The sequence below is a fragment of the Nonomuraea salmonea genome (genome assembly GCF_042428605.1).
Lineage (GTDB): Bacteria > Actinomycetota > Actinomycetes > Streptosporangiales > Streptosporangiaceae > Nonomuraea > Nonomuraea salmonea.
On sequence record NZ_JBHMCF010000042.1, the window covers coordinates 341177 to 396480 of the forward strand.

The following is a 55304-nucleotide window of genomic DNA, read 5'->3' on the forward strand; positions in this document are numbered from 1 at the left end:
ACCGAGCTCGGCGACACGGTCACGATGACGCCCGGCGTGTACGACTTCGTCGTCGCGGGCCCCGGCTTCGGTCACCGGCGGCTGACGTACGCGGTCGTGCCCGGCGTCGAGCTGCCGCTCCCGCTGGCCCTGCCGCGCAACCACGCGTCGGCGGCGAGCGGCGCGACGGCCACCGGCGACGGCGTCAACCAGGACAAGCTCATCGACGAGACCGAGGCCACGAACTGGGCCTCGCTCACCGGCGCGCCGGCCGGCCGGTCGGTGGTGGTGGACCTGGCGGGCGACAAGCCGGTCAAGATCAGCCGGGTGCAGGTCAGCGCCATGCTGCGGCCGAACGTCGGCGACCCGGCCGACCCCGGCGCGCAGAACCGCTTCTCCAGCCTGCGCTCCTTCGAGGTGCTGGCGTGCGGCAGGGACTGCGCCGACCCGGCGAGCTTCAAGAAGATCTACACCAGCTCGAAGAGCGCCTTCGACGCCTCGCTGCCGCGCCCGCGCGGCGCCGACATGCTGATCAAGTCGTTCGACGTGCGCGACACCAGCGCGACGCACCTCATGTTGCGCGCCCTCACCACCCAGTGCACCGGCAACCCGCTGTACGCCGGTGAGCAGGACAACGATCCGAACTCCGCGACGGACTGCGCCACGGCCAGCCCGCAGCGGGACCAGGTCAGGGCGGCCGAGCTGCAGGCGTTCTCGCACTGACAGGAAAAGGCCCGCGGTCCCGGCTTCGGGACCGCGGGCCTCGATCTCCTAGTAGATGCGGTACTTCTTGCCGCAGTTGTCGAACTTCCCGGCCCAGCAGGTGAAGGTGTAGACCTTCTTGATGCCCCGGCCGCTCCACGTGCCGACGACCTTGCCGTCCCACGCCTTGTTGAACTTGGTCCAGTGGCCGTTCTGGTAGACCTCGAACCAGACCCAGCCCTTCTTGCCGCCGCGCTTGTCCACGCCGTACCACTTCGTGTAGACCTTGCCGTGCGACTTCCAGGTCTTGCCGAACGTGTACGCCTTGTGGTCGCTGGAGAAGAACTTGCCCCAGGACGTCCCGGTCGAGTGCGCGGTCTGAGTGGCGGCCTGGGCCGGAGCGCTCATCGCGAGGCCGGTGACGGCCATCGAACCGGCGAGAGCGGCGATCGCAAAGGTCTTACGCATTTCGGGTTCCTCCCCCTGGTCGGTGCTGCCGGGGTGCTTCCGGCAAGAGGGACATTACGGAGGACGCACCGCAACAACTGCGCAGGAATCCACACAACGAATGTGATCGGCGTCACACCCCTCAGCGCTTCACCCGCACCCCATCCGCGGCGAACGGGACGTACCCCTGCTTGGCCGTCCTGGCCCGCACGTCCCCGCACGCGCCGAGCACCACGAACCGCGCGCTGGCGTAGTCGATGTCGTGCGGGACGACGTGGCCGTTCTCGTCGATGGTCTGGTACTTCGTCCTGTTGACGCCCATCGAGATCTGGCGCTCGCCGTCCTCGCTGGTCGCCGACTCCGTCGCCATGCCGAACACGCTGCCGCTGTGCCCCCAGAACCGGCCGCACGGCAGGTCGTAGGCGTAGATGCCGAGCCCGTAGTCGAGCAGCCCGCCGGCCACGACCGGCACCGTCTTCTTCATCTCCGCCAGCTCGGCCGGGCCGATCAGCTCGCCGCGCAGCAGCGCGCGGTAGAAGCGGTTGAGGTCGTCCATCGTGGACGTCAGCGCGCCCGCCGTGGTGACCCACGACATGTCGTACACGCTGTAGTCGCGCGGCGGATCGATGAGGCCGAGCATCGACTCGTACGCCTTCGAGTGCGGGCCGGGGATGTGCGGGGTGCGCGGGAACGCCGTGTGCCGCAGGCCCGCCTCGCGGATCACGTGACGGGTGATGTAGTCCTCGGCCTTGGTGCCCGTCACCTTCTCCAGCAGCAGACCGGCCAGCACGTAGTTGGTGTTGGAGTAGACGCCGGGGGTGGCGCCCGGCTCGCCCGTCGGCGGGGCGTCGAGGCCGAACTTCGCCGTCTGCAGCCGGGTCAGCTTCCGGAAGCGGTGGTCGTCGAGGCTCTGCGTCGAGTTCTCGTACAGGGAGGGGAACGCCGGGCCGACCAGGTCGGCGATGTGGCTGGTGTGGTTGAGCAGCATCCGTACGGTGATCTTCTGGCCGCGCTCGCCCGGCACGACGTCCGGCAGGTAGCGGCCGATCGGGGCGTCCAGCTCGATCGTGCCGCGGGCGACCTGCTGCAGCACGGCCACCGCCGTGAACGTCTTGGTGATGCTGCCCACCCGGTGCACCATGTCCGGCTTGACCGGGCGGTTCGTCCGCACGTCGGCCACCCCCGAGGCGCCCCTCCAGCTCTTCGCCCCGTCGCGTACCTCGCCGTACAGGCCGTACATGCCCGCCTCGTGCACGGCGTCGAGCGCCTCGCGCAGCGCCCGCCGGTCGAGCCCCTCGCCCGTGGCGGCCTGCGCCGGGCTCGCGGCGAACAGCACACCGAGCGTCGCCGCCACGGCGGCGGCGCGGCGTCCGGTCTTCTTGGCAAACTGTCGCTTCGTCATGCCGCCAGCATGATCGATTACGCCCCGTCCCGGGCAGATGCCGCTGTCACGACCTCCATATGACAGCCGTCATAGGGGTACGCTGCAATCCCCCACGAGAGGACGAGAGCGGATGCCCCACGCGGCGCGGCCCACGGTCACGCTGCGCGACGTGGCCGCCGCCGCCGGGGTGTCGGTCGCCACCGCCTCCCGCGTGCTCGCAGGCAGCGCCAGGAAGGTCGCCCCCGAGTACGCGGCCCGCGTCCTCGCCGCCGCCGCCGACCTGCGCTACACCGCCGACGCCGCCGCCAGGGCCATGCGCACGGCGAGCAACTCCATCGCGCTCGTGGCCGACGACCTGACCACGCCGTCGATGGGCATGGTGGTGGCCGCGATGGAGCGGGAGGCCAGCACGGCGGGGGCGTTCGTCACGGTGTCCGCCACGATGGGGGACGCCGCGCGGCAGGCGGAGACCGTGCGCGTGCTGCGGTCGCTGCGGCCCCGTGCGCTCGTCGTCACCTCCAACCGGTTCCTCGCGGGGACGTCCGGCGACCGGCTGGCCGAGGAGCTGCGGTCGTACGAGCGGGACGGCGGCCGGGCCGTCATCTTCGGCGACACCGACTTGCCCTTCGACACGATCGGCTTCGACAACCACGGCTGCGGGCGGCTCGTGGGGGCGTACGCGGCCGGGCTCGGGCACCGGCGGGTGGCGATCCTCGCCGGGTCGCCCGGCCTGCGCAACCTCGCCGACCGTACGGCGGGATGCGTCGCCGGGCTGACCGCCGGCGGCGTCCGCGACATCCTCGTCCTGCCGTGCCAGGTCAGCCGGGACGGCGGCTACGCGGCGGCCCGCGACCTGGTCGCCCGTGGCCTGGACGGGCGGCAGGCCGTGCTGGCGGTCAACGACACCATCGCCATCGGCGCCCTGTCCGGATTCCGGGCCGCCGGCGTGGACGTCCCCGGGGAGGTGTGCGTGACGGGCGTGGACGACATCCCCCTGGCCCGCGACGTCACCCCGCCCTTGACGACCGTCGCCCTCCCGCTCGCCGAGGCGGGCGCCCAGGCCATCCGCTACGCCCTGACCCCTTCGGACACGGCCCGGCACCTCCGCATGACGGGTCACCTGATCCCTCGCCACTCCACCCGTTCGTGAGGTCCTGTTCAGGTATGGGTGCTCTTGACGCTTATGTGACAGGCGGGGCAGACTGCGGAATACGTTTTCCCACGCGGCGCCGCGCGACCTGACCACCGGACGAAGGAACCCATGTCTCGACAGCAGTACCGGGCCGCGATCATCGGCACCGGAGGGATCGCCCATGCCCACGCCAGGGCCGTGCAGAGCTCCGGAGGACGGGCGGAGCTGGTCGCCGTGGCCGACGTGGACGCAGGCCGGGCCCGCGAGTTCGCCGACAAGTACGGAATCCCCCACGCCTACGCCGGCGCCGACGAGCTGCTGCGCGAGCAGGAGCTGGACGTCGCCCACCTGTGCACCCCGCCCCAGCTGCACGCCCCCATCGCGCTGGCCTGCCTGGAAGCAGGAGTCACGGCCCTGGTGGAGAAGCCGCCGACCCTCTCGCTGGCCGAGTTCGACGCGCTGATCGAGGCGGAGCAGCGCACCGGCGCCCGCGTCGCGACCGTCCTGCAGCACCGCTTCGGCGCCGGAGCGGCCCGGCTGCGCCGCCTGGCCGGGGCGGGCGAGCTGGGCCGCCCGCTGGTGGCCACCTGCCTGACCCAGTGGTACCGGGGCGAGGACTACTACGCGGTCCCGTGGCGCGGCACCTGGGAGTCCGAGGGCGGCGGCCCCACCATGGGGCACGGCATCCACCAGTTCGACCTGCTGCTGTCGGTGCTCGGCCCGTGGACCGAGGTCACCGCCATGGCCGCCCGCCAGGCACGTCCCGTCGAGACCGAGGACGTGTCGATGGCGCTGGTGAGGTTCGAGAGCGGCGCCATGGCCACCGTCGTCAACTCGGTGCTGTCGCCGCGCGAGACGTCCGTGCTGCGCTTCGACTACGAGCGCGCCACGATCGAGGTCGAGCACCTCTACGGCTACACCGACGACGACTGGACGGTCACCCCGGCCCCCGCCCACGAGGACGTCAAGTCGCTGTGGGGCGCCGACCGCACCGAGGGATCGAGCGGGCACACCGGCTGGTTCGCGGCCGTGCTCGACGCGCTCGACCAGGGCGAGCAGCCGCCGGTGACCACCAAGGAAGCCCGCCGCACGATGGAGTTCATCGCCGCGCTCTACGCCTCCGCCTTCACCGGCGAGCGCGTCCGGGCCGGGCAGATCACCGCGGACAGCCCGTTCGCCCGCCGCATGGACGGCACCGGCGCCCCCTGGAGGAACCAGTGACTCTGCAGGCCACTCACACCGTCGGAAAGTCGGTCACGGTCGCCGCGGGCGACGCCGAGCTGTTCACCTACGTCTACCGCCCCGACACGCCGGTGCTGGAGTCGCCCAAGCCGTACCTCCACCCGATCCGCACCCTCGGCGGCGCGCTCGTGTCGCTCTACCGGCCGCACGACCACGTGTGGCACAAGGGCATCGCCTGGTCGCTGCCGCACGTCGGCGAGCACAACTTCTGGGGCGGGCCGACGTTCACCGACGGCCGTTACCGCCAGCTCGACAACAACGGCAGCGCCGTCCACCGCGAGATGACGAACCTCACCGCCGACGGCGGCCGGGTCGCGATCGGGCACGCGCTCGACTGGACGTCCCAGGCCGGCGCGCCCGTCATCGAGGAGCGGCGCGCGCTCAGCGCGTCCGTCGTGGACGACGGCGCGTGGGCGCTGGTCTTCGAGACCGTCATGACGAACGTGTCGGGCGCCACCCTCGACTTCGGCTCCCCGACCACCAAGGGCCGCGAGAACGCCGGCTACGGCGGTCTGTTCTGGCGCGGGCCCCGCTCGTTCACCGGCGGCCTCATCCAGTCGCCCGCCGGGGCGGGCGGCGACGAACTGCGCGGCATGCGCGCCGAGTGGTTCGGCTTCCGCGGCCGGCACGACGAGACCGGCGAGCACTCCACGATCGTCATGGTCGACGACACCGCCAACCCGCAGCACCCGCCGCAGTGGTTCGCCCGCACCGAGATGTTCGCGTGCCTGTGCCCCGCGCCGTTCTTCAGCGAGGAGGTGCCGCTGGCCGACGGGCAGAGCCTGAGCTTCCGGTACGCGGTCGTCATCGCCGACGGCGACCGGGGCGAGGACGGCACGGCCAAGCTCGCCGAGCTGGGGAGGGAGGCGCTGCGATGACCGCCGTTCCCGGGGCGTTCCCCGGCGGCACGTCCGTCAGCCGGCTGTCGGTCTACTCGGGCAACGCCTGCGCCGACGGCCTGGAGGGCGGCACGCCGCACCTGCACACGGCCTCGACGGAGGCGTACGTGGTGATCGGCGGGCAGGGCGCCCTCCAGACGCTCGACGCCGGCGGGCTGCGCGAGACCGAGCTGCTGCCCGGCACCACCGTGTGGTTCACGCCCGGCACCATCCACCGCGCCGTCAACAGGGGCGGGCTCGAGGTGGTGGTCGTCATGTCCAACGCGGGGCTGCCCGAGGCGGGGGACGCGGTCATGACGTTCCCGCCGGACGTCGTCGCCGACCCCGCCCGCTACCGCGCCGCCGCCACCCTCCCCTCCGTCGATGTGGAGGAAGCGGTGCGGCGGCGCAGGGAGCTGGCCGTCGAAGGCTTCTCGCGGCTCGTGGACGGCGGGCCGGGCGCGCTGCGCGCCTTCTACGACAGCGCGGTCGCGCTCGTACGTGACCGGGTGGGGGAGTGGCGGGGCATCTGGGAGCGTACGGTCGCCGAGGAGACCCGCCGCACCTCCGCCGTGCTCGACGCCCTCGAACGCGGCGACGGCGGCCACCTGCTGGACGCGGCGCTCATGGAGTCGCCCACCGAGGAGCGCTGGGGCATGTGCGGCCACCTCCGCGCCCACGACGTCACCCACCCCATCCTCCACACCCCGACCTGACCAGGGACGATGACCGGCACGGGCGGACCGCCTGACGGGGCGCGGGGAGCAGGCGGGCCGGCGACCCTGCACGATGTCGCGCGGGAGGCGGGCGTGTCCGTGGCCACCGCCTCCCGGGCGCTCAACGGCAGCGCCCGCCACGTCAGGGCGGAGAACGTCGCCCGCGTGCGCGCCGCCGCCGACCGGCTCGGCTACCGGCCGCACCTGTCGGCCCAGGCCATCGCGAAGGGCTCGACCGGGACCGTCGCGCTGGTGGTGCGCGACGTGGCCGACCCGTACTTCTCCGCCATCGCCGCGGGCGTGGCCGCCGAGGCCGAGGCCGCGGGGCTGATCCTCACGATGGCGGTGGCCGGCGGCTCACCGGAACGCGAGCTGCAGATCGTCAGGACGCTCAGGGGCCGCCGCCCGCGCGTCGTCATCGTGACCGGCAGCCGCATCGACGGGGCGGGCACCAGGGACGCGCTGGTGGAGGAGCTGGAGGCGTACCGGACGGCGGGCGGCGGGGTCGTCATGATCAGCCAGCGCGACCTGCCGTACCCGACGGTGACCATCGACAACGGGGGCGGCGCGGCGGACCTCGCCCGCGCCCTGCTCGGCGCCGGCTACCGCCGCTTCGCCGTCCTGCACGCCCCCGCCGCGCTGCGCACCTCCCGCGAGCGGCACGAGGGCTTCCTGGCCGGGCTGGCGGGCTCAGGCGTGCCCGAGCCGCTCGCCGTCGAGACCGGCTTCACCAGGGACGGCGGCTACGCGGCGGCACGACGGCTGGCCGAGCGGGCGGGGGACGTGGACGCGGTGTTCGCGGTCAACGACGTGATGGCGATCGGCGCGATGACCGGGCTGCGCGACGCCGGGCTGCGGCCGGGGACGGACATCGGGGTGGCCGGCTTCGACGACATCGCACCCGCCGTGGACGTCGTCCCCGCCCTGACCTCGGTCGCGGTCCCGCTCCGCGAGGCAGGCGCCGCCGCCGTCCGCCTCGCCCTGTCGAACGACGCCACCCCTCCCAGCCTCACCACGACCGTCATCCTCCGCGCCAGCACCCCACCCCGACGGCGTCCGGCAGAATCGCGCCCATGGGCTACGACGAGCTGATCGACGAGGCACTGACCACCGACTTCGAAGGCTGGGACTTCAGCGCGCTGAAAGGCCGGATCACGTACGAGGGCACCTTGCCCTGGGACTACGAGCAACTCGTCCGCGACCGCCTCCCCACCACGAAGGCCCTGCTCGACCTGGGCACCGGCGGCGGCGAACTGCTCGCCTCCCTGGCCCCGCTCCCGCACGGAACCGCCGCGACCGAGCGCCACGCCCCCAACCTCCCGGTCGCGAGGAGAAGGCTGGCACCCCTGGGCGTAGAGGTCACGGACACCACGGCGACCTTCCCTGACGCCTCGTTCGACCTGATCACCAGCCGCCACGAGGCGTACGACCCGCACGAGATCCGCCGCCTCCTGACCCCGGGCGGCACCTTCCTCACCCAGCAGGTGGCCGGCCGCGACCTGGAGGAGCTCAACACAGCACTGAAAGCCCCACCTCACGACAACGCCACCTGGAGCCTGCCCGAAGCGACGAACGGCCTGCGGGACGCGGGCCTGGACGTCATCTGGAGCGCCGAAGCCACCTCCACCACCACGTTCCACGACATAGGCGCCCTCGTCCTGTTCCTCCGCATGGTCCCGTGGCAGATCCCCGCCTTCGACGTCCAGACGTACGCCCCGCACCTCCGCACCCTCCACGAGTCCCGAGCCCCCCTGAAAGCCACCGCCCACCGCTTCGCCCTCCTCGCTAGCACCGGCCCATAAGATCGGCACCATCCACTGATGCGGGCCGGGGAGGGAGGGCGCGGTGGCTGCGGTGACCCGGCCGAAGGTCTGCCGACTCTCGCTGAGCGAACTGGTGGACCTCGCGCGGCGCGGCCGGATCCGGATCCCCGCCTCCCCGGCTTCCCGCCAGGGCGGAGCAGGTCGTCGAGACCGGGCGTGACCACCGGATCCCCCTGTACGTCGTGACGGGCCAGGACGACCGCCCCGTCCGGGAGATCTACGCCCGGATCAACACCCCGGGGACGAGGCCATCACGTCCGGCGACTTCCGCAGCCTCGCGCGGCGGGCGGGGTTCGACGGCGACTGGGTGGCGGGCGTCGTACGGGACACCGTGATCGCGCCGGCCGAGTCGTGGTCGCAGACCAAGGCAGAGGCGGACGTTCCCGCGTTCGTGGCCTCCCCCATCGAGGGGTGGCTGCGGACGCTGACCCTCGTGGCTGAGACGCGGCAGGGTTCCTGAGCCGGACGTTTCCACATTCTTTGAAGGGAGGTCGGCGGCCCCGGGGCGCGGCCTAGTGTGTCCGCGGATACGTATGCGGACGAAGCTCGCGGGATGTGAATCGGTGGCCGTTCGGTGGGGGAGCGCGGCGGGGCGGCGGGCGGCGGGGATCGTCGCGGCCGTGCTGGCAGCCGCGCTGGTGGGAGTGGGCCTGTTCCTGGGCACGGGCGTCTCGAGCGCCCGCCCGAAGCTGGCCGACGTGGGCGCCTGGCTGGCCAGCGCGCTCAACGGTGAGGTGGTGCACGCCAACGGCCTGTCCGGGCAGCTGGACGGCCGGGTGGACCTGGCCTCCGCCGAGGGGCAGGCGCTGAAGGTCGTGCAGGACGGCGACAACGTGCTGGTCATGGACGAGTCCACCGGCCAGGTCAGCCGCATCGACCCCACCCAGCTCGAAGTGGCGCAGACGGGCAAGCTGGGCGCGGGCGGCATGCAGATCGTGATGGGCGCCGGCAAGGCGTACGGGATCGACCCGCGCGGCGGCACCGTGCAGCAGCTCGACCCGCTGACCGTGGACACCGTCGGCGCCCCGATCACGCTGCAGCCGCCGCTCGGGCAGGCCGGGCTGGACAAGAACGGCACACTGTGGGTGCCCGTGCCAGAAGAGGGCACGCTCGTGCAGATCAACGGCGCCCAGCAGGGCAAGGCGGTGACGGTCGGAGAGCCGGGCGACCCGCTCACGCTGACGATCGCGAACGGCGTCCCGCTGGTCACCAACTCCGCCGCCGCCACCGCCATGGTGATCGGCGGCACCGGCACCCGGCTGCAGGTCAGCCTGCCCAGCACGGTCACCGGCGCGGGCAGCGCCGGCCTGCTGGTGCCCGCCGTCGCCGAGAGCCAGGTGGTGCCGATCCTCGCGCCGAAGCAGGGCGCGCTCGTCCTCGTGGACACCGCCACCGGCGCCCTCACCACCGTCGCCGTCAAGGGCGGCAAGCTGGGCGCGCCGCAGGCGCTCGGGCGGCGCGTCTACATCGCCGACGAGAGCGCGGGCAAGCTCATCGTGTACGACACGGTGGCCAAGCGGTTCGAGGCCGACAAGGTCGTGACGGGCAAGGCGGGGCCGCTTGAGGTGTTCGTCAAGGACGGGCTGCTCTGGGTGAACGACCAGTTCAGCGAGGCCGCCCTGGTCATCGAGGAGGACGGCAGGGGACACCGGGTCGGCAAGTACGACGAGGCGCTCGGCCAGAAGGACAGCCCGACGCCGCTGCCGATCCCGACGTACACGCCGACCGTGGTGCAGCCGACGACCGTGACCAGGCCGACCGCCACCACGACGGTGCCGGCGAAGACGAGGACGGCCGTGCCGACGGTGACGGTCACCGCGACCCCCACGCCCACCCCCACTCCCACTCCCACGAAGACTCCCACCCGGACCCCGACCCCGACCCCGACCCCGACGCCGACCGTCACCCCCGACCCGCCCGGCGCGGTCACCGCGAACTCCGGCCCCGGCTGGATGGAGGTCGTCTTCACGCCGTCGGCCAAGGGCGACGTGACGGGGTACACGCTCAAGGGCGCCCCCGGCGGCGCCGACGTCACGCCGTCGAAGGTGCGGCCGGACGGGCCGTTCCAGTTCCGGGTGACGGGCGGGCGGTGCGACCAGGAGTACTCGTTCCGCGTCGTCGCCGAGTACGCCGGCGGCGAGGTGGAGTCGGCCCCGTCCATCCCGGTACGTCCCTGCGTCGCCCCCGGCAAGCCCGCGTCGTTCACCGCCAAGGGCAAGAACCACGGGGCCGACCTCACCTGGGCGGCTCCCGACAACGCGGCGGACGGCGTCACGTACACACTGGAAGGCCCCGGTCAGCACCCCGCCCAGCCCGAGGGCACGAGCGCCGAGGTGACCGGGCTCAAGAACGGCCAGTCCTACACCTGGACGCTGCGCGCCAGGAACGAGGCGGGCGAGAGCCAGGAACGCGCCGAGGCCACCGCCGAGCTGCGCCCGCCGTCCGCGCAGTTCAAGAACGCCAACAACAACGACACCAACACGCTCATCCGCTCGGCGCCCGGCGGCGGCGAGGCGGGCAAGATCCCCAAGGGGGAGTACATCACGCTCACCGTGCTCTGCCAGCAGAAGGGCCCGGCCTACACCGACCAGTACACGGGCCAGAGCAGCGACGTCTGGAACAAGATCGAATCGCCCCGGGGCAACGGCTGGCTCAACGACGTGCTCGTCGACACCCCGAAGGGGGGCTTCCCGGCCGCCCCGCTCTGGGAGTGCGAATGATCACTCGCGCGGGGTGGGGGCTGGCCGTGGCGTCCGTGCTGGTCTATGCGGCCGGGGCGCCGCTCGGCTACTCCCAGGCGGCGGTGCTGGCCGTGGCCGGGCTGGCCGCCGTCGGCGCCGGCGCGCTGTGGACGCTCAGAGGCGCCCGGCTGGAGGTGCGGCGCGAGGTGACGCCGGTCAAGGTGGCGCGCGGTGAGCCGGCCGTGGCCGTCCTGCACGTGCGCAACGCCGGGCGGTGGCGGCACTCCGGGCTGGTGGCGCGCGACACATGCCGCGAGACCACGGTGACGGTCGAGGTGCCGTCGGTGGGCAGGCGGGCGGCGCGGACGGTGTCGTACCGGCTGCCCACCCGCCGGCGCGGGCGCACACCGGTGGGGCCGCTGCTGCTCGACCGGGCCGACCCGTTCGGGCTGGCGCGGCGCTCCATCGCGTACGGGCGGGCCGACCTGCTGCTCGTCCGGCCCCGCACCGTGCCGCTCGGGCCGCTGCGCTCCGGGCGGCAACGGCACCTCGACGGGCTCGCCTCCCGCTCCGCGCCGTCCGGCGCGAGCAGCTTCAACGGCCTGCGCGAGTACGTCGTCGGCGACGACCTGCGGCACGTCCACTGGCGCTCGACCGCCAGGACCGGCGTGCTCATGGTCAAGGAGCTGACCGACGTCAACCTGCCGGACACCGTGGTCGTCCTCGACACCCGGAGCTCGTCGTACGAGGGGGACGACGAGTTCGAGCTGGCCGTGGACGTCGCGGCGTCGGCGGCCTGCGCCGTCACCCGGGACCGGTTCCCCGTGCGGGTGCTCACCGGGGAGGGCGAGCTGGTGCACGCCAAGGGCGGTCCTGGCGAGGACGAGGAGGTCCTGGACCGGCTCGCGCTCGTCGAACGCTCGGACCGGGCCGAACCGCCGCTGCACGCGCTCCGCCACGCGGGGGCGGGCGGAGCGCTGGTGCTGATCAGCGGCGGCTATGGGGCCCTGGCCGACGCGGCAGCCGTGCGCCGCCGCTTCGGCCAGGCCCTGTTCGTCCACGTCGGCCCACCAGAGGCCGGCGCGCCACGGGCCGCGGGGGTCACCGTCATCGAAGCGACGGACTTGGACGAACTGGCGGCAGCATGGCCACGCTGACCCCCCACGGCACACCCCCAAGCGACCCACCCCACAACGCCTCAACCCCCGGCCACCCCGCCGGCTCGGGTCCCGAGCCCGCTTCCGGCCTCACCCCCACCCCTGCTCAAGGGACCCCCACCCCCGCTCAAGGGACGCGGCGCGTCGGGGGGCGTGCGCACGGTCGGGGTGGTGCGGCATCCCAGGCCGTTGACAGTTCTCGGGTGGTGGCGCGGGATCAGCAGCAGGAGCCGTTGGGGCGGCGGGTGGCCGCCGTGGTCGTGGCCGGGTTGCTGGTGGCGTGTGCGGGGTTGGCGTTCGACGGGGTGTTCGCCTTGGAGGCGTTGCTGCCCGTCGTCGGGTTGGCCGTCGCAGGGCCTTGTGTGCTGGCGCTCGCGTTGTCGGGCCGGCTGCCGTTGTGGGGGACGGTGCCGGTCGGCGTGCTGGGGTGGCTGACGGTGGTGTCGGCCACGGTGTTCAGGGAGCAGGCGTGGCTCGGGTTCCTCCCTGGCCCCGGGGCCGTAAGGGCGGCGCTGCTGGGCGTGCGCGACGCGGGCGGGTGGCTGTTGACCACCATCCTGCCCGCCGCCCCGGGCAGCCCCGCGATCGTGCTGGTCAGCTTCCTGGTCTGGACGGCGACCACCGTGGCGGCCGAGCTGGCGCTGCGCCGCCGTACCCCGATGCTGCCCGCCGTGGCGGCGCTGCCGGTGTTCGGGGCGGCCGTCGTGCTCGGGGTGGCGGGGGGCGGGACGGTGGTGCCTTACGCGGCCGCGTTCGCCGGGCTCGTGCTGCTGCTCGGGCTGGTCAGGACCGGCAGGTCGCCGCTCGCGGTGGCGGCCGGGGTGCCGCTGCTGGCCGGGCTGGTGGCAGCCGCGGCGGTCGTCGCGCCGGTGCTGCCCGTCGCCGGGAGGCCCTTCGACGTACGGACCCTCGTCGAGCAGCCCCCACCCCAGCCGATCAAAGGCGTGAGCGCCCTCGACCAGGTGTCGGCCTGGCTGCAGAATCCGCGGCGCGAGCTGTTCACGGTCCGCACCACGTCCGAGGCGAACCTGCGCCTGGCTGTCCTCGACCGGTTCGACGGCGTGAACTGGACGTCCAGCGCCGGTTTCCTCCCCACCGGCGGACGCGTCCCCGGCGCGGACGACGCCGCGCGCGACACCGTGGAGCAGCGGTTCACCGTGCAGAAGCTGCCGGGGCCCTGGCTGCCCGCCGCCGACCGGCCACTCGCGGCGACCGGTACGGGCCTCGTGGTCGACCCCGGCACCGGCATGCTGGCCAGCACGCGGGCGCGGGAGGGGCTGACGTACCAGGTGACATCAGGAGTCCGGACATATCCGGCGGCGGAGCTGCGACAGGCGTCACCCGCCGACGACCCCGAACAGCGGCGGCTGCCCGACGGCCCCGACGGCCGCACCCCGCCCCAGCGCGCCCGCCTCGGCGAGATCGCCCGCCGCGCCACCGCCGGCGCCCGCAGCCCGAGCCAGCAGGCCGCCAAACTGGCCGCCTACCTGCGCAAACTCGCCGTGAATGACGTCAACGCGCCACCCGGGCACGGCTACCGCAGCATCGAGTTCTTCCTGACCGAGTCGAAGCGGGGGACGACCGAGCAGTTCGCGGCGTCGTTCGCGCTGCTGGGGCGGGCGATCGGGCTGCCGACCAGGATCGTCGTCGGGTTCCGTCCGGGGAAGGAGCGGGGCGGCGTCCGGCAGGTGCGCGGCGGGGACGTGCTGGCGTGGGCCGAGGTCGAGTTCGACGGCATCGGGTGGGTGCCGTTCTATCCGACGCCGTCCCGTACGCGCTCCGGCGAGGGCGGGGACGTCGCCGAGGGCGCGCCCAAGCAGGCGAAGGAGATCGAGCAGGCCATCAACGAGGACGCCACCCCGCCCAAGCCCACCAAGACCCCCACCAAGCGCCCCACCCCACCTTCGACCTCCGACAAGGACGCCTCGATCGGACCGTGGGTGTGGGCTACGGTGGCCGGCGGCTTGGCGGCGGCCTATGTGCTCGCCGCCGCCCTCGTCCCTCTGGTACGCCGGACGCGCCGCCGCCGCGCCGTCGCACCGGCCGCCCGCGTCATCGGAGCCTGGCAGCAGACCCTGACCCGCCTCCGCACCGCCGGCCTCCCCGTCACGTCGGGGACGCTGACGGCGGGCGAGGTGGCCTCCCTGGCCGAACGCTCCCTGGACCCCGCCGCCCGCGCGCCCCTGACGTCCCTCGTCGCCCTCGCCAATGCGGCCACCTTCGGCGACACCCCCGTGAACGCGGACGACGCCGACCTCGCTTGGCAGCACCACACGACGGTGGACACCCTGGTCAGGCAGAGGGTGAGCCTCCTGCGCCGGGCCGCCGGCCGGCTGTCACCCCTGTCACTGATCGGCTGAGGCCGGCCCCGGCGGCCGGGCCGGTCGGTTGGAGGCGGCGACCAGGCTCCGCCAGCGGGGTCGGCGGCCTGGCCGGGGCTCGTCGGCGTGACGGGTGGGGTCAGCCGGTCGGTGGGGTGATCAGGGGAAGCACGATCGGGGGCTGGACGTCGTCTTCCGCGCCGGTCTCCGCGGCGCCTCTGACGCACAGCGCCGACGACCAGGCCACCGAGGACGGCCGGCCGAGCGCGACCACCGCGCCGACCTTGAAGCAGTAGCCGGTGCCCGGGTCGAGCTTCCCCACCGTGTACGTGGTACTGCCGGCCGGGGCCGACATCAGGCGATCGTCGGGGGCCTGCTGGACGATCACCGGGTACTCGGTCTTGCGTGCCGTCTTCCAGGACAGCGTCACCGTGGTGCCGTTGTCGGCGACCAGCTTGAGGCTCTTGGGGCGGTAGGCGGTGAGCGTGGCAGGGTCGGGGGTGCTGAGCGTGGCCGGTGGTGAGGTGGCGGGGCCGGCCGTGCTCTGCTCGGGGGCCGGCGACGGCTCGGGCTGCGAACGGTCACCGGTGGCCTGCGCGTCAGGCTGAAGGGGCTGAGGCCGCCCGTCCTGGACCTGCCCGTCCTGAACCCGCCCGTCCTGGACCTGCCCGTCCTGAACCCGCCCGTTCTCAGGGTTGTTCTGCGTGTCACCCTCGCCAGGCTGTCCGTCCTGCACGCCCGTGTCCGGGGGCTGGGTGGCGGCCGCCTGGTGGTCGGCGGTCAGCGTGACGCCCTGGTCACCGCTCATCGCCAGCGCCACACTGCCCGCGCCGGCCAGCACGGCCAGCACTGACACGCCCGCCACGACCAGCGGCATCCGCCCCCGCCGCCCGCCTTCCGCGGTGGCCGGCGCCTGGGCAGCCGGCGCCTGGGCGGACGAGCCGGGCTCGGGCGGCGGCGGCAGGAACGGCTGAGGCCCCGCCGGCGGCCTGACCCGAGACCGCTCGGAGTCCACGGTCCACACCAGCTCCCTGGGCCCCGACAGCTCCTGGTTGCCCGGTGATCCGCACGCGGGCAGGCGCGGGGTGCCGACACGCTGGTCGGCGGCAGAGCCGGCGGGGGCGGCCTGCTGGGGGTCGCGGCCGGTCGTGGCGCCCTTCCCGGCGGCGGGAGTGCCGGTGGTGTGAGGTCGCGGAGGGCCGCCGGCGAAACGGTGGGCGGTGGTGGCAAGGGTGGTGGCTGTGGGGCGGGTGGTGGGGTCCTTGGAGAGGGCTTGCGTGAGGAGGGCGGCCAGGGCCTCAGGGACTGTGGGAGGTAGGGGTGGGGGTGGTTCGGTCAGGACGGCCAGGGTGAATCTGGCGGTGTTGGTGGCGCCTTCCAGGGGGAAGGCGGGGTGGCCGGTCAGGAGTTCGTAGGTGGTTGAGGCCAGGGAGTAGACGTCGGAGGCGGCTACCGGCGGGCGGCCCTCCAACTCCTCGGGGGAGGCGTGGACGGACGGTGGGGTGCCGTCGGGGAGTTCGGCGATCGACATCAGGGCTGACATCGCGAAGCCGGTCAGCATCACGCCGTTCGGGGTCATGACCACGTTCGAGGGCGTGACGCGTCCGTGTACGCCGCCCGCCGCATGAGTCGCCGCGACGGCGCGCGCCACCGCGGCCAGCAGGCCGGCGACCTGCTCCACCGGCATGGGACGGTCGCGGTCCGGGCGTTCGGCGAGGGTGAGGCCGTCGTGGGGAGGCGTCACCAGGTACGGCCGCCCATCTCCCGTCGCACCCACCTCCAGGACGGGGATCACCCCGTCGTGCGCGGCCAGCTCGTCAGGGAAGGCGAACCCGCGGATGATCCGCTTGAGCGCCCGCTTGTCCACGCGGTGGCAGGCCAGCGTCTTGACCAGGACGTCCGCCATGGTGGCCACCGAGCGCGCCCGATACACGGTCCAGGGGCCGTCCTCGCCGGCAGGCCCGACCAGGTGGTAACCGCGAACCCGTTCGGCGGATCTGAACAAGTGCGGGCCGCGGGCCTGGTGGACGGCTCCGGGCGTGTGCGGGCCGCGCGCCTGTTGGGCGGGTGCGGGCGGCTGGAGGTCACCGGCTTGTCGGGCGGGTCCAGGTGGGTGGGTGTCGTGGACCTGTCCGGGGTGGCCGGGGGGCCGGTCGGTGGGTGGGGTCATGTGATCAGGGGCGGGCCGCCCAGGTCATCGCTGTCGAACGGGTCGTGCTCGGTGAGCGGCATCTTCATGCGTTCCCGCTCGCGTTCCTGCCCGGCACCCCCGGCGCCGCCCATCGGCGGGATCATGCCCATCGGCCCGCCCGGCATGCCGCCCGCGCCCGGCGCGCCAGGACCCCCCGGCGTGCCGCCGAGCTGGGTGGCGGCGGCGCTGCCGGGGAGCATCGAGGGGCCTGCGCCGGTGGGCATCCCGGGGACGATCGACTGGGTGGTCGGCACCTGAGGGTTGGGATAGCTGGACAGGTGCGTGGCCGGGTTCCGCAGGTCGGGCTGGTGGAGCGACGGGTTCTCCAGGGACGGGTTCCGCAGTGACGGGTCCTGCAGCGAGGGGTTCTGCAGCGAGGGGTTCTGCAGCGAGGGGTTCTGCAGCGACGGGTTCTGCAGGGACGGGTTCTGGAGTGAGGGGTCCTGCAACGAGGGGTCCTGCAACGAGGGGTCCTGCGCCGACGGGTCCGGGGCGGAGGGGTCGCGCAGGGACGGGTCCTGGAGGGACGGGTCGTCGAGGCGCGGCAGGTCCGGGCCGCCGGACCCGGGAGTCGAGCCGAGGTTTCCGTACGGGTTCGCCGTCAGCCCACTCGGCAGCCCCAGCCGCGGGTCGAACGACGGGTCGGTGAGCGAGGTCTGCGGCGCCGTGGTCCGCTGCTCCACGTGGTCGTCGATGGAGTGGTAGACGGCCTGGATGAAGCGGTTGAGCTGCTGGAGGTGGTGCCGGGCGAGCGCGTGGGCGTTGGTGTCGGTGCCCACGGCGTCGCCCAGTGAGTCGTCGAGGTCCACGCTGCCCGTCCTGGGCACGTTGTGGTGGAACCAGGGCAGCACCTCGGCCCCGTACCAGACGAGGGGCTGACCCACGGACCTGGCGGCGAAGCTGAGGCGGGCGAGGTCGCGCTGGAGCTCCCCGATCGTGCCGAAGATGCCCTCGAGCGACTCCCCGCCCAGCGTCTGGGCGATGCGCGCGGCCTCGGTGTGCAGCAGCTCCACCGACGTGGCGCACATCTCGGCGATCTCGGTGTACCGGCGTCCCGCCTCGGCCACCTTCTCCGGCTTGGTGGACTGGATGAGGTCGGAGATGCCGTCGCTGCTCTCGGCGTCGCCGCCCAGCGGCTGGGTGCCGTCGATCTGCGGCTCCCGGCTGTCCTTCAGCGTTCCGACCCAGTAGTCGGTCATCGGACCTCCGTCACTTCCTGACGCCGCCCGCGATGGACCGGTCGGCGTTCTTCGCGGTCTTGACGGTCTCGTCGAGTGCCTGAACCACGGCCTCATACACCTGCGTGACGCGGGTGATGACCTGGTCGAGAGTGGTCTGTGCCTGGTCGGTGGTGTGTTTGAGGTCGGTGGCGGCCTGCCAGGTGCCGAGGTCCTGTTCGCTGAGTTTGGCCCGCAGGAGGCGGACCTTGAGGCTCTCGCCGGCCGCGCCCTGGAGGCGTTCGAGGTCCTGGCGCAGCCGCTCGACCGGCGACGACGGCAGCGGCCTGCCGGACGCGGGGTCCTCGTACTCGCCGATCTTGACGAACATCGTCCTGCTCGTCGTCCCAGGGTCCACGCGGTTGGCCGCGAGCAGCTCGTCGAGCTGCGCCTGCGTCGGGGCGGGCGGCGGCTCCGGCGGGTAGTCGCCGTTGCGGTGGTCGTGGATGTGGTCGGCGTAGGCGTCCTCGACGCCGCGCGCCTCTATGTGCTCCTCGTGGGAGGAGATGGCGTCCTCATGGCCGACGGTCCTCGTCGGCCGCTGCAGCCGCGACAGCCCGATGCCCGGCCTGGGGTCGCCGTGCGCGTCGCCACCCTCGGCGGCAGGTACCGTCATGCTCACTCTCCGCGGGCCGTAGCGCTGGACATGCCAGCACATGCCTACCTGTCGTTACGCCGGGCGCAGCGCCATTTCAAGATATTTCTAAGAGAGCGGCGGAGGCCGGAAATGTCGGCGAGACTCCGTTTTTGTGCCTTTCCTTTGGTACGGCGCCGCCCTCCTCCTGGCGCTGACCCCCGCCCCGGTGACTCCGACGCCGACGACCGACACGGCCCGTACGGTCACCTGTGACCCCGAGCCCGGCGTCGCCGAGGTCACCGGCACGCCCTGGCCGCAGGAACGCCTGCGGTTCACCCAGGTGTGGCGGCTCACCAGAGGAGAAGGCGTGCGGGTCGCGGTCGTGGACAGCGGCGTGGACGCCACCCACCCGCAGCTCAGAGGCGTGGTCACCGGCCAGGTGGACCTCACGGGAACGGACGCGCGCGACTGCGTCGGCCACGGCACCGCCGTCGCCGGCATCATCGCCGGCCAGGACCTCACCGGGCGCGGCGTCCCGATCATGGGCGTGGCCCCGGCCGCGCGGATCCTGTCGATCAAACAGACCGAGGGCCGGTCGGGCGACGTGTCGCGGCTCGCGGCCGGCATCCGGCGGGCCGCCGACCTGGGCGCCGACGTGATCAACGTGTCCGTGCAGGCCCACGACGCGCCCGAGCTGAAGGCGGCGGTGGCGTACGCGCAGGAGAAGGACGCGGTGATCGTGGCCGCCGCCGGCAACGTCGAGCAGGACGGCGGCGCGGCCGCGCCGGCGTACCCGGCCGAGTATCCGGGCGTGATCGCGGTCGGCGCGGCGGCGCCCGACGGCGAGAAGCCGGGCTTCTCCAACGGCGCCACCCGCATCTCCGTCACCGCGCCGGGCGCCGGGATCACCAGCGCGTGGACGGGCGGCGGCTACCGTACGGGGCTCGACGGCACCAGCTTCGCCGCCCCCTTCGTCTCCGGCGTCGCCGCCCTGGTCAGAGCCCGGCACCCGGACCTCGACCACTGGCAGGTCAAGCGCCGCCTGGAGCAGACCGCCGAGGGCGGAGGCGCGGCGGGAACCGGCGCCGGACTGGTCAACCCGCTGCAGGCGGTCACCTCGGTGCTGCCCGCGGCCACCATGAGCGCCGCCGGCGCGCCACCCGTCGTGCTGGCCAGGCCGCCCGTCCCGGACGAGCGGACGCGGGCGATCGCCGTCGGCATCACCGCGGGGGCGGCCGGGGTGACGGCGCTGGTGGTGTTCGCGGCGCTCATGCTGCCCAGGGCCAGACGCCGGCGCCAGGGCGGCGCCAGGGCGGCGCCAGGGCGGCGCCAGGACATTTACAGGAAAGTTGAAATCGTAGCCTCGCCCGCCGGGGCCGCCTACGTTGATGCGGGAAAAGCCCGCCGGAAGGAGCAGCGTGGTCAATCAACCGACGACTTATACCGAGGGCAGCCAGCATAGTGCCGCAGAACGCGCACAGCTCGCCGTCGCCAACATCGAGCAGATCTACAACCGGCTCACGCAGATCCCCGAGACGCTCGGGAGCGCCTGGCAGGGCGAGGCGGCCACCGTTTACCGGCAGGTGCTCACGGAGTGGACCCCGCAGTTCAGAAAGGTCATCGACGCGCTCAACACGATCGGCGAGAACCTGAAGGCCACCGGCATCCAGTACAACGACGCCAACACCCAGGCGAGCGACGTCGCGGTGAAACTCCGGGCCGCGCTCGCCGGCGGTGAATACTCCGGGCCCGTCTCCTGAAAGGAGCCGATATGAATGACATCATCGTCGCCAATTTCGACGAGATGGAAGAGATCGCGGCCGAGCTGGGCCGCGCGTACACCAATCTCGTCGGCGAACTGACGGACCTGGAGGCCGATTTCAAGGTGCTGGAGACCTGGGACGGCGCCGCGAAGGGGGTCTACCTCGAGGCCAAGCGCCAGTGGAACGAGGCCGTCGTCACCATGGGCGACACCATGCAGCGCTTCGGGCCGTCGCTCCAGGAGGCCACCGGCATCATGCGCGAGGCCGAGCACGTCAACATCCGCCGCTGGACCACCTGACCTCGGGTGAACGAGCCGCTCATCGACCCGGCCGCCGCCGGGGACCAGGTCACCTGCCGGCCCGACGCGCTCCTCGACGTGGCAGGCAAGCTGCAGCGGGAGCTGCTGCCGCGCCTGGAGGCGGCGCGGTTCCAGGTGCCCGACCTCACCCCGGGCGCCGCCGGGACGTGGGACGTCGCCCAGGGGTACGCGGGCACCGTGCGCAGCGCCCGCGAGGCCACGGGGGAGTCGCTGCAGTTCGTGCTGGAGCAGGTCCAGCGGGTCATCGGCGACCTGGCCGACACCGCGGCCACCCTGCGCGACGCCGACCAGCGGGCCGCGGGCATGGCGGGACGTACGGACAGATAGAGGAACGCGTGCCGGAACCGAAACCGATCAAGACCGGCTGCCTCCAGGGCGGCGACCCGCAGGGGTATGGCGGCCGTGACGCGATCAGGACGTTGATCATGTCCACCAGGCCAGAGGAGTTCGGGCCGGTCGCGGCGGCGTACCGGCAGACGGCCGAACTGCTCACCACCACGATCACCACGCTCGGCGACGGCGCGGCCCGCCTGGTGGCCGACGGGAACTGGGGCGGGGAGTCGGCCCGCGCCATGCTCACCCGGATGAACCGGCTCCAGACCTACCTCCGGGCGCTGCGGGACCGGCTGGAGGACGTCCCGCCCTCGCTGGAGGGCGTCGCCAAGGAGCTGACCACGGCCAAGGAACGTTTCGAGCAGGCCACCAAGCCGCAGACCCACTACGCGATGGGCTCGGGCTCGACCGACCCCGCCCATCCCACCAACGACCCCGACGGCGCGGCGCGGGCGTTCATCGCCCGGCTCAACACCGCCTTCCACACCGGGCACTCGGCCCTGCCCGACCGGCTGCCGTGGGACGCGGAGCTGGCCTCGCCCGCACCGTACCTGCCGCCGCCCGGCGAACCGGGCACGACGCCGGCACGGCCCGGCACGTCGCTGTCCGGCACGCTGGACCCCACGGCCGGCACACCGGGCACCACGGCCGGCACCGCGCCGGCGACGCCGACGTCACCCGGCACCGCGCCGGGGACTGCGACCTCGCCCGGCACCGCGCCGGGGACTGCGACCTCGCCCGGCTCCACGACGGGACCCGGAGGAACGGCCCTGCCAGGGACCGTCCCGCAGCCCGGCACCGCCGGCTTCACGGGCACCGGCCTGGCGAGCACCACCCCCCACCCCAGCGCTACCGGCTCCCCAGGCAGCCCCGGCTCATCGGCCATGACCGGTTCGTCGGGGTTGACGGGTACATCCGGCTTGACGGGCATGCCAGGCGCGATGGGCGCCACGGCGCAGCCGGGCACGACGGAGCGCGGCCGCCCCACAGACCTCGTCCGCCCCACAGACGCGGGCCGCTCGACAGACTCCGGGTTCTCGACAGACCCCGGGTTCTCGACAGACTCCGGCAGACCGGGAGACCCCGGCCCCGTCCCGTACGGCCGGGACACCGCCACCGCCCAGGGCCCCTCCGTGCGGCCGGGCAGTGTCCCGGTGGTGGGAGGGCCGGCGGCGGCGACGGGTCCGCCGGGCGGCCTCGGCGGTGAGCCCGGCGCGGCCGGGATGGCCGGGGCGGGCGGCGTGCCGTTCATGCCGATGGCCGCGGGAGCGGCGGCGGACCGCCAGGGCACCCGCCGCCCCGGCGCCGGCCCCGCCGACGACGACTTCTTCCGCCCGTCCGTGGACACCCCACCACCGGTGGTGAGCTGATGACTATGAGAGGGACACCGGGCATGGATGCCGACGCCGTCGCCGTGGTGGCGGACTCCGTCAGGGATATGGGCCGCGACCTGGCCGACACGCCCATGCGGGACCTGGAGGAGATGACCAGGGCCGTCGCCCGGGTACGGCTCTCCTCCGGCGCGTACGGCGCCTTCGGCATGCTGGGCGGTGCCCTGGGACGCTCGTTCGACGAGGTCAACGAGGCCGCGCAGCGGTACCTGCTGGCCAAGCGCGACCAGGTCGCCGAGCTGCACGACCGGGCGTACGACACCGCCAACGGCTACGTGGACGGCAACGCCGCCTCCGCCTCCGTCGCCGCGACCATGGGGGCGCCGCGATGATGGAGCAGCCGCAGTCCGTCATCGAGGGCTCGGCCATGGCGGCGACCGGCTCCATGCTGCTCGGCTTCCGCCGCGCCCATTACGCGATGCTGATCCTGCCCCTCATGTACGGCGACACCGCCGAGCAGCGGCGGGCCGCCGAGGGCTACGAGACGCTCTCGGCCGGCCTGCGCCGCCACCCGGAGGTCGTGGACACCGCGACCAAGGGCGTCACCTGGACCGCCGTCAGCGCCGAGCTGGCCATGGGCGCCGTGGCGGACTACGCGTCCGACGCCGAGGAGAAGGCCGCGCTGCCTGCGGCGTCCGCCCGCACGCTCAACGTCACCGCCGACGTGTACGACGCCGCGGGCAAGGCCGTCCTCCTCACCGGCGCGAGCATCCTCACGGCCGGCGTGATGCACAAGGTCGCCCAGCTCAACCCGTTCACCAGGGTCGCCTCGGAGGTGGCTGCCACGCAGTTCGGCATCAGGGCCGACCGGCAGGCCGGGGCGATCGCGTCCCGGGTGCGGCAGTTCGTGGCGGGCGGGCAGGGCGTGCTCGGCAAGGTGGCGGGGCGGCTCGCCCAGGTCTCGCCGGGCAAGCTGGCGCTCGGCGGGGGAGCGGCGGCGGCAGGCGGCGGGATGCTGGGCCAGCAGGCGGTGGCCGACCGCTTCAGCGCCACGAAGCTGCAACAGACCCCGCCGGGGCAGGCACCGCCCGGCCTGGCGCCGCAGGGCTCGACACCGCAGGGCCTGTCACCGTTCGACGCCCAGCTGCCCACGACCCGCAACCCGAGCACGGAGACGGAGACATGACGGCTATGTCCGACGAAGGCGCCCTGGACCGGCTGATCGCCCGTTCCCAGCACCCCGCCGACGGGCTGGACGACCTCTACCAGCAGGTCTTGGCCGCCAAGGGCACCGCGAGCGACCCCGACGACCTGGTCAGGGTCGAGTGCTCTGCGGAGGGCGTGACCGGCCTGGACATCGACCCCAGGGCCATGCGGTGGGGCTCGCAGCGCCTGTCGGAGACGATCCTCGGCCTGATCGCCGAGGCGCTCGCCGACCTGCAGACCCGCTCGGCGGAGCTGCTGCGCGACGCGGTGGGCGACGTGGTGGGCGACGGCCCGCTGGACCTGTCCGCCCAGGACAACCCGGCCGACCTCCGGATGCGCGAGGCACGCGAGGCGTACGAGTCCGCGATGGACCAGGCGATGGCCGAGCTGTCCCGGATAGAACGCGACCTGTAGAAAGCAACGCGCAAGGGGGCATGAAGGGCGGCCAACGGACGGCCGACGGGGGCAGCCGGCAGGGCGGGTGGAGGCTCAGGACGGCAGGTAGGCGGTCTGGATGAGTTTCTCGCCCGCGCGCCGATCCACGTGAACACCTCGCCCAGCAGGCAGCACACGAGGCCGGACGTTCCCGAACAGCTGGCCTTCGTCGCGCGGCCCCGACAGCAGCACGGCGGGCGTGTTCATCTCCTTGAGCCGCCGCACCACGGGATCCAGCATCGCCCGCCCCGCCCCGCCCATCGCGCGCGCCAGCACGAGGTGCAGGCCGATGTCGCGAGCCTGGGGGAGCAGCTCGCCGAGCACGGACAGGGGGTTGGCGGAGGTTGCGACGAGGTCGTAGTCGTCCACGATGACGTACAGGTCCTGCCCGGTCCACCAGCTCCGGGTCCGGAGCTGCTCGGAGGTGAGGTCGGGCGGCGGCAGCCGGTCCTGGAGCACCTCCTGCACGCCCTTGAGCAGGGTCGCGGCGGCGGTGCTCGAAGCAGCGTACCCGATGCGGTGCTCGGTGTCGGTGGCGTCGAGCAGCGTACGGCGGTAGTCGATGACGATGAAGCGGGCCTGCAGCGGCGTGCGCGCGGCGGCGATGCCGCGCGCGATCACCTTCAGCAGGTTGCTCTTGCCGCTCTCGGTGTCGCCGAACACCACGAAGTGCGGGTCGGTGTCGAAGTCCAGCAGGACGGGCGCGAGCGCGGCCTCGTCGATGCCGACCGGCACGCGGGTGCCGTCGCCGGGCGGCACGGGCAGCGTGTGGGCGGGCAGCAGGGCGGGCAGCAGCCGTACGGGCGGCGCCCCCTGCTCGGGCCAGGCCGCGGTGGCCGCCTCGACCAGGGCGGACACGCCGTCGGCGAGGTCGTCCACGGTGCCGCGGCCGTCGATGCGCGGCAGCGCGGCGAGGAAGTGCAGCGCCTCGCGGGTGAGGCCGCGGCCCGGGGCGCGTTCCGGCACGTTGGCGGCGGCCCGCCGGTCGATCTCGGAGTCGAAGGCGTCGCCGAGCCGCAGTTCGAGCCGGGTGCCGAGCAGGTCGCGCACGCCGGCGCGGAACTCCAGCCACCGGTTCGCGGTGCCGACGACGTGCACGCCGAAGCCGAGCCCGCGCGTGACGAGGTCGCCGAGGTCGGGTTCGAGCTGCTCGTACTCCTGGCGCAGCGTCGCCCAGCCGTCCACGACGAGGAACACGTCACCCCAGCCGTCGCCCTCGTACGCGCCTGAGGCGACCATGCGCCGGTAGGTGGCCATGGAGTCGATGCCCCGCTCCACGAACAGCCGCTCGCGCCGCTCCAGCACGCCCCGCACCTCGGCGACGGTCCTGCGGACCGCGTCGGCGTCCAGCCGGGTGGCCACGCCGCCGACGTGCGGCAGCCCGGCCAGTGCCGACAGGGTGCCGCCGCCGAAGTCCAGGCAGTAGAACTGCACCTCCCGAGGCGTGTGGGTGAGCGCGAGCGAGGCGATGAGCGTGCGCAGCAGCGTGCTCTTGCCGGTCTGCGGCGCCCCGACGATCGCGACGTTGCCCGCCGCGCCGGAAAGATCCAGCCAGTACGGATCCCGCCGCTGGTCGAACGGGCTGTCCACGATCCCCGCCACGGCGTGCAGCCGCCCGGGGCGCTCCTGCGCGGTCCCCGCGGCGGTGAGCCCGTGGCGGGGCGTGGCCTCGATGCGGGGCAGCAGCCGGTCGAGCGAGGCGGGCTCCTTCAGCGGCGGCAGCCAGATCCGGTGCGCCGCGGGCCCCTTGCCGGCCAGCCGGGAGACCACGATGTCGAGCAGGCTGTCCTGCTTGCCCTTGTCCTCGACGACCGGCGGCGTGTCGGCCACGGGCGGCAGCGGCACGCGTTCTGGGCCGTACCAGACGATCTTCCCCCGATGGCCTGAGCGGGCCGCCGTGGCAGGGCTCTGCGCCGCCACCTGGTAGGGCCCCGACACGTACGCCGCCTTGAACCGCGTCATCCCGGTCGTCTCGAACATCAGGTACGCGTTGCCAGGCTCCGGCGGCAGCGAGTACGCGTCCGCCACCCCCAGCACGGCCCGGCTCTCGGCGGCGGAGAAGGTGCGCAGCCCGATCCGGTACGACAGGTGCGTGTCCAGCCCGCGCAGCCGCCCCGCCTCCAGCCGCTGGGAGGCCAGCAGCAGGTGCACCCCGAGCGAACGGCCGAGCCGCCCGATCATCACGAACAGCTCGACGAACTCGGGCTTGGCCGACAGCAGCTCGCTGAACTCGTCGAGCACGATGAACAGCGTCGGCAGCGGGCTCAGCCGCGCGCCCTGCTCGCGGGCCTGCTCGTAGTCGCGCAGCGAGGCGAAGTTCCCGGCCGCGCGCAGCAGCTCCTGGCGGCGTACCAGCTCGCCGTGCAGCGCGTCGTGCATGCGGTCGACCAGCGGCAGCTCGTCCTCCAGGTTGGTGATGACGGCGGAGACGTGCGGCAGCGTGTCGAGCCCGAGGAAGGTGGCGCCGCCCTTGAAGTCGACCAGCACGAAGTTCAGCGTCTCGGACGAGTGGGTGATCGCCAGCGCGAGGACGAGCGTGCGCAGCAGCTCCGACTTGCCCGAGCCGGTCGCGCCGACCACGAGCCCGTGCGGGCCCATGCCGCCCTGCGCGGCCTCCTTGATGTCCAGCTCGACGGGCCTGCCGTCGGCGCCGAGCCCGATCGGCACCCGCAGCCGGTTGCGCACCGGGCGCGGCTGCCAGGTGACGGCGGTGGACAGGCGGTGGGCGTCGCCGAGCCGGAGCAGGTCGGTGAGCGTGGTGTTCGTGGCGAACACGTCACGCTCCTCCTCGGCCCCGCCGGTGCCGGTCCGCATCGGCGCGAGCTGCCTGGCCAGCGCGGCGAACGCGGGCGGCGCGAGCCGGTCGGGCCGGCCCAGCGGCGTCCTGACCTCCTTGCCCAGCTCGTCCTCCGCGACCCTGACCACCTCGTCGGCGGTGACCTCCAGGCGCAGCGTGAGCTGGGCGGGCGCCTGCGGCACCCCGCCGCCGAGGTCGATCACGGTGACGCCCTCGATGACGTCGAGGCCGAGCTGGCTGCCCGACGGCACCGTCCCGCCGTCCACCACGACCACGTGGTACGGCACCGCGTCCGCCGACATGCCCTTGCTGAAACGCGGCCGGTCCTTCAGCTCGAACCCCAGCAGGTCGTCCAGCTCGCCCAGGTCGCCCGCCACCAGCCGCACCGGCCCCGCGCCGTCCTCCTCGGCCGGGTGCAGGGCGTGCGGGAGCCACTTGACCGGCTCCCACTCGCCGGCCCGCTCGCGGCCCGCGCACACCGAGATCCGCAGGTCGTCGGGCGCGTGCAGGGCCGCGGCCTGGGCCAGCGCGGCGCGTACGAGGTCGCGGGCGGCCACCGGATCCCCGGACACCACGATCCTGGCGAACGAGTGCAGCGCCAGCGCCACCGGCAGCCCCGGCACGGTCGCGTGCGTGCGGACGAACCGGCGCAGCGCCCCAGCCGTCAGCGGATCGAGGTCCTCGACCGGACGGGTCTCCGGCGGGATGAGCGGCAGCGCCAGCCGCTGCGCCGAGGTGGCGATCCTGACCTGCGCGAAGTCGTCGTCGCGGGGCCGGCGCTCCCAGAGCCTGCTGGTCATCACCAGCGACCACAGCGCGGCCGGGTCGGGGTGGCTCCAGGTCATGGCGCGGCGCTGCTGCGCGGCGGCCGTACGGACGCGCTTCCTGACCTGCTCCAGGTAGCGGTAGTAGTCGCGGCGCAGGCCGTTGAGCTGGTTGCGGCGCTCGCCGGCGTTGCGCATGATCTGGCCGACGCTCATGCCGATCATGGAGACCGCGAACAGGCCACCGGAGACCAGCATGATCGGGTTGCTCGCCGACCCGCCGGTGAACATCAGCGCCATCGCGCCCGCCCCGGCGATCATCGGCAGGTACGTCAGCAGCTGCGTCAGCCCGCCGCCCGTGACCGCCTCGGGGATCTCCGGCGGCGACTCCAGGAGCACCTCGCCCCCCGGAGGCTCCGGCGGCCTGCGCCGCTCGGGCCTGCGTACCACGATCAGGCTCCCGCTCACCGGTCCCATGAAAGCCCCTGACGTAGGGATATGCCGGATATTTCAAAATTCCTAGACGTGTCACGGCCGCCGCCGGAGAAGTCCGCTCCCTACACTCGTCCGGGTGAGCGCCACCGGAACCGACCTGTGCCGGGTCACCGTCGTGACCCCGCGCGGCTTCCTGGACCTCGGCCTGCCGCCGGACATCCCGCTCGGCAACCTGCTGCCGACCGTGCTGCGCATCGCCGGCGAAGGGCTGGCCGAGGCGGGCCTCGCGCACGGCGGCTGGGCGCTGCAGCGGCTCGGCGGGCCGCCGTTCGACCCCGGCGTCACCCTCGCGGAGCTGCACGTCCACGACGGCGAGCTGCTGCACCTGCGCCCGCGCGGCCACGAGCTGCCCGAACCCGTCTTCGACGACGTGGCCGACGCCGTGGCCACCGGCGTCATCGAGCGCACCGGACGCTGGCAGCCCGCCGTCACCAGGACCTACGGCCTGCGCGCCGCCGCCTGCCTGCTCGCGCTCGGCGCCGCCGCGCCGCCGCTCGCGGGGCCGCCGTGGACGCCCGCCGCCCTGGTCGCGGGCGTCGTCGCGGTGCTGCTGCTGGTGGTGGCCGTGGCGCTGTCCCGCGCGCTGGGCGACGACCGGTCAGGGGCCGTCATCGGGTACGCCGCCCTGCCCTACGGCTTCGTCGCCGGCCTGGTCGCGCCCGCCTCGGGCCCGTCCGTGCTACAGCCGGACAACTTGCTGGCCGCCTGCGGCGTGACGCTCATGCTGGCCACCGCCACCGGGTTCGCGGTGGCGCGGGGGCTGCCCGGCTTCCTCGGCATCGCCGCCGCCGCTCTCTGCGGGCTGCTCGGCTGCGGGGTCGTCATGGCGTTCGGACTGCCCGCGGCGGGGGTGGCGGCGGTGCTGGCCGCGCTCGCCGTGGGGCTCACCACGGTCATCCCCTCGCTGTCGTTCCGGCTGGCCGGCATGCCACTGCCCGCGCTGCCCACCACGCCGGAGGAACTGCGGCGCGAGAGCGGCGACCTCGACGGTGAGCTCGTCATCGACAAGACCGTCGTCGCGGACCGCTTCTGCGCCGGCCTGCTCGGCACGGTGGCGCTGGTCGTGCTCGGCGCGCAGGCGCTGCTGGTGCTGGAGGGCACCTGGGCGACGCTGGTGATGAGCGGCGCGCTGTCGCTGTCGCTGCTCATGCGGGCCCGCGTCTTCGAGGGACGCGGCCAGCGGGCCTGGCTGCTGTCGGCGACCCTGGCCGGCGTCGCGCTGCCCGCCGCAGGAGCCGTGCTGACCGCCGGTGACGCCCTGCTGCTCTACGGGATCGTCCCCGGCCTGGTGGTACTGGCGCTGGGGGTGACCGGCACGGCGCTGTGGCTGGCCACCGCGCGGCCGTCCCCGTTCTGGGGCCGGGTGGGCGACATCTTCGACATCCTGCTGATGATCGCCCTCATCCCGCTCGCGCTGGCCGTCATGGACCTGTACGAGACCATCCGCGGCCTGGTCAGCTGACCCCCGCCGAACGATCAGAGGAGCGTCTGGAACATGTACCGGCAGTGCGCGCTCCTGGTCCGGGTGCGGCGCCCGGACACCGGGAAGCAGTTCGAGCCGCAGGTCGTCACCCGGGGTGAGGACGAAGGTACGGCTCTCCCCGTTCCGCACCTGCTCCTTGGTCACGCTGATCGTGAGCAGCATGGTGATCAGGCTGATGACGTCGACGGGGCGCGGTCCGGGGCCGCTCCCTTCCACCGGTTCCGGCATGCGCGACCGTCACGGGCCGGAGGTCTCGGGCGGCGGTTCGGGCGCCGGACAACCATGAGTATGCGAACCACCACAGTACGTTCGTGCGGCACTGTTCACCTGGTAATCGGCCGATTCAAGCTGCTGCGGGGGGCGTAGGTGCACAGCCAGCGTGACCTTTACCAGGCGTATCGCCTCACCGTGCAGCGCATCGGCCTGGCGCTGCTGCGCGCCCAGCCCAATCAGCCGGAGTGGCCGCTGCGCCGCCAGACCATCGGGTTCCTCGCCGGGATCGTGGTGGCGGTGCTGCTCTGCGTCGGCTTCGCCGTGTACGGGCTGCTGCGGCCCGGGGGCACCAAGTCCCTGGAGGAGCCCGGCACGCTGATCATCGAGCGCGAGACCGGCGCCCGCTACGTCTACAGCCACGACCAGCGCCGCCTCGTCCCCGTCGCCAACTACGCCTCCGCCCGGCTCGTCCTGGCGTCCGGGCAGGTCAAGGAGCGGGTCGTGGCGCGCGAGGCGCTCACCGCGTACGAGCGGGGCGTGCCCATCGGCATCCCCGGCGCGCCCGACTCGCTGCCCGACCCCGCGCACCTGGCCCGCGGCCCCTGGTCGGCCTGCGTGCAGGAGCGGGCCGAGCCGACCGGGCGCAAGCCGTACGTGACGCTCGTCGCCGGGCGTGACGTCGGCGGCACGCCGGTCGCCGAGGGGAGCGCGCTGCTGGTGGACGTCGGCGGGCAGCGGTGGGCCGTCTGGCGCGGCACCCGCATGCGCGTGCCCGCCGGCATCGCCCGCGGGCTCACCGCCGCCGACCCCGCGCCCGTCCCGGTGGCCTGGCTGAACGCGCTGCCCGAAGGCCCCGACCTGGCCGCCCCGGCGATCAGCGGGCGCGGCCGGCCGGTCACCGGGCCCGGCGGTGAGGCCGCCGCCGTGGGGCAGGTGTTCCGCGCGGGCGCCGTCGCGGGCGGCCAGGCCCGCTGGTACGTCCAGCTCGGCGACGGCCTCGCCCCCATCACCCAGGCCCAGGCGGCGCTGCTGCTCAGCGACCCGGCCAGCAGGGCCGCGTACGGGGGCGGCGCGGTCAGGGAGATCCCCGTGGACGCCGCCACCGCCAACGCCGCGCCCCGCTCCCGCACCGCCCTGCCAGCCGACGGGCTGCCCGCCGCGATGCCGGAGATGACGGCGTACGACCCCGCCCGCCCGCTCTGCGTGGTCTACGCAGAGACGGCCACCGGCTCCACCCGCGTCCGCCTCACCACCGGCGCCCGGCTCCCCGCGCCGCGCGGCGACGCCACCGACCTCGTCCGCCTCCCGCCAGGCCGCGCCGTGCTGGCCGGCGTGCTGCCCGGCGACGGCCAGCTCGGGGCCGTGCGCTCCTACTACCTGATCACCCAGGAGGGCCGCCGCTACGCCGTGCCGGGCAAGGAGGCGCTGAGCAAGCTCGGTTACGCCACCACGCAGGCCACCCCGGTGCCCCTGAACCTGCTCCAGCTCATCCCGGAGGGCCCGGTCCTGGACCCGGCCCGCGCCGCCAGACCGGCCCTCGAAGAGCCCCGGTAGCCACCGCGGCTCGCCGCCCCCAACGGCCTCGTGGGTCAGTAACCGAGGTAGCCGGTGCCGGTCTTCATGCCGACGACGCCGGGGACGTTCGAGACCGAGCCGTAGCGGGCGATGGCGTAGCGGACGCCGGCGATGATGTTGTCCACCGGGTGGTAGATGTCGTCGTGGCCGGGCAGCTTGTAGCTTTTGAACGTCGGGTCGATCGTCTGCATGAGCCCCTTGGACGGGGTGCCCTTGGCGGCGTTGGAGTCCCAGTTGTTGATGGCGTGGGGGTTCCCGCCCGACTCGTGCTTGATGATCATGTAGATGTCGTTCGGATGCATCTTGTCGGCCGGGTAGCCGTGCGCCTTGAGGATCTCGATGGCCTGGTTGATCCAGCCGGCCACCTGTTCCGGGGGCGCGGGCCCGCCGCCGGGCGGTGGCGGGCCGCTGGGGCCGTAGCCGCCGAAGCCGCCCGTGGTGCCGCCGTGCCCGGCTGCGCCGGTGCCGTGTCCGGCGAGCGAGGTGCCGCCGCCATCGCCGCGCGATGCCGGTGACCAGCCGAGCGGCTGCCCGGCGCGGGGCGCGAACGGCTGGGCGTCCGGCTCCGGCACGGTCGCGGCAACGTCGGGGATCCCCGCGGCGGCGGTGGTGATCTTGCCCGCCAGGCTCGACAGCGTGGAGCCGGTCTCGGTGACCAGCCGCTGCAGGATGCCGCGGGCCTCGTTCAGCGCGGGGGCGGCGCTCTGCGTCAGCTGCTCCTCCGTGGGCGGCGGGGTGGCGGCGCGCAGCTCCCGTACGGCGGAGGCGTACCCCTGGCACACCTCCAGCGCCTGCGACTCGGCCGCGCGCAGCGTCTCGGCGGCCGCGTCCAGGTGACCGGCGGCCTCCTCCAGCGCCTGCGCCACCCGGCCACCGGCGCCCGTCAGCGTGCCCATATACCCGGCGAACGCCTCCGCGCTGCCGCCCTGCCAGGCCGTCCGCACGTCACCGGCGGCGGTGACCAAGGCACCGGTGTGCTGCCGCGCCGTACTCGCCGCCGCCCGCCACGCACCGGCCGCCGCGGAAACAGCCCCCGGATCTCCGATGAGCCGCTCCGCCAGCCCGGCCAGCTCAGCCCCGCCCGGCACCGACCTGACCTCGTCGAGCACGCTCACCTTCTGACCGCCTGGGCGTCGGCGGCGGTGTAGGTGCGGTCGACGGCGTCCAGGGTGCGGTCCACCGCCTCCAGGCGGCTGCCCAGCGTCCTGCTCGCCTGCTCGGCGGCGCCGCGCAGGCCGGCGGTCGCCGTCGCGAGCGCCTCCGAGCCGGAGACGGCGCCGAAGGCCGCCGCCCCGGGGACGGCCGCGCCGATCAGGCCGGAGAAGGCCCCCGAGGCCGACTTCGCCGCCGCGCCGCAGCCCTCCAGCGCCTCGCGGTGGAACGTCAGCGCCATCGGCTCCCTCCTTCCTCAGCGCCGGAACAGCTCCAGCAGCTCCTCGGCCCGGTGGGTGCGGGCGATCCACACCTCGCGCCCCCGGCGCTCCCTCGTGATCAGCCGTCCGGCGCGCAGCCGGTCGCAGTGGTACGTCAGCCCGCTGGGCGCGATCTTCATGTCGGTCGCCAGCATGGACATGGTCATCGGCTGGTCCAGCGCGCAGAGCAGGTCGGCGCGGACCGGCCCGACCAGCGCGGACAGCTCGTCCACCGCGGGCGCGACGGGCCGCCGCCACAGCGAGTCCGCACCGGGCACCGGGTAGGCGATCCAGATGGCGTCGGGGTCGTCCAGGCCGATGATGAGCGCGTCCCGTCCGGCCAGCATCGGCACCAGCACGATCCGCCGGTCGCCCAGCTCGTACGTGCCGCCGCCCACGTCGGAGACGACCAGCCCGCGCTCGCCGTACACCATGCGGTCACTGATCGCGCCGAGCAGCAGTTCGGGCCCGCCGCGCACGGTCGTCACGCCGACTCGCTCGACCTCCCTGTCCAGCAGCGGGCGGGCCCGCTTCCACAGGGGTTCCGTGGCGTTCCAGACGTCGGCCAGGGCGCTGGCGTACCCGCGCAGCCAGTGGGCCGGCCGGTCGGCCGCCGCGCGCCAGTGCGGGGGCGGCGCGCCGGGCCCGTACGTGCGCTCCAGGTCCTTGACCAGGGCGTCGGGCGGCAGGTCCTGCAGGGCGGTGATCTGGGCCTGCACGGAGACGTCGCCGCCGGCGGGGGAGCGCGGCACCAGGCTGTCGGGCGCGAGCGTGGTCCCGGGAGCGGACAGGGGACGTACGGCCTCGTGACCGAGCGGGCCGACCCGCGCGCCGACCGCCCGCCGCCAGAGCTCGGGCAGGCCGCGGCGGCGGCCGGCGAGCGCGTCGGCGAGCATGGCGAGCGCGGTGAGGTTGGTCGAGATCGAGATGGAGAGCTGCGGTGCGGAGCCGATGATCAGCTCGCTCTGCACATTGGTCCTTGTTACTTGGGCCCCCACAGGTAGGAACTGTAGACAGGGAAGACATCGCCGGAGGAATGCTTCAACGAAGCTCGAAACATCAATAAAGCGGGCGATTCACGGGACTAAGTGCCGCTCGTTTCGGCGGCGTCCGGCCGGTGGTCAAATGATCTTCATCGGGTGCTCTCTCGCAAAGGCGGCTTATTCGCTGCGCGAAACTACGCCCCCTCGCTAACTCCTGCCTTAAAAGTGGCTTACAACCCGCGTTGTGGCATACGTCCCATAGCTGCGGGCGCCTCCCCGCACTCCCAGACGCACCGGCGGAACGCGTTTCTTGCACCGAGACCAAAAGACCGACCACCGCGTGATGCCTTTTTCCACCGCCACCCGGCAGGCTGGTGGCAGCGGGCCCCGCCGGGATGGCAGGCTTCCGGCAACCGCCCCGGTCCTCCTGCGAACGGGCGGCCGGGGCGGAGCCCGCATCGCACCGAGAGGAGTGCTGCAGATGACACAAGACGCCGGCCGCGTCGCGGCGAAGCGCATCAACGACCACGTGGAGGTCATCCACGTGGATCACCCGGACGTGGTCCTGGAAGTACCTCGCCGCGACTGGGAGGCGTTCACCGCGGCCGTCAAGTCGGGGGCGTACGACCTCGACGTGCTCCCCCGAGTGGCCGAGGAGAGCGCGGCCTGACCTTCCGCAGCACGACGGCGCCCGCTCCCACAAGGGGGGAGCGGGCGCTCCGCTTTCAGTGGCGCCCGGCTTTCAGCGGTGCCCGGATTTCAGTGGCGACCGGTCCAGTGCGCCTGCGCGCGCTCCCAGACCGCCGCGCCGAGCGCCCGGCCGAGCGCCCGGCCCTCGACGTCGCCCGCCCTGAAGTGGATGCCGCCGTACCGGCGCGACAGGCCGGCCTCCTCCGCGGCGGCGCTGAACGTACTCCAGCGCAGCGTCACGTCACTGGCGGGCGTCACCCCCGGCTCCACCAGCGACGCCCCGGCGGCGACGACCGCCCGCCCGCCGAACGCGTCACTCCCGGCGAACCGCTTGAGCGCCTCGGCCGCCGCCGCGCTGAACGTGCTGTGCCCCGGCACGTACTCGCCGAACGGCGGCGTCGGGAACGCTGCGTCGAGACGGAACGGGCAAGGGTCGTCGAGCGGGCATGGGCCATCGCCTGCTGAGCGTTGCGTCGGACCCCCTGTGCATCAGGAGACGATCCCATGTTCGAACAGGAATTCGAGCCATCCTCGGGGTGACATCGCCCTGCCCCGGAACGGCTCAGGGCAGCTGCAGCTCGGCGAACACGCCGCGATGGTCGGTCCCGGGAACGTCCAGCACCTCGAAGTCGCGCACCGCCACGCGCCGGTCCGCCACCACGTGGTCGATGGCGATGATCGGCGGCATCGGGCGGAAGTTCGGCCACGTGGGCGTGAGCCCCTGGCCGAGCTGGTCGGCGGCGTCCACGTACCCCCTTGCCAGCAGTTCGCGGAAGGGGCGGTGGTCCAGGCCGGCGTTGAAGTCGCCGGCCAGCACCCGCACCACCGACGGCGAGGGGCCGGGCAGGGCGCGCAGGGACGCCTTCCACTCCAGCTCCTTGCGGCCCAGCGGCGGGTTGGGGTGCACGGAGACGACCTCCACGCGGCTGCCGCCGGGCAGCGTCAGGGCGGCGGCCGGCATGTTGTGGCCGATCGGCGTGAACAGGCCGGTCAGCTCCGTGACCGGATGCCGGGCGTAGATGCCGCTGCCACTCACGTCGGCCTCCGCCTGCAGCACCCGGTACGGCATGAGCCCGCGCAGCCCGGCCGCGTCGAGCCGGTCCGCCTCGGCGTGGGTCAGCTCGGGGGCGCTGAAGACGTCCGCGTCGTAGCGGCGGACGGCGTCCACCACGGCGGCGGCGTCCGCCCGGCCGAACAGGTTGATCGACAGCACCCGCAGCGTCGCGCCCTTGGCGGGCGGCTGCTCGGCGGCCACCGTACGCGGCGCCACCAGCGCGATCATCGTCACGCACGCCAGCGCGGCCACGAGCGCCGCCCACCTGTTGCGGCGCAGCAGCGCCACGGCCGCGGTCAGCGCCGCCAGCACCACGCCGTACGGGGTGACGGTCATGAGCTGCGCCTCGAACGAGCCGCGCTCCCACCCGAAGGTGCGGACGAGCGCCCACAACGCCAGCAGCACGGCCGCCGTCCACGTCATCCACCTGCGGCGCCGCCGCACCGGCAGCTCGTCGGCCGCGGGCTGCTCGGCGGTGACCGTCGTACTCACGTCGTCGTCAGCGCTTGCGGCCGACCCCGGCGTACATCCAGGCCGGTTCGTCGGGGAAGAGCGGCGTCTCGCGCCACTTCGACACCGCCACCAGCCCGGGCTCCAGCAGGTCGAACCCGTCGAAGTAGCGGGAGATCCGCTCGCCGGTGCGCGGCGTCCTGTGCATGGCCTGCGAGCTCGTGGCGGCCACGTAGTCGTCGGCCGTCCGCTTGTCGATCAGGTCGAGCGTCAGGTGGCTCAGCACCAGGTAGCTGCCCGCCGGCAGCGCCTGCGCGTACGCCTTGACCAGGCCCTCGGGGTCGTCGGCGTCGGAGATGTGCATGAGGATCGCCACCATGACGAGCGCGATCGGCTGGGTGAAGTCGAGCGTGGCCAGCGTGTCGGGGTGCTCCAGGATCGTGCGCGGCTCGCGGACGTCGGCCTCCAGGTAGGCCGTGCGGCCCTCGGGCGTGCTGGTCAGCAGCGCCCTGGCGTGCGCCATCACGATGGGGTCGTTGTCGACGTAGACCACCCGCGACTCGGGCGCCTCCGCCTGCGCGACCTCGTGCGTGTTGCCCTGGCTGGGGATGCCCGTGCCGAGGTCGAGGAACTGCCGGACGCCGAGCCGGCTGAGGTGGCGCACGGCCCGGCCGAGGAAGGCCCGGTTGTTCCTGGCGCTCTCGCGGATGCCCGGCACCGCGGCCATCGTCTGCTCGGCCACCCGGCGATCGGCCTCGAAGTTGTCCTTGCCGCCGAGCCAGTAGTCGTAGACCCGGGCGGAGTGAGGGATGTTCGGGTTGATGCCGTGCGGTGCGCTCACATGGACGATCTTACGGGCATACCCGGCCTTCCCGGCGTTCAGGCCGTCACGAACTCCGCGATGATCACCGTGGCGTCGTCCTTGGGCTCCTGGGCGGCCATCTCGTCGTAGATGCGGTCCAGACAGGACGCCGGCGACGCGCCCGCCGCGAACAGCACCTTCAGCCGCTCCGCCCCCAGCGCGTCGAGCGCCCCCTCGCTCGCGATCGCCACCCGGTCGCCCGGCCGCAGCGCCACCGTGCCCACCTGCGGGCCGAACGGGCCAGGCAGGCCGGCCCGGCACTCGCCGTACGCGGGGGTGGTCAGCAGGCGCGCCTGCCCGCCCTTCGGGCAGTGCCAGATCGTGCCGCCGCCGGCGTGCAGGAACCGCAGCCGCGGCGTCTCCGTACGGTCGAGCACCACCAGGTCCAGGGCGCTGGCCAGGCCGTCGCCCGACGCCCGCACCGCGCGATGGGCGGCCTGCGCGCACTCGTCCAGGTCCTCCTCGCACACGCCGCCGTGCTGCGGCCGGGCCGCCACCACCGTGCCGAGGGTCAGCGCGGCCGCCGCGTGCGCCCCGCCGCCCGCGCCGCGGGCCGCGGCGATCATCCGCTCCTGCACGACGTACGCGTCGGACGGGCTCGCCTGCCCGCCCTCGTACGTGCCGCCCACCGCCACCAGCCGCGACCGCGACACCGGCATCCCCGCCGGCCAGTTACCCTGCCTGCCCCTGACCGTCATCACCGAGAGGCAGCCCAGCAGGAACGTGATCACGAAAACCGTCATGAGGTCCCTCCCCCTGCCGCGATCACCGCGGCACACCGGTCCAGTGAACGCTCTTTACGCGCGCGGCAACTGACGGCCGATCGACCGTCATGTCGTGACGTCCGGGCGGGGACAGATTTCGAGGTGAGGGCCGACACCACGCAGGACACCGCGGCCACCCCGGTGACGAGGATGACACACACATGCCAGCCATCACGCGCGACCCCACCGCGTACCCGGCGACCCCGCCGGGAGCGGGCGGGATCTTGACAAGGCCGGAAACCCTGGTGACAACAGGATTTGACGCCTTATGGAGCATCATGCCCTGCGTTATCGTGAGTCCCGTCTTGTGCCCATCTCGCGTGCGGACGGCTCATGGCTCACTCCGGCTCCACGAGATACGACTCGGCCACCAGGCAGCTGGAGAAGGCGGTCGCCCGCACGGCCTCCGGCGCGCGCAGCGCGGTCGGGGTGGTGGCGGTGGTCGCCGCGCTGTTCGGCGCCGTACCTCCGGTCTCGCTCGGCTGGCTCGTGCCGATGCTGCTCGTCCACCTGGCCTGGACCGCGCTGCACCTGCGGGTCTTCCTGCGCGCGCTGCCGCTGCCGCACTGGCTGGTGGCCGGTGATGTGGCCGCCACCGTCGCGCTCTGCCTGGCCCAGGTCCACCTGGTGCCGCCCGAGGCGCTCAACACCGGGTCGAGCTTCGTCTCGGGGCTGGTCACGATGACCATCGTCCTGGCCGGCGCCCAGTGGCGTCCCCGTCTGGCCGTGCCCGCCGGGCTCGCGGTGGCCGTGTCCTTCGCGGCCGGCGTTCGCATCGCCTCACCCACGCACGACGTGACAGGCCCCTTCGGGGTCAACATCGTGCAGCTGCTCGCCATCGTGCTGCTGATGGCGCTGCTGCGCCGCTCGGCCGTCTCCGCCGACGCCTTCCTGCGGCAGAGCGCCCAGGCCGAGATCGCCCTCATCGTCGAACGCCTGCGCCGCGAGGACGAGCTGCGCCAGGTCAGCAGCATCCACGAGACCGCGCTGCACACGCTCACCATGGTCGGGCTCGGCACGTACGACAGGCCGTCCGCCACCCTGCGCGCCCAGGCCGGCACCGACCTCACCGCGCTGGAGAAGCTGCGCGACCAGCCGACCGCGGACTCCGCGCCCATCGCGCTCGACGCCCTGCTCGACGAGGTCGCCGGGCGCGCCGACGGCCTCCAGGTACGCCGCGACCTCACCCCCGAGACCGTCCCCGGCGAGGTCGCCGAGCGCTTCGCCCGCGCCGTCACCGAGGCGCTCGCCAACGTCGCGCTGCACGCCGGCGTCCGCGAGGCCGAGCTGGTCTGCGGCCGGCGCGACGGCACGATCAGGGTCGAGGTGGCCGACCACGGGCGCGGCTTCGACCAGCACCGCCTGCCGCCCGACCGGTTCGGCGTCCGCGGCTCCATCCTCGACACCATGCGCTCCCTGCCGAACGGCGGCGCCGCCATCACCTCCGGCGTCCGCGGCACCCGCGTCAGCCTGTGGTGGCGGCCATGACCGAGGAGATCGAGCAGGTAGCCCAGCGCTACGCCCGCTACACCGCGCTCGGCGCGGTCGTCATCGCCGCCGTCTGGCACCTCGGCTACGACCTCACGGTCACCCTCACCGGCTGGAGCTCCTTCCGCTGGCCGATCGTCGTGCTCGTCGCCTGGGTCGTCTACTCCGTGATCCTGGTGATCGGCGCGCTCGCCCTGGCGCGCACCTCCAGCGGCCCCGCGCGCATCCGCGAGCTCGCCGCCGCCGCGCTCGCCGTGGACGTCGCCGTCATCCTCGCCTGCCGCCCCGGCGAGCTGCTCGGCATCAGCGACTGGGGCTGGGGCTCGGTCGGCTGGCTCGCCGTCATCCTGAGCTGGAACCGGCCCCGCTGGAAGGCCGAGATGATCGCCTTCCTGAGCGCCAACGCCGGCATCATGCTCCTCGCCATGGCCCTCTCCGGCTCGCTCGACCGCGTCTCCATCGCCAAATACCTCGTCGTCATCGCCGGCGGCGTCACCATGCAGCTCGGCTACATGGCCGGCTGCCACATGCTGCGCACCCGCGCCGAGGAGACCGTGCTGCTGGCCCGCAGGCTCGCCGCCGACGACGCCTGGCGCGAGTCCGCCCAGCGCATCCACGCCGACCGGCTGCGCCGCTACGAGGCCATCCGCGACGTCGCCGATACCCTGCTCCACCAGCTCGCCGACGGCGCCGACCCCGGCGACCCGCGCGTCCGCGAGGACTGCACCGCCGGCGCCGCCCGGCTGCGCCGCCTCATCACCGAACGCGAGGACGTGCCCGACGAGCTGGTGTCCGTGCTGCGCGAGCGCATCGACGCCGCCGAGCGCCGCCAGGTCCTCGTCACCGCGCCGCCCTTCGGCGAACGGCTGCCCGAGCTGCCGGACGGCGTCCGCGAGGACCTGCTCAGGGCGCCCGTCCGCGCGCTCGACGGCGCCAGGTCGCGGGCCAGGGTGACCGTGTCGGCCATGTCCACGATGGTCAGCGTCGCCGTCGTCGCCGACAACGAGGACCTGCCCGTCAGCCCCAGCCCCGTACGCGAGGCCAGCGGGGTCGTCGTCAGCTACCAGCGGCAGGGAGGTGAGGTGTGGGTCAACAGCATCTGGGAGGGCCCGTGACCGTCGCGCTGGTGGAGGACCACCAAGTGGTGGTGGACGGCGTACGGTCGTGGTTCGGCCCGCCCGGCCCCGTTACGCTCGTCGCCCAGGGGCCCACCATCGAGTCGGTCCGCGGCGTCGCCGCCGACGTGCTGCTGCTCGACCTCAACCTCAACGGCACGATGGTCATGGACCGCATCGCCGGGTTATGCGCGGACGGGCAGCGCGTCATCGTCTTCTCCGAGCACGAGGAGCCGGAGATCGTCCGGGCCGCGCTCGACGCCGGCGCCTCGGCCTTCATCGGCAAGGGGCGCGCCACCCGCGAGTCGTGCCTGGAGACCATCATGGAGGTCGCCGCCGACCGGCCCAGCGTCACGCCTCCCATGGCCCAGGCCATCGCCACCGACGAGGGCCCGCACCGTCCGCAGCTGTCCGACAAGGAGCGGATGGCGCTGCTCTACTGGTTCCAGTCGATGTCGAAGGCGTCGGTGGCGGCCCGCATGGGGATCAAGGAACGTACGGTGCGGCAGTACATCGACCGCGCCCGCGTCAAGTACGCCGCCGCCGGCCGCCCCGCACCCACCAAGGAGAAACTCCTCATCTGCGCCATCCAGGACGGCCTGGTCCAGCCGGACGAGGTCACCGTCTACACCTCCCTGGCCGCGAAGACCTCACGGGAAGAGGGATGAGCCCCCTGGACCCCGGCAACTCCCGGCAGGAGGGGGCCGGCAGACCCGGGGTCCAGGCACATCTCCTGTGTCGGGGGCTTCAGCGGTGCTCGGCGCTGAGCACGACGGGATCGAAGGCGAGCGGAAAGGGCGCCGTCAGGTGAGCGACCGTGCCTGCCTTGTGAATGGCGGGCTCGCCATAACCGTCGCCGTCGAGCCGGTAGGTGTAGAGAGCAGGTCCTTCGTCGGGCTCGATGCGCCAGTAGTGAGGGATGCCTGCCCGGGCATACGCGAAGGGTTTGATGCTTTGATCATGGGTGGTGGTGCTCGGACTGCCCACCTCCACAGCGAGGAGCAGGTGGCGGGGCGCGAACATCAACTCCACATTGCTAGCCGCTTCCGCGCGGACCACGACCAGGTCGGGGATGTAGAAGTTGCTGTCGGTCACCCGCAGATTGACAGTTGCCAGTGGCTCCAGCCCGGGCGGTGCCGCATCATCGAGCAACCGCTGCAGGCGGTAGATGATGCGCTGGTGCAGGGGTGTAGGGGCTGGACTCACCAGTAGGCTCCCGTTAAGAAGCTCGTAGCGGTTCCCATCGTCAGGGAAGCCGAGCAGGTCGTCGACAGTGAACGGCGGCTTGCCGGGGAGAACGGTTCGCTCCGTCCCGGCCGGCTCGATCGTTGCCATTGCGGTCACCCACTCAGTATCGAGATTCTCGCCCTCGGCCACATGCTACTTACCCGTATTTCATCACTCTTAGTTTTGGTGCCGTTACAGCTCGCCCTCTTGAAAGTTTCAAGTCTCTGAGCAATATCGGGAAAGCCCTTTCCGCAGCTCAACCCCCGACGCGGGACCTCTCTCGGCGGAGCTGACAGCGGGCATCACTTGGCCGTACCTCGGCCGTCAGATAGCGTCCCTCCACCAGGAGCGCTCCTCATCACCGGCAACCCCCCGACCGGAACACGGAGACCGCACATGCCCCAAGCACCGCACCGCCGCAGGGCGCCGCGCGCCCTGGTCCTGCTCTTCTCCATCGCGATGATCCTGCTCGTGCCGCTGACCGGCACCGCATCGGCGCACGGTTCCGTCGTCGACCCGGCCTCCCGCAACTACGGCTGCTGGCTGCGCTGGGGCAGCGACCACCTGAACCCCGCCATGGCGCAGGAAGACCCCATGTGCTGGCAGGCGTGGCAGGACAACGCCAACGCCATGTGGAACTGGAACGGGCTCTACCGTGACAACGTCGGCGGCAACCACCAGGCGGCCGTGCCCAGCGGCCAGCTCTGCAGCGGCGGCCGGGCCGAGGGCGGCCGCTACCGCTCGATGGACACCCCGGGCGCGTGGAAGACGACGAGCCTCGGCAGCACGTTCGACATCCGCCTGTATGACCAGGCCTACCACGGCGCCGACTACATCAGGGTCTACATCACCAGGCAGGGCTACGACGCCACGACCACGCCGCTCGGCTGGAACCACCTGGAGCTGGTCAGGGAGACCCCCAGGTACGCCCCAGCCAACGAGTACATGATCACCGGCCTGAACAAGGGGTCGCGGACCGGCCGCCACGTCGTCTACACGATCTGGAAGGCCTCCCACCAGGACCAGACGTACTACATCTGCAGCGACGTCACCTTCAGCTGAGAGGGCCCGGAGAGCTCCCGGCCGAGGGGACGTCACGCAGGCACGTCCTCCGTCGCGGTCGTGGTCCGGCATCCCACGACCTGACGCCCGGCCGGCCTGGGAAGGCCCTCGCCGCCTCCTCGCAAGGGGAGGCGGCGAGGGCCCTCTGTCGTATCAGGGCTGTCGTATGAGGGGCGGATCGCGCCGACGCCGTCCGCAAGCCGGGCGTGTCCGTGGCGGGTGAGGCCGAGGCGCTACGGGCGGGTGGCGGCGCTGACGTCTCGCCCACCGTGTACGGCGAGCCGTCCTGGGAGCCGGCGCCCGCCTCGCGGGAGAGGTTCCGCGCGCTGCTGCCCGGGGTAGTGGCCTTCCGCGTGCACGTACGGTCGGTACTGGCCATGTTCAAGCTGAGCCGGGACATCGACGCCGAACGGTACGAGCGCGTCCGCGCCGACTTCGCCGCCGACAATCCGCGGCTCGCCGATTTGATGGACAAATGATGACTTTTCCTACTTTCACGTCCAGCCAGACCGAGCCCAGGCTCCGCGGCAAGGAACTCGGCACCCACCTGCGCAAGCACATCGTCAAGAACTACGCCGGCTACACCGACCTGTTCGCCGTGGCCGGCGCCACCCCCGCGCAGGTGCGCGGGTGGGGCGAGCGGGCACTCGACCGCAGCGCCGACTGGGCCCCGAACCTGGCGGAGGAGATGGCCGGGATCGCCGCGGGCGCCGGGTTGGAGCCGTGGCAGGTCGCCGTCGTCAACGCGCGCACGGAGATCCTGGCCGCCATCGACGCGATCGGCCACGGCGAGTGCTCGACCTCGGTGGTGCTGCCCGAGAGCGGCCCGCCGCGTACGGTGCAGACCTGGGACTGGCACGACCACCTGCGCGACGCGCCCATCCTGTGGGAGCTGGAGCCGCGCCCAGGGCACGTCGTGCGCACGTTCACCGAGGCGGGGGCGCTGGCCAAGATCGGGATCGGCACCGCAGGGCTGGGCGTGCACTTCAACATCCTGCGCCACGAGTCCGACACCGCCGACCTCGGCGTGCCCGTGCACCTGATCGCCCGCCGCATCCTCGACGAGGCGGCCTCCGTCGAGGAGGCGGCCGGGATCGCCCGCTCGGCCCGGGTGTCGGCCTCGACCGTGATCACGGTGGTGACGGAGTCGGACGCGGGATCCATCGAGATCTCCCCGGCCGGCGTGGCCGTCATCCCGCCGGGGCCCGACGGCGTCCTGCTGCACTGCAATCACTTCCTGGACGCGGACCTCGCGGCGGGGGAGCGGCACGCCACCCAGCGGCCCGGCACCTTCGACCGGTTCCGCCACCTGAGCGACCACGTCGAGGGGCTGAGGCAAGAGGATCAGAACGCGCGGGCGCTCGCCATGCTCAGCCACGCCCCCGGCGCGCCCGTCTGCGCGCACCCCGACCTCACCCAGCCGCTCAACCAGCGGTGGGAGACGCTCGCCACGATCGGGCTCGACCTGCCCGCCGGGCGGCTGCGGGTGCACCAGGGCGGGCCCTGCCAGGTCACCGAGGCGACCTGGCAGACGTTCTGAGCCCTTACGTGAAGGCGGCGATGCCGGTCAGCGCCTTGCCGATGACCAGCTGGTGGACCTCGGAGGTGCCCTCGTAGGTCAGCACCGACTCCAGGTTCACCGCGTGCCTGATCACCGGGTATTCGAGGGTGACGCCGTTCGCGCCGAGCAGCGTGCGGCACTTCCTGGCGATCTCCAGGGCCTCGCGCACGTTGTTCAGCTTGCCGGTGCTCACCTGCTCGGGGGTGAGCGTCCCGGCCTCCTTCAGCCGGCCGAGGTGCACCGCGAGGAGCAGCCCCTTGCCCAGCTCAAGCGCCATATCGGCGAGCTTCTCCTGGGTCAGCTGGTACGACGCCAGCGGCCTGGCGAACACCTCGCGGTCGGCCACGTACGACAGCGTCGTCTCCAGGCAGTCGAGCGCCGCCCCCATCGCCCCGAACACGATGCCGAACCTGGCCTCGTTCAGGCAGCCGAGCGGCCCGGACAGGCCGCGCGCGCCGGGCAGCATCGCGTCGGCGGGCAGGCGCACGCCGTCGAGCACCAGCTCGCTGGTCACGCTCGCGCGCAGTGAGATCTTGTGCTTGATCTCGTTGACCGTGAAGCCGGGCGTGCCGGCCGGCACCAGGAAGCCGCGCACGCCCTCGTCCGTGCGGGCCCAGACCACCGCCACGTCGGCGATCGAGCCGTTGGTGATCCACATCTTGGTGCCGTTCAGCACCCAGTCGCCGCCCTCGCGCTTGGCCGTGGTGCGCATGCCGCCCGGGTCGGAGCCGAAGTCGGGCTCGGTCAGGCCGAAGCAGCCGATGCGCTCTCCGGCCGCCATCGCGGACAGCCACTCCTGCTTCTGCTCCTCGCTGCCGTACTTCCAGACGGCGTACATGGCGAGCGAGCCCTGCACGGAGACCAGGCTGCGCAGGCCGGAGTCGGCGGCCTCCAGCTCCAGGCAGGCGAGGCCGTACGCGACCGCGCCCATGCCGGCGCAGCCGTACCCGTCGAGGTGCATGCCGAGCACGCCGAGCGAGCCGAGCGTGCGGGCCAGCTCGCGGGCGGGCAGCTCGCCGGCCTCGAACCAGCCCGCGACGTGCGGCCGGATCTCCCGGTCGCACACGCGCCTGACCGTGCTCCTGATCTCGCGCTCCTCCTCGGTCAGCAGGGTGTCCAGGGAGAACAGGGCGGTGGGTGGGATCATGGCCTCTCCGTATTTTGGATCCAATATTGAAAATCCAATATGGCATGGTTAGGGTGCGTTGACCATGGACGTTCTGCATCTCATCGCCGGCCGCCGGGTCGAGGGGGACGGCGCCGAGTTCGCCGGCACCGACCCCGCACGGCCCTCCGAGGTGGTGGCGCGCGGGCGCTTCGCCTCCGTGCCCGAGGTGGATCGGGCGGTCGCCGCCGCCCGCGACCTCGGCACCGCGCTGCGCGACGTGGACCGGCTGGAGGTGGGCGTGCAGGGCCGCGCCGCCAGGGACTTCTCCCCCCGTACCGTCACCGTCCACCTCGGGGCGCCGGCATGAGCGGGGCGCTGTCCGGTCTGCTGATCGCCGACTTCAGCCGGGTGCTGGCCGGTCCCTACGCCACCATGCTGCTGGCCGACCTGGGCGCCGAGGTGATCAAGGTCGAGCGGCCCGGCGCCGGTGACGACACGCGGGCCTGGGGACCGCCGTACGCCGACGGCGAGGCCACGTACTTCCTGGGCGTCAACCGCAACAAGCGCTCGATCGCCCTCGACCTCAAGGCCGGCGCCGAGGTCGCGAAGGCGCTCGCCGCGCGGGCCGACGTGCTGGTGGAGAACTTCAAGCCGGGCACCATGGACCGGCTCGGGCTCGGCTACGAGACGCTGCGCGAGCTGAACCCGGGGCTGGTCTACTGCTCGATCACCGGCTTCGGCTCCGGCGCCGGAGCCGGCCTGCCCGGCTACGACCTCATCGCGCAGGCCGTCGGCGGGCTCATGAGCGTCACCGGCGAGCCGGAAGGCCCCGGCACCAAGGCGGGCGTGGCGCTGGTGGACGTGATCACCGGCCTGCACGCCGGCCTCGGCATCCTCGCCGCGCTCCGCCACCGCGACAGGACCGGCGAGGGGCAGCGCATCGAGGTGTCGCTGCTGTCGTCCCTGCTGTCGGCGCTCACGAACCACGCCTCCGCGTACGCCGCCGCCGGGGTCGTGCCGCGCGCCATGGGCAACCGGCATCCGAGCATCGTGCCGTACGAGGTGTTCCAGGCCGCCGACCGCCCGATCGTCATCGCGGCGGGCAACGACCGCCAGTTCCGCGCCCTGTGCGCCGCCCTGGACCGGCCCGGTCTCGCCGGCGACCCGCGCTACGCCACCAACGCCGGCCGTGTCGCCGCCCGCGAGCCGCTCGTCGCCGCTCTGAACGCGGCGCTCGCCGAGCGGACGGCCGACGAGTGGTTCGGCCGGCTGACCGAGGCAGGCGTGCCGTGCGGCCCGATCAACGACCTGGCCGCCGCCTTCTCCCTCGCCGCGGATCTCGGCCTCGGCCCGGCCGTGGACCTCGACGGCGTGGGCCAGGTCGCGAACCCGCTGCGGCTCAGCGCCACCCCGCCCGCCTATCGCCGCAGGCCGCCGGAGCTCGGGCAGGACGAGGCGTGGGTTCGTGAGATATTGGGGCGGTGAGTCCCGATCAGGCACGACGCAGGCCGCCCACGGCCCAGCAGTTCGTGCTGGGCGAGCTGCGGCGGGCCATCACCACCGGCAGGCTCCGCCCCGGCGCCCCCATCCGGCAGGACGCGCTCGCCGAGGAGCTCCAGGTCAGCAGGGTCCCGCTGCGCGAGGCGCTGAAGACGCTGCAGGGCGAGGGGCTGGTCACCTACGAGGCCCACCGGGGCTACTTCGTCGAGACGCTCTCCCTCGACGACCTGCGCGAGGTCTACCGGATCAGGGAGCTGCTGGAGGAGGAGGCCGTGCGCCGGGCGGTCGCCCGGCTCACCGACGCCGACCTCGCCCGGCTGGAGGCCGCGCAGGACGACGTCGAGCGGGCCGCCGCCGCGGGCGACGTGCCGGCCATGGCCGCCGCCAACCGGGTGTTCCACATGACGTTGTTCGACTGCGCCGGGATGCCGCGGCTGGCCCGGCTGATCCGTACGCTGTGGGACTCGACCGACGCCTACCGGTCGATGTACTACGGCGAGGCGGGCAACCGCGAGCGCGTGATCAAGGAGCACCGCGCCACCCTCGACGCGCTGCGCCGCCGCTCCGCCGACGACGCCGTGGCCACCCTCGACGTGCACCGCGGCCACGCGGTGGCCGCGCTCGCCCCCCTGCTTAGCACCTGACCCCCAGTAAGAGCAGGGTAGGGGCAGGGGTAAGGGCAGGGTCAGCGCAGGGCCACCGACGACAGTGGCCGGCCGTTGTGGTCGAGCAGCAGCGCCTCCATGCCTTCGCGGGCGGGCCACCAGGCCAGCGCCTGCAGCCCGTGCTCGGGCACCACGACGTCGCGCGCGTCGATCCGCACGCTGCCGACCTCGGCCGACAGGCGCAGGATGCCGTACGCCGCCCACCGGAACGGCCGCCGCAGCCAGGGCACCCGGCTGGCGTTGAACCGGGAGCCGCGACCGGCGGGCGCGTGCCCGTGCAGCACGTCGGCCGCGGGGCGGGGGCGCAGCACCTCCTCGTCGCCCGGGTCGGCCGGGGTGGTGCTGCCGGTGCGCAGCTGCCAGCGGCCCCTGCGCGGCGACAGCAGCCACACGTCCAGCCAGAACAGGCCGACGCCGTCGAGCCTGGCGAAGGCCGCCGCGGCCAGCCGGGCGCCGACGTGCAGGGAGAGCGGGGTGAAGCGGTGGCGGCCCCCGAGTGTCTCCGGCAGCTCCTTGGGCAGCCCGTGCGCGATGAGCCTGCGGCTCTCGGTGTCGGGCGTGTATCCCAGGTAATCGGCGCGGTCGACGGGGGTCATCGCGGCCACGGCCAGACGTAAGGCGGTCACCAGCGGATCGTACGGCGGCGTGCGGGGCCTGACGATGCCGCCGGGGATACATCCGCTCTAGCCCGGCCGGCTCGCCAGATCGAGCACGGCGTTGATCAGGGCGGGGCCGTTCAGCATCTCCAGGTCGTTGTGGCCGGCCCCGTCCATCTCCACGACCGTGGCGCCGGCGGCCTCGGCGACCGTGCGGCTCAGGCGGGCGGGGACGATCGTGTCGGCGGTGCCGTACACGACGACGACCGGTGCGCGGACCCGGCGGATCTGCTCGGCGACGGGGAAGCGGTCTCGCAGGAGGGGGCGTACCGGGAGGAAGGGGTAGTTGACCTGGCCGGCCGCCGCCAGGTCGGTGAACGGCGAGCGCAGCAGCAGCCCGTGCGGCGGGCGCTCCATGGCGAGGCGGGTCGCGACCGCCGCGCCCAGGCTCTCGCCGAAGTACACCACCCGGCGTCCGCCCAGCCAGTCGCGGGCCGCCAGCGCGTCGCGGAGCAGGCCCTCCTCGTCCGGGGTGCCGGGGTTGCCGCCGTAGCCGCGGTAGTCCATGAGCAGCACCCCGAGACCGTGCGCCGCCAGCGCGCTCGCCAGCGGCGCCCGGTGCAGCCTGTTGCCCGCGTTGCCGCCCATCACCAGAACGGTCACGTCACGCCGGCCCGGCACGTGCCAGGCGGCGAGTTCGAGCCCGTCCCGGGTGGTGAACGTGACGTCACGCGCCCCCGGCACGACCGTCCCGGCCGGCGGCGGGGCGGCGCGGTCGGGCAGGTAGATCAGCCGCCGCTGGAACACCCACAGCAGCGCGAGGAGCAGGACCGCCACCGCGGCGACGACCAGGGCGGCACGCAGGAGCGTCGTCACGCCCCTCACGGTACGCACCCGCCCGTCGGCCCGCACCCCCACGACACGCGGCCGGACGTCTCGGACCGGTCGCGGGCGCTCAGTGGCTAGACGACCGTGCCCGACTGGATGACGTGGCGGATGTGCTTCGGGTCGGCCAGCACGCCGATGTCCTCCAGCGGGTCGCCGTCGAGCACCAGCAGGTCGGCGTGCGCGCCCACCGCGAGCGTGCCGAGCTCGCCGGTCAGCCCGACCAGCTCCGCCGCCCCCGTGGTGGCCGCGCGCAGCACGTCGAGGGGCGACTGCACCTCGGCCCGGAGCCGGAACTCCTGGTTCTGGTGCCGGTGCATGCCGCCGAGCAGGTCCGTCCCGTACGCCATCCGCACACCTCCCCGCGCGGCCCGATCGAGCGCGACGATGCCCGCTTCGAGCACCTCGTCCACCTTGCGCCAGCTGCTCGCCGGCAGCCCGAAGTCGCGCCCCTCCTCCTTCAGCGCCCAGTACGTCACCAGCGTCGGCACGAGGAAGGCGTCGTGCCGCAGGAACAGCTCCACGCTGGAGTCGTCGATGAGGTTGCCGTGCTCGATGGAGCGCACCCCGGCCTCAAGGGCCCGGTTGACGGCACGGGCGGTGTAGGCGTGGGCGGCGACGTACCGGTTGGCGGCCTCGGCCTCCTCGACGGCGGCGCGCAGCTCGTCCATGGAGTACTGGGTCGAGTCGATGCGGTCGGTGGGGGAGGCGACGCCGCCCGAGGCCATCACCTTGATGTGGTGGGCGCCCTTGCGCAGTTCGTCGCGGGCGGCGGCACGCACGGCGTCCACCCCGTCGGCCACCCGCCCGACGCCGGCGCAGCACGGGTGGTCGTCGGTGAGGTGCTCGCCCCGGCCCCGGAAGTCGGCGTGGCCGCCGGTCTGGCTCAGCCCCTTGCCGCAGAACAGCAGCCGAGGCCCCCGGATGAGCCCCTCTGCCTGCGCGTCGGCCAGGCCGAAGTCGGCGCCGGACGCGTCGCGCACGGTGGTGAAGCCGCGGCTCAGCATGTCGCCCATGATGCGGGCGGTGTGCGCGGTGACGTACGACGGGGGCATCGAGCGCAGCGAGCCGAGATCCGCGCTGGAGGCGGTGACGTGCACGTGCGCGTCGATCAGGCCGGGCACGACCCGCGCGCCGGCCACGTCGATCACCCGCGTGCCGTCGGGCGCGCCGAGCCCGCGCCCGGTCTCGGCGATCCGGCCGTCGGCGCAGCGCAGGTCGGCCTCGGCGTACTCGCCGGTCCCGACGTCGAGCAGCAGCGCGTTGCGCAGCAGCAGGCTCATGCGGCACCGCCGAACGTGAACTCCTTGGCGATCGCCTGGGCGGCGGCCACCGATGCGTCGTCGTAGGCGCCCTCGGCGTCGAGGATGTTGAGCACGCCGGCGACCTCGCCGTCCCGGCCGAGCACGGGCACGTTGATGATCGAGCCGCAGCCGAGGCTCTCGATCAGCTCGTGGTCGGCGAAGATCTCCCGTACGGCGGCCTTGTCGCGGCCGAAGTACGGCTCGCGTCCCTCGATGCAGGTGCTCAGCCACTGCTGGGCCACCTCGACGGTCTTCTCGCCGCCCACGGGGTACTCGGCCGGGTGGCTGCTGTGCACGCGGCGCAGGGCCCGGCGTTCCGGCAGCCAGGCGAGGACGGTGAACAGCCGCACGCCCACCTCCTCGCGGACCCGCCGCTCCAGCTCGTCCAGGTCGTTCACTTGGTCGCCTCCTCGGTGGTCGATCCGGTGGTGGTCGATCCGGTGGTGGTGGATCCGGTGGTGGTGGATCCGGTGGTGGTGGATTCGGTCAGCTCTTCCAGGGAACGGCCCGCGGTGGCCAGGCCGAACACCATCACGCAGATCACGCCGGCCGCCAGCACCGCCGTGGTCAGCCCGAACACGCCGGCGAAGCCGAGGCTCGCGGCCGACCAGCCGATGATCGCCGGGGCCATGATGCTGCCGACCCGGCCGAACGCGCTGGACAGGCCGGTGCCGGTCGCGCGGATCCAGGTCGGGAAGACCTCGGGGGTGTAGGAGTAGACGCCGGCGTACGTGCCGTTCAGGAAGAACGACAGCACCGCGCCCGCGAGCGTGATCGTGACGGGCGAGTCCATCTGCGACAGCCAGAACGCGCTGACCGCCGAGCCCGCGAGGTAGATGGCGATGGTGTTCTTGCGGTCGAGCCGCTCCGACAGCCAGGCCGCGGAGAAGTAGCCGGGGATCTGCGCCAGGTAGATGATGATCGAGAACTCGAAGCTCTTGGTGACGGTGATGCCGCGCTGCACGAGCAGCGTGGGGATCCAGGAGAAGAACCCGTAGTACGAGAACGTGATCACGAACCAGATCAGCCAGATGACCGCCGTGCGCCTGGCCATGGCCCTGCTCCACAGGAAGCGCAGGGCGCTGAGCAGGTTCACCTTGGGGGTCTCCGCGGCCGGCGCGGTCGCGGCCTCGGGCACCGGCGGGAGCGGCGCTCCGGTGGCGCGTTCGACGCGGCGCTCCAGGTCGGCGACCACCTGCTCAGCCTCGCCCGTACGGCCCTGCTGGAGCAGGTATCTCGGCGACTCGGGCAGCGAGCGGCGCCACCACAGCAGCATGAGGATGGGCAGCGCGGTGACGACTTGCGCGATCCGCCAGCCCTCGTCGAACGTCGGCACCACGAACCGGCCGATCAGCGCCGCCGCCACGAAGCCGAACGAGAAGAACCCGGACAGCGCCCCGACGAACCAGCCGCGCCGCTTGGCCGGCACGAACTCCGACAGGAACGGCGCGATGATCGCGCTCTCGGCGCCGGCGCCGGCGCCGGCCAGCACGCGGGCGCCCAGGAAGATCTCATAGTTGGGGGCGAACGCGGCGATCACCGAGAAGACGGCGTAGAAGGCGAGCGCGTACATCATGACCTTCTTGCGCCCGATCCGGTCGCCCAGCAGCCCGGCCGCCGTCGCGCCGAACAGGAACCCGAACGGCGTCGCCGACCCGATGATGCCGAGCTGGCCGTTCGACAGGCCCCAGGCCTCCTGGGCGCTCGGCAGCAGGAACGCGACGACGGCGGAGTCCATGCCGTCGAAGGTGTAGCCGAGGCCGCCGATCAGGAGGAGGAGGAGGTAGTGGGGACGGCTCAGCGGGAGCCGGTCCAGACGGGCCAACAAGGTCATCGAACACACCTTTCCCCAGGTCTTGGCCCTGCAGGTCGAATGCGAAGCAACATATAGTGCGTTTCGCTAAAATTGCAATATTCTTTGCAAGTCTGGCCCCGCTGGAGCACGTACCATGTCTCCCGCCGGATGCCCGAGAAGGGCCTCAAGGAGCCGGGCGAGGAGAGGGATGACGGGCACCGACAGCTTCGAGGAATGGCTGCGCGACCGGCTGCCGGCGCGCGGGCTGCGCGGCAAGTCGGCCGCCCTGCTCGAAGTGCTGCTCTCCCAGCCGCGCCGGGCCTCGTTCGGGTCGGCGCAGGAGCTGGCCCAGCTCGCCGGGGTCAACGTGGCGACCGTCACCCGTACGGCGCAGGCCCTCGGCTTCGCCGGCTGGCCCGCACTCCAGCAGGAGCTGCGCGCCCGCTACCTGTCCTCGCTCAGCGCCGGCCAGGTCGCCGCCGAGCACCGCGGCAGCGGCTCGCCCAGCGCCCGTTCGCTGCGCCGCGACCTCGACAGCCTGGCATTGCTCAACCGCCGCCTCGACGAGCGCGTGCTGGTGACCATCGCCGAGGCCGTGGCGGCGGCCCGGCGTACGGTGATCGTCGCCGACGGCAGTTACGCCGCCGTCGGCATCGCCCTCGCCCACAACGCCCGCCTGGCCGGCTACCCGGTCACCGCCGTCACCGGGGGAGACGCGGAGCTCGCCAACACCATGGCTGCCAGCGCCGCGGGCGACGTCCTGATCGCGATCAGCTTCTGGCGCCTGTACGAGAGCACCGTCCTCGCCGCCAACGAGGCCCGGGCGCGCGGCGTCCGCGTCTTCGCCGTCACCGACGCCGCCAGCCCCGCCCTGGCCGGGGCCGCAGAGGAGGTCGTCATGGTGCCGGCGGAGGGCGAGGCGTTCTTCCCTTCGCTGACGGCCGGCATCGCCGTCGCCCAAGCCCTGGTCACCCAGCTCGCCGCCGTGGACCCGGCGCGTACGGGGGCCTCCATCGAGGCGGCGGAGGCCATGTGGGCGAAGTTCTCCCTCCTCCACCGCCGCCCCAGCACCCCCTCGGGGGACCGCTGACCTACGGGCGGGTCACAACCAGCTGGCCCGCACGCTGGTGGCCACCTCGGCACCTTCGGGCACGGGCGCGGACCGGGTGACGTCGAGCAGCCGCGCCACCGTCTCCACGATCTCCGGCGCCCGGTCGCGCAGCCCCACCACATCGGCCTCCGACACCGTGTCCCGAGGCTCGCCGGCCTTGTCCAGCACGTCTTCGAGGTCCGACAGCCGCAGCAGCAGCCACTTCAGCGGCTCCTGCGACAGCCCTTTGTCGAACACCCGCTGCCCCGGCTCCCAGCCGTCCACGCCGGGATGGTGATGCGTGCGATCGAAGCTGCCCGGCTTCCCCGAGACCGACTCCAGCAGGTCCACCCGCCAGATCGGCCGGTCGACGGTGATCGGCCGGGCCGAGTAGATCGACCCCTTCAGCTCACCCGTCTCCAGCCGGCGCAGCTCGAGCCGCACGCCGCGCTCGGCCCCCTCCTGCCCCTTCATGGGGTGGGGATCGACGAAGAAGATGTCGCTGACGGCCACGCCGATGCGATCGAAGCCGAAGAGGTAGAGCACGGAAGACCACGTCCTTCGCCGGGTGTGTGGGGCACCGCCTGCTCCTTCAACGTAACACCCCATACCGGGCGATCAAGGGCGGTTGGTAACGCGATGGGCGATTCGCTGGACGACCTTAGGAGTCCGCCCGCACGTGGTCAGCGGGGCGGCAGGTGCTCGTGGGCCCACTGGGAGATCTGCTCCAGGGCCGGCATGAGCGCCTGACCGGCCTCGGTCAGCTCGTACGACACCGCGACCGGCGGGCCCTCGTCGACCTTGCGGACGATCAGCCCTTCTTTGGTCAGCGCGGACAGCCGGTCGGACAGCACGGAGTCGCTGACTCCTTCGATGGCCCGCGACAGCTCGCGGAACCCGGCGGGCCCCATGCGCAGGCTCGCCAGCACGACGCCGACCCAGCGCTTGCCGAGCAGGGTGAACGCGCGGGTCAGCGCCTCGTCGCGGCGCATGCAGGCTGCCACGGTGTGGGGTGTCGGTGCCGGCATGCCTCCAAACTAGCAGAAAAACTGCCACTTTGATTTTCGTAGTAAGTATGTATAACGTAGCCGCCTCTCGATACCTAGCCAGGAGATGCGTGATGAGTGAGAACCCCACGGGCACCCGCCCGTCCGTCGTGGTGCTCGGTGGCGGCTACGGCGGCCACAAGGTGGCCAAGCTGCTCGACGACGTCGCCGACGTGACGCTCGTGGATCCGTCCGACGCCTTCGTGCACAACCTGGCCGCCTGGCGGGCGCTGGTGGAGCCCGAGTGGCTCGACCGGATCTTCCTGCCCTACCGGCGGCTGCTGGAGCACGGCCGGTTCCTGCGTGACAGCGCGGTGGCCGTGGACGGCCGCCGCGTGACGCTGGCGTCGGGGACCACGCTGGAACCCGACTACCTGGTGCTGGCCACAGGGTCGGCGTACGCGTTCCCCGCCAAGATCGACACCCCGGACGCGGACGCCGCCAAGGCCCAGGTGCGCGCCGCGCACGACGCGCTCAGGGAGGCGGGACGGGTGCTGCTCGTCGGCGCCGGGCCCGTGGGCCTCGAACTGGCGGGGGAGATCAAGGCGGCCTTCCCCGGCAAGCACGTCACGCTGGCCGACGTGTCCGACGACATCCTGCCCGGCCCGTTCGAGCCGTCGCTGCGGGACGAGCTGCGCCGCCAGCTCGCCGAGATCGGCGTCGAGCTCAAGCTCGGCAGCGCGCTGCGGGAGCTGCCGGCCGCCGAGCCCGCCACCGTGGCGCCCATCGCGATCGCCACCGAGTCGGGGGACAAGCTGGTCGCCGACATGTGGTTCCGCTGCTTCGGGGTGCGGCTGCGGACCGGTTACCTGCGCGGCGAGCTGGCCGGCGCGCTCGACGAGCGCGGCTACGTCCAGGTGGACGAGCTGCTGCGGGTGCGCGGGCAGGAGCGGGTGTTCGCGATCGGCGACATCGCCGACGCCGACCGCGACATGGCCGGGCTCGCGGCGCGGCAGGGCGAGCTGCTGGCCGCCAACCTGCGCGCGATCATCACCGGCGAGGGCGAGCCGGTCCCGTACGAGCGGCAGCCGGCGGTCATCGTCGTCCCCCTCGGCCCGGAGGGCGGCGCGGGCCAGCTGCCCGGCCAGGGCGTCGTGGGCGCGGACGCCGCCGCCGAGATCAAGGGCCGCGACATGCTCGCCACCTACGCGAGCGCCGCCTTCGACGTCCCGGACAAGACCGCCTGACCCGCTTCGGGCCCGGAGCGCGGCCCGCCCGGCAGCCGCCCGGCAGCCGCCCGGCAGCCGCCCGTCAGGGGTCCGGCAGGCCCGCGCGGGACCGCCGGTCAGGGTTCGACGAGGCCGGCGCGGATGGCGTAGCGGGTGAGTTCGAGGCGGTCGCGCATGCCGAGCTTCTGCAGGATGTTCGCCCGGTGCCGATCGACCGTCTTCACGCTGATGACCAGCGTCTCCGCGATCTCCTTGGCGGAGTTGCCCTCCGCGATCAGCTTGACGATCTCCTCCTCCCGCGGCGTCAGGATGCTCT

At 73.2% G+C, this 55304-nt stretch carries 55 protein-coding genes and 1 pseudogene (2 of these 56 running past the window's edge); 33 read left to right on the forward strand and 23 right to left on the reverse strand.

Annotated features, from left to right (window positions below; translation table 11 throughout):
- Positions 1 to 702 carry the 3' portion of a M36 family metallopeptidase gene (locus ACFFR3_RS39655; RefSeq protein WP_345399775.1) on the forward strand. 2202 nt of this gene lie to the left of the window's left edge, so only the last 702 of its 2904 coding nucleotides appear in the window; its start codon lies beyond the left edge, outside the window; its stop codon occupies positions 700 to 702.
- Positions 703 to 750: 48 nt separating this feature from the next.
- Here the strand turns inward: ACFFR3_RS39655 and ACFFR3_RS39660 are convergent, their stop codons facing one another.
- On the reverse strand, positions 751 to 1149 hold the full coding sequence (locus ACFFR3_RS39660; RefSeq protein ID WP_345399778.1) for a hypothetical protein: 399 nt from the start codon (positions 1147 to 1149) through the stop codon (positions 751 to 753).
- Between the two features lie 121 nt (positions 1150 to 1270).
- Positions 1271 to 2530 carry a serine hydrolase domain-containing protein gene (locus ACFFR3_RS39665; RefSeq protein ID WP_345399781.1) on the reverse strand — a complete coding sequence of 420 codons (1260 nt, stop codon included), beginning with the start codon at positions 2528 to 2530 and terminating at the stop codon, positions 1271 to 1273.
- A 112-nt stretch (positions 2531 to 2642) separates the two neighbouring features.
- On the opposite strand from ACFFR3_RS39665, the gene ACFFR3_RS39670 reads away from it, so the two are divergent.
- The 10 genes from ACFFR3_RS39670 to ACFFR3_RS39715 all read left to right on the forward strand — a co-directional run bounded on the left by ACFFR3_RS39670 (position 2643) and on the right by ACFFR3_RS39715 (position 14501).
- The gene (locus tag ACFFR3_RS39670) at positions 2643 to 3662 is read left to right on the forward strand and encodes a LacI family DNA-binding transcriptional regulator (RefSeq protein ID WP_379484794.1); all 1020 of its coding nucleotides are present in this window, start codon (positions 2643 to 2645) and stop codon (positions 3660 to 3662) included.
- Between the two features lie 111 nt (positions 3663 to 3773).
- Positions 3774 to 4865: a Gfo/Idh/MocA family protein gene (locus tag ACFFR3_RS39675; RefSeq protein WP_379484795.1), complete on the forward strand. Its 1092-nt coding sequence runs from the start codon at positions 3774 to 3776 to the stop codon at positions 4863 to 4865.
- Positions 4862 to 5764, forward strand: a complete 903-nt coding sequence (locus ACFFR3_RS39680; RefSeq protein ID WP_345409637.1) for a DUF6807 domain-containing protein — start codon at positions 4862 to 4864, stop codon at positions 5762 to 5764. Before ACFFR3_RS39675 ends, ACFFR3_RS39680 begins: the two co-directional genes overlap by 4 nt.
- On the forward strand, positions 5761 to 6480 hold the full coding sequence (locus ACFFR3_RS39685) for a cupin domain-containing protein (protein ID WP_345399784.1): 720 nt from the start codon (positions 5761 to 5763) through the stop codon (positions 6478 to 6480). Before ACFFR3_RS39680 ends, ACFFR3_RS39685 begins: the two co-directional genes overlap by 4 nt.
- 9 nt (positions 6481 to 6489) lie before the next feature.
- Entirely contained in the window at positions 6490 to 7572 is a 1083-nt protein-coding gene (locus ACFFR3_RS39690) for a LacI family DNA-binding transcriptional regulator (protein ID WP_345399787.1), read from the forward strand.
- The gene (locus ACFFR3_RS39695; protein WP_364369190.1) at positions 7554 to 8282 is read left to right on the forward strand and encodes a class I SAM-dependent methyltransferase; all 729 of its coding nucleotides are present in this window, start codon (positions 7554 to 7556) and stop codon (positions 8280 to 8282) included. The genes ACFFR3_RS39690 and ACFFR3_RS39695 overlap by 19 nt, the downstream gene beginning before the upstream one ends.
- A 328-nt stretch (positions 8283 to 8610) precedes the next feature.
- Entirely contained in the window at positions 8611 to 8763 is a 153-nt protein-coding gene (locus ACFFR3_RS39700; RefSeq protein ID WP_345399796.1) for a hypothetical protein, read from the forward strand.
- Between the two features lie 103 nt (positions 8764 to 8866).
- Complete coding sequence (locus tag ACFFR3_RS39705; RefSeq protein WP_379484796.1) at positions 8867 to 11023, forward strand: hypothetical protein; 2157 nt, start codon at positions 8867 to 8869, stop codon at positions 11021 to 11023.
- Entirely contained in the window at positions 11020 to 12141 is a 1122-nt protein-coding gene (locus ACFFR3_RS39710) for a DUF58 domain-containing protein (RefSeq protein WP_379484797.1), read from the forward strand. The genes ACFFR3_RS39705 and ACFFR3_RS39710 overlap by 4 nt, the downstream gene beginning before the upstream one ends.
- Before the next feature lie 203 nt (positions 12142 to 12344).
- Positions 12345 to 14501, forward strand: a complete 2157-nt coding sequence (locus ACFFR3_RS39715; RefSeq protein WP_379484798.1) for a transglutaminase TgpA family protein — start codon at positions 12345 to 12347, stop codon at positions 14499 to 14501.
- Positions 14502 to 14601: 100 nt separating this feature from the next.
- Here the strand turns inward: ACFFR3_RS39715 and ACFFR3_RS39720 are convergent, their stop codons facing one another.
- From ACFFR3_RS39720 to ACFFR3_RS39730, 3 genes are read right to left on the reverse strand one after another with little or no spacing between them, the layout of a single operon-like run.
- Complete coding sequence (locus tag ACFFR3_RS39720) at positions 14602 to 16632, reverse strand: protein kinase domain-containing protein (protein WP_379484799.1); 2031 nt, start codon at positions 16630 to 16632, stop codon at positions 14602 to 14604.
- A complete protein-coding gene (locus ACFFR3_RS39725; RefSeq protein WP_379484800.1) occupies positions 16629 to 17852 on the reverse strand; it encodes a hypothetical protein in 1224 nt (407 codons plus the stop codon). Before ACFFR3_RS39725 ends, ACFFR3_RS39720 begins: the two co-directional genes overlap by 4 nt.
- 10 nt (positions 17853 to 17862) lie before the next feature.
- Complete coding sequence (locus tag ACFFR3_RS39730) at positions 17863 to 18486, reverse strand: hypothetical protein (protein WP_345399817.1); 624 nt, start codon at positions 18484 to 18486, stop codon at positions 17863 to 17865.
- 133 nt (positions 18487 to 18619) lie between these two features.
- On the opposite strand from ACFFR3_RS39730, the gene mycP reads away from it, so the two are divergent.
- From mycP to ACFFR3_RS39770, 8 genes are read left to right on the forward strand one after another with little or no spacing between them, the layout of a single operon-like run.
- Complete coding sequence (mycP, locus tag ACFFR3_RS39735; protein WP_379484801.1) at positions 18620 to 19909, forward strand: type VII secretion-associated serine protease mycosin; 1290 nt, start codon at positions 18620 to 18622, stop codon at positions 19907 to 19909.
- A complete protein-coding gene (locus ACFFR3_RS39740; protein ID WP_345399823.1) occupies positions 19866 to 20207 on the forward strand; it encodes a WXG100 family type VII secretion target in 342 nt (113 codons plus the stop codon). The genes mycP and ACFFR3_RS39740 overlap by 44 nt, the downstream gene beginning before the upstream one ends.
- Positions 20208 to 20218: 11 nt before the next feature.
- The gene (locus ACFFR3_RS39745) at positions 20219 to 20509 is read left to right on the forward strand and encodes a WXG100 family type VII secretion target (protein WP_345399826.1); all 291 of its coding nucleotides are present in this window, start codon (positions 20219 to 20221) and stop codon (positions 20507 to 20509) included.
- Between the two features lie 6 nt (positions 20510 to 20515).
- The gene (locus ACFFR3_RS39750) at positions 20516 to 20857 is read left to right on the forward strand and encodes a hypothetical protein (protein WP_345399829.1); all 342 of its coding nucleotides are present in this window, start codon (positions 20516 to 20518) and stop codon (positions 20855 to 20857) included.
- A gap of 8 nt (positions 20858 to 20865) precedes the next feature.
- A complete protein-coding gene (locus ACFFR3_RS39755; protein ID WP_345399832.1) occupies positions 20866 to 22233 on the forward strand; it encodes a hypothetical protein in 1368 nt (455 codons plus the stop codon).
- A gap of 23 nt (positions 22234 to 22256) precedes the next feature.
- Positions 22257 to 22586 carry a hypothetical protein gene (locus ACFFR3_RS39760; protein WP_345399835.1) on the forward strand — a complete coding sequence of 110 codons (330 nt, stop codon included), beginning with the start codon at positions 22257 to 22259 and terminating at the stop codon, positions 22584 to 22586.
- Entirely contained in the window at positions 22583 to 23380 is a 798-nt protein-coding gene (locus ACFFR3_RS39765) for a hypothetical protein (RefSeq protein ID WP_345399838.1), read from the forward strand. Before ACFFR3_RS39760 ends, ACFFR3_RS39765 begins: the two co-directional genes overlap by 4 nt.
- Complete coding sequence (locus ACFFR3_RS39770; RefSeq protein WP_345399841.1) at positions 23377 to 23814, forward strand: hypothetical protein; 438 nt, start codon at positions 23377 to 23379, stop codon at positions 23812 to 23814. The genes ACFFR3_RS39765 and ACFFR3_RS39770 overlap by 4 nt, the downstream gene beginning before the upstream one ends.
- Positions 23815 to 23889: 75 nt before the next feature.
- On the opposite strand, the gene eccCa is transcribed toward ACFFR3_RS39770, so the two are convergent.
- Complete coding sequence (gene eccCa / locus ACFFR3_RS39775) at positions 23890 to 27864, reverse strand: type VII secretion protein EccCa (RefSeq protein ID WP_379484802.1); 3975 nt, start codon at positions 27862 to 27864, stop codon at positions 23890 to 23892.
- Positions 27865 to 27967: 103 nt separating this feature from the next.
- Here eccCa and eccD point away from each other — a divergent pair, with 103 nt between their 5' ends.
- Both eccD and eccB read left to right on the forward strand, forming a co-directional pair.
- Positions 27968 to 29353: a type VII secretion integral membrane protein EccD gene (gene eccD / locus ACFFR3_RS39780; RefSeq protein ID WP_379484803.1), complete on the forward strand. Its 1386-nt coding sequence runs from the start codon at positions 27968 to 27970 to the stop codon at positions 29351 to 29353.
- A gap of 387 nt (positions 29354 to 29740) precedes the next feature.
- On the forward strand, positions 29741 to 31141 hold the full coding sequence (gene eccB, locus ACFFR3_RS39785; RefSeq protein ID WP_379484804.1) for a type VII secretion protein EccB: 1401 nt from the start codon (positions 29741 to 29743) through the stop codon (positions 31139 to 31141).
- 35 nt (positions 31142 to 31176) lie between these two features.
- Here the strand turns inward: eccB and ACFFR3_RS39790 are convergent, their stop codons facing one another.
- The 3 genes from ACFFR3_RS39790 to ACFFR3_RS39800 are packed head-to-tail and all read right to left on the reverse strand — an operon-like array spanning position 31177 to position 33545.
- On the reverse strand, positions 31177 to 32277 hold the full coding sequence (locus tag ACFFR3_RS39790; protein WP_364369234.1) for a transglycosylase SLT domain-containing protein: 1101 nt from the start codon (positions 32275 to 32277) through the stop codon (positions 31177 to 31179).
- On the reverse strand, positions 32274 to 32555 hold the full coding sequence (locus tag ACFFR3_RS39795) for a hypothetical protein (protein ID WP_364369237.1): 282 nt from the start codon (positions 32553 to 32555) through the stop codon (positions 32274 to 32276). The genes ACFFR3_RS39790 and ACFFR3_RS39795 overlap by 4 nt, the downstream gene beginning before the upstream one ends.
- A 15-nt stretch (positions 32556 to 32570) precedes the next feature.
- The gene (locus tag ACFFR3_RS39800) at positions 32571 to 33545 is read right to left on the reverse strand and encodes an ArsR/SmtB family transcription factor (RefSeq protein ID WP_364369240.1); all 975 of its coding nucleotides are present in this window, start codon (positions 33543 to 33545) and stop codon (positions 32571 to 32573) included.
- Between the two features lie 493 nt (positions 33546 to 34038).
- Between ACFFR3_RS39800 and ACFFR3_RS39805 the strand changes: the two genes are divergently transcribed.
- A complete protein-coding gene (locus ACFFR3_RS39805) occupies positions 34039 to 34227 on the forward strand; it encodes a hypothetical protein (RefSeq protein WP_355418876.1) in 189 nt (62 codons plus the stop codon).
- 89 nt (positions 34228 to 34316) lie between these two features.
- On the opposite strand, the pseudogene ACFFR3_RS39810 reads toward ACFFR3_RS39805, so the two are convergent.
- From ACFFR3_RS39810 to ACFFR3_RS39825, 4 genes and pseudogenes are all read right to left on the reverse strand, one after another.
- A pseudogene (locus ACFFR3_RS39810) lies at positions 34317 to 34634 on the reverse strand (phosphatase PAP2 family protein); the annotation flags it as partial.
- Between the two features lie 175 nt (positions 34635 to 34809).
- A complete protein-coding gene (locus ACFFR3_RS39815; RefSeq protein ID WP_364369244.1) occupies positions 34810 to 35793 on the reverse strand; it encodes an endonuclease/exonuclease/phosphatase family protein in 984 nt (327 codons plus the stop codon).
- 7 nt (positions 35794 to 35800) lie between these two features.
- Positions 35801 to 36592 carry an SAM-dependent methyltransferase gene (locus ACFFR3_RS39820; protein WP_364369247.1) on the reverse strand — a complete coding sequence of 264 codons (792 nt, stop codon included), beginning with the start codon at positions 36590 to 36592 and terminating at the stop codon, positions 35801 to 35803.
- Between the two features lie 38 nt (positions 36593 to 36630).
- The gene (locus tag ACFFR3_RS39825; RefSeq protein ID WP_364369250.1) at positions 36631 to 37356 is read right to left on the reverse strand and encodes a SpoIIE family protein phosphatase; all 726 of its coding nucleotides are present in this window, start codon (positions 37354 to 37356) and stop codon (positions 36631 to 36633) included.
- Between the two features lie 354 nt (positions 37357 to 37710).
- Between ACFFR3_RS39825 and ACFFR3_RS39830 the strand changes: the two genes are divergently transcribed.
- Genes ACFFR3_RS39830 through ACFFR3_RS39840 form a run of 3 tightly spaced genes read left to right on the forward strand, consistent with a single transcriptional unit; the run spans position 37711 to position 40648 of the window.
- Positions 37711 to 38865, forward strand: coding sequence for a sensor histidine kinase (locus tag ACFFR3_RS39830; protein ID WP_345399875.1), 1155 nt, complete (start codon positions 37711 to 37713; stop codon positions 38863 to 38865).
- Positions 38862 to 39980 (forward strand): hypothetical protein, encoded by a 1119-nt coding sequence (locus ACFFR3_RS39835; RefSeq protein WP_345399878.1) that lies wholly within the window; start codon positions 38862 to 38864, stop codon positions 39978 to 39980. The genes ACFFR3_RS39830 and ACFFR3_RS39835 overlap by 4 nt, the downstream gene beginning before the upstream one ends.
- Complete coding sequence (locus ACFFR3_RS39840) at positions 39977 to 40648, forward strand: response regulator (RefSeq protein WP_345399881.1); 672 nt, start codon at positions 39977 to 39979, stop codon at positions 40646 to 40648. Before ACFFR3_RS39835 ends, ACFFR3_RS39840 begins: the two co-directional genes overlap by 4 nt.
- A gap of 79 nt (positions 40649 to 40727) precedes the next feature.
- Here the strand turns inward: ACFFR3_RS39840 and ACFFR3_RS39845 are convergent, their stop codons facing one another.
- Positions 40728 to 41315, reverse strand: a complete 588-nt coding sequence (locus tag ACFFR3_RS39845) for a Uma2 family endonuclease (protein WP_364369254.1) — start codon at positions 41313 to 41315, stop codon at positions 40728 to 40730.
- Positions 41316 to 41603: 288 nt separating this feature from the next.
- On the opposite strand from ACFFR3_RS39845, the gene ACFFR3_RS39850 reads away from it, so the two are divergent.
- From ACFFR3_RS39850 to ACFFR3_RS39860, 3 genes are all read left to right on the forward strand, one after another.
- Positions 41604 to 42269: a lytic polysaccharide monooxygenase auxiliary activity family 9 protein gene (locus tag ACFFR3_RS39850; protein WP_345399887.1), complete on the forward strand. Its 666-nt coding sequence runs from the start codon at positions 41604 to 41606 to the stop codon at positions 42267 to 42269.
- A gap of 206 nt (positions 42270 to 42475) precedes the next feature.
- Complete coding sequence (locus ACFFR3_RS39855) at positions 42476 to 42748, forward strand: hypothetical protein (protein WP_345399890.1); 273 nt, start codon at positions 42476 to 42478, stop codon at positions 42746 to 42748.
- On the forward strand, positions 42745 to 43809 hold the full coding sequence (locus tag ACFFR3_RS39860; protein ID WP_379484805.1) for a C45 family autoproteolytic acyltransferase/hydrolase: 1065 nt from the start codon (positions 42745 to 42747) through the stop codon (positions 43807 to 43809). The genes ACFFR3_RS39855 and ACFFR3_RS39860 overlap by 4 nt, the downstream gene beginning before the upstream one ends.
- A 4-nt stretch (positions 43810 to 43813) precedes the next feature.
- Here the strand turns inward: ACFFR3_RS39860 and ACFFR3_RS39865 are convergent, their stop codons facing one another.
- Positions 43814 to 44977, reverse strand: a complete 1164-nt coding sequence (locus tag ACFFR3_RS39865; protein ID WP_379484806.1) for an acyl-CoA dehydrogenase family protein — start codon at positions 44975 to 44977, stop codon at positions 43814 to 43816.
- Between the two features lie 64 nt (positions 44978 to 45041).
- Between ACFFR3_RS39865 and ACFFR3_RS39870 the strand changes: the two genes are divergently transcribed.
- The 3 genes from ACFFR3_RS39870 to ACFFR3_RS39880 are packed head-to-tail and all read left to right on the forward strand — an operon-like array spanning position 45042 to position 47082.
- Positions 45042 to 45305 (forward strand): hypothetical protein, encoded by a 264-nt coding sequence (locus ACFFR3_RS39870; RefSeq protein ID WP_364369264.1) that lies wholly within the window; start codon positions 45042 to 45044, stop codon positions 45303 to 45305.
- On the forward strand, positions 45302 to 46423 hold the full coding sequence (locus ACFFR3_RS39875; protein WP_379484807.1) for a CaiB/BaiF CoA transferase family protein: 1122 nt from the start codon (positions 45302 to 45304) through the stop codon (positions 46421 to 46423). The genes ACFFR3_RS39870 and ACFFR3_RS39875 overlap by 4 nt, the downstream gene beginning before the upstream one ends.
- Positions 46420 to 47082, forward strand: a complete 663-nt coding sequence (locus ACFFR3_RS39880) for a GntR family transcriptional regulator (protein ID WP_364369270.1) — start codon at positions 46420 to 46422, stop codon at positions 47080 to 47082. Before ACFFR3_RS39875 ends, ACFFR3_RS39880 begins: the two co-directional genes overlap by 4 nt.
- A 41-nt stretch (positions 47083 to 47123) precedes the next feature.
- Here the strand turns inward: ACFFR3_RS39880 and ACFFR3_RS39885 are convergent, their stop codons facing one another.
- The 5 genes from ACFFR3_RS39885 to ACFFR3_RS39905 all read right to left on the reverse strand — a co-directional run bounded on the left by ACFFR3_RS39885 (position 47124) and on the right by ACFFR3_RS39905 (position 51722).
- On the reverse strand, positions 47124 to 47729 hold the full coding sequence (locus ACFFR3_RS39885; protein ID WP_364369273.1) for a hypothetical protein: 606 nt from the start codon (positions 47727 to 47729) through the stop codon (positions 47124 to 47126).
- 57 nt (positions 47730 to 47786) lie between these two features.
- The gene (locus ACFFR3_RS39890) at positions 47787 to 48575 is read right to left on the reverse strand and encodes an alpha/beta hydrolase (protein ID WP_345399905.1); all 789 of its coding nucleotides are present in this window, start codon (positions 48573 to 48575) and stop codon (positions 47787 to 47789) included.
- Positions 48576 to 48661: 86 nt separating this feature from the next.
- Positions 48662 to 49867: a metal-dependent hydrolase family protein gene (locus tag ACFFR3_RS39895; protein ID WP_345399908.1), complete on the reverse strand. Its 1206-nt coding sequence runs from the start codon at positions 49865 to 49867 to the stop codon at positions 48662 to 48664.
- Positions 49864 to 50286: a GAF domain-containing protein gene (locus ACFFR3_RS39900; protein ID WP_345399911.1), complete on the reverse strand. Its 423-nt coding sequence runs from the start codon at positions 50284 to 50286 to the stop codon at positions 49864 to 49866. The genes ACFFR3_RS39895 and ACFFR3_RS39900 overlap by 4 nt, the downstream gene beginning before the upstream one ends.
- The gene (locus ACFFR3_RS39905; protein ID WP_379484808.1) at positions 50283 to 51722 is read right to left on the reverse strand and encodes an MFS transporter; all 1440 of its coding nucleotides are present in this window, start codon (positions 51720 to 51722) and stop codon (positions 50283 to 50285) included. Before ACFFR3_RS39905 ends, ACFFR3_RS39900 begins: the two co-directional genes overlap by 4 nt.
- Positions 51723 to 51891: 169 nt before the next feature.
- Here ACFFR3_RS39905 and ACFFR3_RS39910 point away from each other — a divergent pair, with 169 nt between their 5' ends.
- Positions 51892 to 52773: a MurR/RpiR family transcriptional regulator gene (locus ACFFR3_RS39910; protein ID WP_355418927.1), complete on the forward strand. Its 882-nt coding sequence runs from the start codon at positions 51892 to 51894 to the stop codon at positions 52771 to 52773.
- 12 nt (positions 52774 to 52785) lie between these two features.
- On the opposite strand, the gene ACFFR3_RS39915 is transcribed toward ACFFR3_RS39910, so the two are convergent.
- Entirely contained in the window at positions 52786 to 53319 is a 534-nt protein-coding gene (locus ACFFR3_RS39915) for a hypothetical protein (protein ID WP_345399917.1), read from the reverse strand.
- Between the two features lie 137 nt (positions 53320 to 53456).
- Entirely contained in the window at positions 53457 to 53801 is a 345-nt protein-coding gene (locus ACFFR3_RS39920) for a winged helix-turn-helix transcriptional regulator (protein WP_364369288.1), read from the reverse strand.
- Positions 53802 to 53893: 92 nt separating this feature from the next.
- On the opposite strand from ACFFR3_RS39920, the gene ACFFR3_RS39925 reads away from it, so the two are divergent.
- Positions 53894 to 55006, forward strand: coding sequence for an NAD(P)/FAD-dependent oxidoreductase (locus ACFFR3_RS39925; RefSeq protein WP_345399923.1), 1113 nt, complete (start codon positions 53894 to 53896; stop codon positions 55004 to 55006).
- 98 nt (positions 55007 to 55104) lie between these two features.
- Here the strand turns inward: ACFFR3_RS39925 and ACFFR3_RS39930 are convergent, their stop codons facing one another.
- Positions 55105 to 55304 carry the final stretch of a response regulator gene (locus ACFFR3_RS39930; protein WP_364369294.1) on the reverse strand. It continues 451 nt past the right edge of the window, so only the last 200 of its 651 coding nucleotides appear in the window; its start codon lies off the right edge, out of view; it ends in the stop codon at positions 55105 to 55107.

Excerpts from the sequence above, each read along its gene's own strand:
- ACFFR3_RS39670 (WP_379484794.1), top strand. The coding sequence starts at position 2,643 with ATGCCCCACGCGGCGCGGCCCACGGTCACGCTGCGCGACGTGGCCGCC.
- ACFFR3_RS39865 (WP_379484806.1), bottom strand. The coding sequence starts at position 44,977 with ATGATCCCACCCACCGCCCTGTTCTCCCTGGACACCCTGCTGACCGAG.
- ACFFR3_RS39695 (WP_364369190.1), top strand. The coding sequence starts at position 7,554 with ATGGGCTACGACGAGCTGATCGACGAGGCACTGACCACCGACTTCGAA.
- ACFFR3_RS39760 (WP_345399835.1), top strand. The coding sequence starts at position 22,257 with ATGGATGCCGACGCCGTCGCCGTGGTGGCGGACTCCGTCAGGGATATG.
- ACFFR3_RS39720 (WP_379484799.1), bottom strand. The coding sequence starts at position 16,632 with ATGACCCCACCCACCGACCGGCCCCCCGGCCACCCCGGACAGGTCCAC.
- ACFFR3_RS39710 (WP_379484797.1), top strand. The coding sequence starts at position 11,020 with ATGATCACTCGCGCGGGGTGGGGGCTGGCCGTGGCGTCCGTGCTGGTC.
- ACFFR3_RS39875 (WP_379484807.1), top strand. The coding sequence starts at position 45,302 with ATGAGCGGGGCGCTGTCCGGTCTGCTGATCGCCGACTTCAGCCGGGTG.
- ACFFR3_RS39920 (WP_364369288.1), bottom strand. The coding sequence starts at position 53,801 with ATGCCGGCACCGACACCCCACACCGTGGCAGCCTGCATGCGCCGCGAC.
- ACFFR3_RS39925 (WP_345399923.1), top strand. The coding sequence starts at position 53,894 with ATGAGTGAGAACCCCACGGGCACCCGCCCGTCCGTCGTGGTGCTCGGT.
- ACFFR3_RS39895 (WP_345399908.1), bottom strand. The coding sequence starts at position 49,867 with ATGAGCCTGCTGCTGCGCAACGCGCTGCTGCTCGACGTCGGGACCGGC.
- ACFFR3_RS39905 (WP_379484808.1), bottom strand. The coding sequence starts at position 51,722 with ATGACCTTGTTGGCCCGTCTGGACCGGCTCCCGCTGAGCCGTCCCCAC.
- ACFFR3_RS39685 (WP_345399784.1), top strand. The coding sequence starts at position 5,761 with ATGACCGCCGTTCCCGGGGCGTTCCCCGGCGGCACGTCCGTCAGCCGG.
- ACFFR3_RS39825 (WP_364369250.1), bottom strand. The coding sequence starts at position 37,356 with ATGACGGTTTTCGTGATCACGTTCCTGCTGGGCTGCCTCTCGGTGATG.
- ACFFR3_RS39745 (WP_345399826.1), top strand. The coding sequence starts at position 20,219 with ATGAATGACATCATCGTCGCCAATTTCGACGAGATGGAAGAGATCGCG.
- ACFFR3_RS39795 (WP_364369237.1), bottom strand. The coding sequence starts at position 32,555 with ATGGCGCTGACGTTCCACCGCGAGGCGCTGGAGGGCTGCGGCGCGGCG.
- ACFFR3_RS39770 (WP_345399841.1), top strand. The coding sequence starts at position 23,377 with ATGACGGCTATGTCCGACGAAGGCGCCCTGGACCGGCTGATCGCCCGT.
- ACFFR3_RS39730 (WP_345399817.1), bottom strand. The coding sequence starts at position 18,486 with ATGACGGTACCTGCCGCCGAGGGTGGCGACGCGCACGGCGACCCCAGG.
- ACFFR3_RS39805 (WP_355418876.1), top strand. The coding sequence starts at position 34,039 with ATGACACAAGACGCCGGCCGCGTCGCGGCGAAGCGCATCAACGACCAC.
- ACFFR3_RS39910 (WP_355418927.1), top strand. The coding sequence starts at position 51,892 with ATGACGGGCACCGACAGCTTCGAGGAATGGCTGCGCGACCGGCTGCCG.
- ACFFR3_RS39690 (WP_345399787.1), top strand. The coding sequence starts at position 6,490 with ATGACCGGCACGGGCGGACCGCCTGACGGGGCGCGGGGAGCAGGCGGG.
- ACFFR3_RS39660 (WP_345399778.1), bottom strand. The coding sequence starts at position 1,149 with ATGCGTAAGACCTTTGCGATCGCCGCTCTCGCCGGTTCGATGGCCGTC.
- ACFFR3_RS39830 (WP_345399875.1), top strand. The coding sequence starts at position 37,711 with ATGGCTCACTCCGGCTCCACGAGATACGACTCGGCCACCAGGCAGCTG.
- ACFFR3_RS39765 (WP_345399838.1), top strand. The coding sequence starts at position 22,583 with ATGATGGAGCAGCCGCAGTCCGTCATCGAGGGCTCGGCCATGGCGGCG.
- ACFFR3_RS39725 (WP_379484800.1), bottom strand. The coding sequence starts at position 17,852 with ATGACCGACTACTGGGTCGGAACGCTGAAGGACAGCCGGGAGCCGCAG.
- ACFFR3_RS39850 (WP_345399887.1), top strand. The coding sequence starts at position 41,604 with ATGCCCCAAGCACCGCACCGCCGCAGGGCGCCGCGCGCCCTGGTCCTG.
- ACFFR3_RS39675 (WP_379484795.1), top strand. The coding sequence starts at position 3,774 with ATGTCTCGACAGCAGTACCGGGCCGCGATCATCGGCACCGGAGGGATC.
- ACFFR3_RS39665 (WP_345399781.1), bottom strand. The coding sequence starts at position 2,530 with ATGACGAAGCGACAGTTTGCCAAGAAGACCGGACGCCGCGCCGCCGCC.
- ACFFR3_RS39860 (WP_379484805.1), top strand. The coding sequence starts at position 42,745 with ATGATGACTTTTCCTACTTTCACGTCCAGCCAGACCGAGCCCAGGCTC.
- ACFFR3_RS39845 (WP_364369254.1), bottom strand. The coding sequence starts at position 41,315 with ATGGCAACGATCGAGCCGGCCGGGACGGAGCGAACCGTTCTCCCCGGC.
- ACFFR3_RS39835 (WP_345399878.1), top strand. The coding sequence starts at position 38,862 with ATGACCGAGGAGATCGAGCAGGTAGCCCAGCGCTACGCCCGCTACACC.
- ACFFR3_RS39870 (WP_364369264.1), top strand. The coding sequence starts at position 45,042 with ATGGACGTTCTGCATCTCATCGCCGGCCGCCGGGTCGAGGGGGACGGC.